The sequence below is a fragment of the Nicoliella sp. ESL1106 genome, from assembly GCF_058509965.1.
Window position 1 is genome coordinate 57,672 of record NZ_CP196340.1, and the last position, 57,671, is coordinate 115,342.

A 57,671-nucleotide genomic window follows, 5' to 3' on the forward strand; every position below is an offset into this window, starting at 1 on the left:
GTGCGGGTCGGAACTTACCCGACAAGGAATTTCGCTACCTTAGGACCGTTATAGTTACGGCCGCCGTTTACTGGGGCTTCGTTTCTGGGCTTCGCCGAAGCTAACTCATCCACTTAACCTTCCAGCACCGGGCAGGCGTCAGCCCCTATACTTCATCTTACGATTTTGCAGAAACCTGTGTTTTTGATAAACAGTCGCCTGAGCTTTTTCACTGCGGCTGCACGTAGTGCAGCACCCCTTCTCCCGAAGTTACGGGGTCATTTTGCCGAGTTCCTTAACGAGAGTTCACTCGCTCACCTTAGGATTCTCTCCTCGACTACCTGTGTCGGTTTGCGGTACGGGTAGTTAACTACTAACTAGAAACTTTTCTCGGTAGTGTGACATCAACGACTTCCCTACTAAATTTCGGTCCTCATCACACCTTGTCAACACGGTATTAAGCATTTGACTCAACACCTGACTTAGTGCTTGAACATCCATATCCAACAGGATGCTACGTTTAGCCTCCTACGTCCTTCCATCGGTCAAACATAGTTAACTAGTACAGGAATCTCAACCTGTTATCCATCGCCTACGCCTCTCGGCCTCGGCTTAGGTCCCGACTAACCCTGGGAGGACGAGCCTTCCCCAGGAAACCTTAGTCATTCGGTGGATCAGATTCTCACTGATCTTTCGCTACTCATACCGGCATTCTCACTTCTAAGCGCTCCACCAGTCCTTACGGTCTGGCTTCATTGCCCTTAGAACGCTCTCCTATCACGCAACATAGTTGCGTCCACAATCTCGGTAATATGCTTAGCCCCGGTAAATTTTCGGCGCAGAATCACTCGACTAGTGAGCTATTACGCACTCTTTAAATGGTGGCTGCTTCTGAGCCAACATCCTAGTTGTCTATGCAACTCCACATCCTTTTCCACTCAGCATATATTTAGGGACCTTAATTGGTGGTCTGGGCTGTTCCCCTTTCGACGGTGGATCTTATCACTCATCGTCTGACTCCTGGATATAAATCAATGGCATTCGGAGTTTATCTGAATTTAGTAACCCAAGACGGGCCCCTCACCCAAACAGTGCTCTACCTCCATGATTCTCGACTCCAAGGCTAACCCTAAAGCTATTTCGGAGAGAACCAGCTATCTCCAAGTTCGTTTGGAATTTCACCGCTACCCACACCTCATCCCAGCACTTTTCAACGTACACGGGTTCGGCCCTCCGGTGTGTTTTACCACACTTTCAGCCTGGACATGGGTAGATCACCTGGTTTCGGGTCTATCACAACATACTATGGCGCCCTATTCAGACTCGCTTTCGCTACGGCTCCGACTTTTCATCTTAACCTTGCATGTTATCATAACTCGCCGGTTCATTCTGCAAGAGGCACGCTATCACCCATTAACGGGCTCTAACTGCTTGTAGGCACATGGTTTCAGGAACTATTTCACTCCCCTTCCGGGGTGCTTTTCACCTTTCCCTCACGGTACTGGTTCACTATCGGTCACTAGGGAGTATTTAGCCTTGGGAGATGGTCCTCCCGGATTCCGGCAATGTTTCACGTGTATTGCCGTACTCAGGATCCTGAACTGAGGGAATTAGATTTCGTCTACAGGGCTATCACCTTGTGTCGCAGAACTTCCCAGATCTTTCGACTATCTAATTCTTTGGTAACTCAAATGTTCAGTCCTACAACCCCATCGAGTAAACTCGATGGTTTGGGCTGTTCCCCGTTCGCTCGCCGCTACTGAGGGAATCGAATTTTCTTTCTCTTCCTGTGGGTACTTAGATGTTTCAGTTCCCCACGTCTGCCTTTCAATGAGTATGAATTCGTCATTGAATAATAAACGATTAAATTTATTGGGTTTCCCCATTCGGAAATCTCCGGATCAAAGCTTACGTACAGCTCCCCGAAGCATATCGGCGTTAGTCCCGTCCTTCATCGGCTCCTAGTACCAAGGCATCCACCATGCGCCCTTAATAACTTAACCTATTACCACTTAGTGGTATTTGGTTAATTGAGTAAATACGAATAAAACTAATTTAAAAAACTCAAAATAACGCGGTGTTCTCGGTTGAAATTGTATTTAATACAATTCAATAATTTGGAAAAATTAAAATATTATCTAGTTTTCAAAGAACCAAGTTTGAGAGTAGACCTCTCAAAACTAAACAAAACTATGACTGTGCAAGGTTCCGAATTATTCCTTAGAAAGGAGGTGATCCAGCCGCAGGTTCTCCTACGGCTACCTTGTTACGACTTCACCCTAATCATCAGTCCTACCTTAGGCGGCTAGCTCCTCAAAAGAGGTTACTGCACCGACTTTGGGTATTACTAACTCTCATGGTGTGACGGGCGGTGTGTACAAGACCCGGGAACGTATTCACCGTGGCATGCTGATCCACGATTACTAGTGATTCCAACTTCATGCAGGCGAGTTGCAGCCTGCAATCCGAACTGAGAACGGCTTTAAGAGATTAGCTTGACCTCGCGGTTTTGCGACTCGTTGTACCGTCCATTGTAGCACGTGTGTAGCCCAGGCCATAAGGGGCATGATGATTTGACGTCGTCCCCACCTTCCTCCGGTTTGTCACCGGCAGTCTCACTAGAGTGCCCAACTGAATGCTGGCAACTAATAATAGGGGTTGCGCTCGTTGCGGGACTTAACCCAACATCTCACGACACGAGCTGACGACAACCATGCACCACCTGTCATCCTGTCCCCGAAGGGAACGGCTAATCTCTTAGCTTTGCAGGAGATGTCAAGGCCTGGTAAGGTTCTTCGCGTAGCATCGAATTAAACCACATGCTCCACCACTTGTGCGGGTCCCCGTCAATTCCTTTGAGTTTCAACCTTGCGGTCGTACTCCCCAGGCGGAATGCTTAATGCGTTAGCTGCGGCACTAAAGGGCGGAAACCCTCTAACACCTAGCATTCATCGTTTACGGCATGGACTACCAGGGTATCTAATCCTGTTTGCTACCCATGCTTTCGAGCCTCAGCGTCAGTTACAGACCAGACAGCCGCCTTCGCCACTGGTGTTCTTCCATATATCTACGCATTTCACCGCTACACATGGAGTTCCACTGTCCTCTTCTGCACTCAAGTTTCTCAGTTTCCGATGCACTTCTCCGGTTAAGCCGAAGGCTTTCACATCAGACTTAAAAAACCGCCTGCGCTCGCTTTACGCCCAATAAATCCGGACAACGTTTGCCACCTACGTATTACCGCGGCTGCTGGCACGTAGTTAGCCGTGACTTTCTGGTTAAATACCGTCAAAGCTTGATCATTTCCTATCAAACTTGTTCTTCTTTAACAACAGAGTTTTACGAGCCGAAACCCTTCTTCACTCACGCGGCGTTGCTCCATCAGACTTGCGTCCATTGTGGAAGATTCCCTACTGCTGCCTCCCGTAGGAGTATGGGCCGTGTCTCAGTCCCATTGTGGCCGATTACCCTCTCAGGTCGGCTACGTATCATTGCCTTGGTAGGCCATTACCCCACCAACAAGCTAATACGCCGCAGGTCCATCCTAAAGTGATGCAAACGCATCTTTCAAACAAAAACCATGCGGTTTTTGTTGTTATGCGGTATTAGCACTTGTTTCCAAATGTTATCCCCCGCTTTAGGGCAAGTTACCTACGTGTTACTCACCAGTTCGCCACTCACTTCGATGTTAAGTCAAGTTAATGCAAGCATCAACTATCATTAACGGAAGTTCGTTCGACTTGCATGTATTAGGCACGCCGCCAACGTTCGTCCTGAGCCAGGATCAAACTCTCATCTTATGATGAAAAGCTTAACGTTAGCTCTTCTTAATATTTGTTACTTTTAAAGCGAATTGACTTCGCATAAGTTTTTTGTACTTCATTTAAAATGAAGTTCCTTACACATTTTTTGTCATAATTTTGTTCAGTTTTCAAAGATCTACTTTTGTGCGTCGCTCTTAACGACAACTATTTAATAATATCAAATTGCTAACTGGATGTCAACGATTTTTTAAAATTAATTTTGAACAATTTTTGAAAGTTGTTAGTCGAAATGAATAACGCAAGTAATAATATACCGCGTTCAAACTTTAATGTCAACATAAAAAATAAAATTAATTTGAAATGACTTTGCTAAATAAAAAATGGGCCATGGCTAAATTATTAACCATGGCCCATCAATCAAACTTCTACTTAGTAACTCGTGCTAAGTAGTAACGCTTTTTACCTTTTCTAACAACTACGAATTTACCATCAAAATTATCGTTCGGGTTAATTACTGCTTCAACATCATCAACCTTTTCACCATTAATTCTGATCGCACCATTTTTGACATCTTCCCTAGCTTGTCTTCTTGATGGTTCAATTTTAGTATCATCAACTAACCATTGAATAATATCATTTGGTTCAGAACTAACGTCGACACTTGGCATGTTCTTAAAACCTTGTTCAACTTCACTTACGGTTAAATTCTTGATTCCATTTGTAAATAAAGCTTTGGTGATATTTTCAGCTTCTTCAACTGCCTTTTCACCATGGACGAACTTAGTAACTTCTTCAGCCAATCTTCTTTGGGCTTCGCGTTTCTTAGGTTCTGTTTTCACCTTTTCAGCCAACTCTTCAATCTCTTCATGACTAAGGAACGTAAAGTACTTCAAGTACTTCACAACATCCCGATCATCTTGATTGATCCAGAATTGGTAAAATTCGTATGGAGTTGTCTTTTCAGGATCTAACCAAACTGCTCCACCTGCAGTCTTACCAAACTTAGTTCCATCAGACTTAAGCATCAATGGAATCGTAAGCCCGTATACCTTCGCATCGGCACCTTCCATCTTGTGAATTAGGTCAGTTCCAGAGGTAATGTTACCCCATTGATCAGACCCACCAATTTCAAGTTGTACGTCGTTGTTCTTAAAGAGGTGTAAGAAGTCCATCGATTGTAAAATTTGGTAGGTGAATTCAGTAAATGAAATCCCAGCATCCAAACGACTAGCAACGACTTCCTTATTCAACATCGTATTCACGTTGAATACCTTTCCGTAATCACGAAGAAAGTCTAGTAGCGTGAACTTGGAAAGCCAATCATAGTTATTAACGATCGTAAAACTACCGTCTTGGCCAAATAACTTGGTCATTTGCTTAGTTAAGGCTTCTTCATTATGTTTAACTTGGTCCATCGTTTGTAACTTTCTTTCAGCCTTTTTACCACTAGGATCACCAATTGAGCCGGTTGCCCCACCCACTAAGATCACTGGATGGTGTCCCGCTAATTGAAAACGCTTTAAGATCATGAATGGAATTAAATGCCCAATATGCATACTGTCACCAGTTGGGTCAATTCCAGCGTATAGTCCGATTTTCTTTTCATTAACTAGTTCGTTCAAACCTTCTGCATCCGTTTGTTGATTAATGGCGCCACGCCACTTTAAATCATCGATAATATCCATTTCATTTCCTCCTTAAGATAACAAAAAATCCCCTACAGCTTAATAAGCCATAGGGGACGAAAATAGTTCCGCGGTACCACCCAAGTTATCATTTATAATGATCACTCTAACCATTAATAACGAAATGACCCGGCAAATATGCACGCTCCATAGGTGTAATTTCTCAAATGAATTGCTTAGCTCACAGCCCCGCTAAGTTTCTGAATTCTCAAATTCATTTGATACTAGAACTACTTCTCAGCATTTGTTTAATTACCAATATCATAATAACCAACTGCTGTTTTGTCAATAAACTAATTACTTAATTTTGTCCAATTGAGCTTGGACTGATGGTAATAACTTTTTAAGTGCAGCTGCTTTTGCTTCAGCTTCGACCTTCTTCTTACCAGCAGCAGTAGCTTGTTTAACGACTGCTTCTTTTTCACCAGCATTCATTGAAGGATCTTCCTTTTCAGCTAAAGTGAGTTCTTTTTGAACGTATGCTTGCACTTGTTGCTGTAATGCAGCTTGTTGTTGAGCTTGAGAAGCACCAGATTGCTTTTGTAGTTTAGCTTGTTCTTGCTTCATAATGGTTGGTAATGCCTTGACCTGTTTAGCATTTAGCACTAACCAATCCTTTGGTACGTAGAGTGTGTTGGTCTTATGATAAACAGATGACTTTTGGGCTAATCCATACATAAATCTTTCAAAGCTATTCTTGTATTCCCAACGAACTGTCTTGGTCACTAACTTAGCGTGCTTTAAGTTACTACTTTTCACTACTACGTTAGTAACGTCAGTATCCGGTTTAACCGTCTTCTTAGCACTACCGCTCTTGTATACAATCGCCTTATCCTTACTATTACTTTGGCCAACTGGTTGGTCAACAACTAAATTAAGACTAGGTGATAAGGAAGCAACCTTAGTAGTAGTATCGGTAGAAACCACCTTATGCATCCCATAGTGGTACTTAAAGTTGGCAACTGATAAGAACATTACACCAATCAACAATGCAGTAAAGATAATATTTAAAATCAAATGAAGTGGTTGCTTGCCTACTAATAAATTCCAAGAGATGAAGAATAGGATCGCAACGATCACTAATAGAATAATAATCATTATTGACGACCTCCTTCAACCTTAGCTTCTGGAATACTTTTACCCTTTTTCAGCATGAACGTGAATGCTAACCCGATCAAACCAAAGATAAATGCAACTAAGAAAGCGGAATGATAACCACTCAACACAGCATTTAGCATTTTATCTTTGTATTGTAATGGGTCAACAGTTAGTAAATGATGGGCTGGTTTGGCATTATTAGTAACGTTGGTCAAAACGGAAGTCATTACCGCAGTGGCAATTGAACTAGCGATTTGCCGTAACGTATTATTTGCAGCAGTCCCATGATTCATCATACTAACATCTAACGCATTCATACTATAGGTAGTAATCGTCATCATTGACATTGCGATCCCACAAGAACGGATGGCGTAAATCACTACCACGTACATGATTGGCATATCAGTAGTTAAGAAGAAGAATGGAATCGTTCCAATTGTTAATAGTAAGAAACCACTAATTCCTAAGTAACGAGCCCCATACTTATCAAAAATTCGACCGGTAAATGGACTCAATACCCCAATCATCATTGCTCCGGCTAATAGCGTTAATCCGGAATGAAACGCGTTGTAACCACGAACGATTTGTAAATACAATGGGAGAATCATTTCAAACCCAATCAAAGACATCATTGCAAGGGCTCCAATTATTGAGCCAATTGTAAATTGTTTGGATTTAAATACGTTTAAATTCACCAATGGATTACTAGTCTTGAATTCACGCATAATGAATGCAATCACAAAGATGACTCCAATAACTAACGTGGAGATAACAACGGCGCTACCCCATCCCTTATCACCAACGGATGAAAATGCGTATAGCGCACTCCCAAAACCAATCGTTGATAATAGTAATGAAGGGAAATCGAGCTTCGTCTTGCTAGTTGGTAAGATTGGCTTCATGGCAAATAAACTACCGATAATCACAAATGCCATAATTGGAATGATCATCCCAAAGAGATCACGCCATTGCGCATTCACAATAATCCAACCAGAAACAGTCGGACCAATTGCAGGTGCTAATCCAATTACAACTCCGGATAGCCCCATTGCAGTCCCCCGCTTTTCAGGTGGGAAAATTGATAACATGATTGTTTGTAGCATTGGCATTGAAATTCCAACCCCAACGGCTTGAATTAAACGCCCTGACAATAATGTCGCAAAGTTTGGCGCAGCGAAACACATTACCGTTCCAACTTCAAAGATCACCATTGCTGAAATGTAAAGCCACTTGGTATTAAAACGACTGGATAACCAAGCGGTAACGGGAATCAAAATCCCATTGACCATCAAAAAACCACTGGTCAACCATTGAACTGTGGAAGTATCAATGTTAAACACATCCATTAGCTTTGGATATGCAGTCGCCAATAGCGTTTGGTTCAACACGGTACAAAAAGTACCAATTAAAAGGAACAACACAAGTAGAGTTCTACTATATGGGTTTCCCTTTTGATCTAACGGCTTATCCATTAGAACATTCCTTCTTTCTAATTAATAAATAAAATAGATATCAAATATTACTTTCTTCACTATCTAATTTAGCACTAGCATTTTATTTTGTCAACTAAATTGACAATAGGCTTATATGTTATATAATCATTATATATTATTAAAGTTGATTTTAATTAAGTTAGAAAGGGGAGCTCATTAATCATGGATAGAGAAGACGATACATTTAAAGAAGTCAAAAGCAGAATCTTTAACCTATTCAAACGCGAAGACTTTCTGTTTGGCATCGGTGAAATCGCAAGCTACACTGATATCCCCCAGAGTAAATTACGCTACTGGGAAAAATGTGGGTACATTCGATCCAAAAAGTGTTCTAAAAATCAGAATCGCAAATATTCTTACCACACCCTCATGAAAATCGAACTAATCAAATCATATTTAGAATCAGGTTTCACTCTCAATGCCGCTGCTGATAAAGCCAGTAATTTTACTAATTACAACATCGTCATCGCCCGCATGCTAAAGAACCGCATCAAAGAAATCGGAACTGTTGATGATAAACCCGCGATCAATATGGGATGTTTAAACGACGATCCTTCCAAATCAATTTACTTTGTTGATGATGGAGATGAAATTAAGGCTTATATTAAAAATAATAATTAATTTAAAACTTCCAATTTATTGTTTTCATAATTGGAAGTTTTTTCATTCATAAAATTATGTGATTCCAAGCGATAAGCAATCTAAAATATGGTATGATAAAAAGGATTATGCAATAATAAACTTGTTGCGATAAGCTCGAATTTATATTTGCTTAAATCCCAATGCAAATCTTTCGTCGGGAAGATTACCTTCCCAGTTTTCAAGGAGGAAAACAATTTATGTGGTTCAGTAAAATGATTAGCGATTTTATATTCGGATACCCCGTAATGGTGTCAGTCGTATGGATCGTTGGTTGTATCTTCAAGGAGTGGACACTTCATCATACTCAAGATAACGATTCCGATCGTAAACCGTTGGTTTCAATATTAGTACCTGCTCATAACGAGCATGATACCCTGGAAGAAGCGGTTAAGTCACTTGCTAACTTAACCTATAAAAATTATGAAATTGTATTGATCGATGATAAAAGTTCAGATGATACTTTAGAAATAATGCATCGATTACAGGATCAATACAAATCACAATTTAATATCCAAATCGTTGCCATCCCCGTTAACCAGGGAAAAGCAAATGCTATGAACCAAGGGCTGAAAGCTGCTCGTGGAGAATACCTATTGGGAATTGACTCTGATTCTGTTTTAGATCCAGACTCACTTTCGTACGTTGTTAAAACTTTAAATAATAACCCTAAGGCTGGTGCCGTTGCTGGAAAACCAGTTGTTAGAAATCGAACTACTATTTTGGGCCGCCTTCAATTACTGGAATACATCGGTGTTATCGATATCATTAAGCGTGCAGAATCATTCTTAACTGGTAAGATCACTACCGTTTCAGGAGTTATTGTTGGTTTTAGAAAAACAGCCGTTGAATCGGTTAATGGTTGGAACACGAAGGTCATGACCGAAGATATTGATATTACATGGCGATTATATCGTAACCACTGGGAAGTATTATATAACCCCAATATTATTTGTTGGATTTTAGTTCCAGAAAGCGTTCGAAACCTAATCAAACAAAGACAGCGATGGGCGCGTGGTGGTTTAGAAGTACTCGCTGGTAACCGTGATATGTTGATTCATGGTAGTTTTAGCGAAAAGTTTTTACTATCTGAAACAATCGTAAGTAACACGTGGGCAGTGGTTACAATGCTAAGTACAATTACCTACATCCTTACATTTATTTTGGATCGCAATTTGACCCTTGATGGTAATATTTTACTATTCATGCTAATGGTCAGTTTCACCCAGTTCTTAATCAGTTTTTCTTTCTCAAAGAAAGCAACATTTATGAGTTGGGGGGACTTCTTACTAATCCCTGCTTACATTATGTATTATTGGATCATTAATTTGATTAGTTGTATCTATGCTATGATTTCATTCTTCTTAGACCCAGAACATGTTGGAACATGGCGTAGTCCGGATCGGGGGCGCTAAAATTGGAAAATAAACCACAATATAATTTCGTAATTCGTAAAAAGATCAGTATTAAAAGAAGAATTTGGAATTTTTGTTTATTTGCGGCTCTATGGTCAGCAGTGCTATTTATTTTCTACGTTAACTACGGATTTATCTTTGATTTATACACAGATAATCTAGTTACTTACTACTTACTTCTTAACTTAGACTACGGATTTTACTTTGGGCTACTATATACAATTTTATTTTTTGGAATTGGAACTATTATTTTTAGCTTTTATAGATTAAAAAAAATGCGGAGGAATCTAAAAAATGACACGAAGAACTCGTAAAATTATTGTTTGGATTATTGCAATCCTAATCGTTCTTGGAATGTCATTAACGATTCACAGAACGGTTCAATACGATAAGGGTGAAAACACTAACTATGCATTAAAAGCACAAGCTGCTTCACAAAAAAATGGGATTTTAGTTTTTTGTTATCACCGAATTATTAATGATGATTTAGGGGTTAATGTTGTTAAATCACTATCTGATAACTCACAACTCCATGACTTTGCAGTTACTACAACTGAGTTCAAGAAACAAATGAAGTTTCTTAAAGATCATGGAATTAAGGTCATTAGCGGTCAACAAATGTATGAAATGGTTAGTAATCAAGAACCAATTAAGGGTAAATATGCCGTCCTAACCTTCGACGATATTGACCGTTCAACCATTGAAAATGCAATGCCAGTAATGGAAAAATATAACTTCCCGTTTACCACTTTCATTGTTACCGGAAATACAGGTCGTTATCGTGAAGGATCTAAGTTCGCTACTTGGAAAAATATTTTAAAAGCCAAGAAAAAAGCCGGTAACTTACAAAGTCTAGAATTGCATACTAACAATATGCACTACCTAACCCGTGGATTAATCCCAATTATTCAAAGACCGGACGAATATAATCACTTCAAACGTGACTTTATCACTAGTCAACGAATTATGCATGAAAAAACGGGACAATTCGGAACTTCATTTGCCTATCCTTATGGTGGTGGAACCGATAAAACAACTAATTTCTTAAACTCTCAAAATCTCCAATGGATCGCTACATTGAATACTGGAATTGTAAACGACAAGACTAATTTAATGTACACCCCAAGAATGATCATTAATAATGATTCTTGGCCAAGTATTCAAAAATGGTTCTCAACCAAATAAAATAAAAGGTGCGCTAGATTAAATTCTAGCACACCTTTTTATTTGCTCTTAAGAGCGTTTAATCAACCTTTTAATACCATAACCAATTAAACCGATCCAGCCAATGATTGAAACCCAAATAAGGCCTCTAAACCAACCAGCACTTTGGTATTGAATCGTTAAATGATTAACTCCTGGTTTTCCATTTACAGTAATCGCACCGATTGAATCGGTCTTAACGGTTTTTAATTGTTTCCCATTTAATTTTATGATTGAGTGGGCATATTTAACAACCGCTAACTTATGGGGTTGAGTATGATTACTCTTATTTGTCCATTTAACAGTCATTATACCGTTTTTAACCTGATAATCATGATTTATATTCGGCTTGATAATTGATTTACGATACTTGATATATGGACTAAATTTTTGATATTCAAATACTGAAATTTTTTGCTTCACTGGCATATAATCTGGGGTTGCCTTAATTACCAACTGCAAAATTCTTTGCGGATCATCAGAACGCAATGCTGAACGTAATCTATTCGGATCGGACGTTCTAATAATCGTTTTACGAGTACTAATGATTACTTTGTGTGAATTAAAGTAACGACTCTTACTTAAAACATGACTAAAGTCCTTATACATCACAAGTAGCATTAGTAAAATCGTTATGCCCCCAATTACATAACGAGACCAATTGATGCTTTTATCAGAAAGCAGGATTCCAATCGCCAAATATAATAAAACGTACGGGATCACTAAAAACCGAATCGGATTTTGAATCACGGAGTCCACCGCTGGGATTAGCTTAGATAGCAATGTCCACGGGAAAAGGAAGGTCGGAATCCATAGAAAAAATGTTCCATTCAGAATAATAACCCGAGTAGTTAAATCAATGTGCTTCCATCTAATAATTAGGTATAAGATTGCAATTACAAATAAGAACAGCGTACTGTACTGAAGCCTAGTGGTGCCGTTGGGGGCAAACAAAGAATCAGATGCTAAATGTAAATCTGGCAGCACGGGCAACAAATGATTGGAAGAAAATAGTTCTAACATCCCACCCCAAACGTTGAATGACAACAATAACGTTAGGCCAATTGATTTAAAAAGTGATTGCCACATTTGTTTACGATCATCTGTGATAACCAACCCTGTCACAAAAAATGGAATTAACGCTAATGCACAAATCGCACTAGTAATGTTATGAATTTCGAGCAATAAAGTCATCGAAAGGGCCAATTTAATCCAAGCAATCCGTCTGGTGCGAATCATTTCAGTTCCACATAGCATTATTAATGGAACAAAAGCCGCTCCCCATGCGGTAAATTGTTGCCCATTGATCCAATACAAGATGGGGGTCGAAAACATATAACATCCAGCAATTACTAGCGCCCATAACTGCTGAACGTTGTTTTTAATTGATAAATGGTACATTAAACAGCCACTGATAATGAATAATAACGCTGAACTTATTAGCTGATAATTAACCCAGTTTTTGCTAATAAGTAGCAAAAAACCGTTAAAATATGCAAATAATGGTCCATAGACGGCGTTAACCACCCTACCAGACTGGCCAAATCCGAAAAATGATTGAAAATAGCTATAGCTACCAGTTTTAATTTGCATCATTGCATCATAGAATCGATTCATATGAAAAAGTGAGTCGATTCCTACATAAGCGGCATTAGTGTACCATTGTGGAAACATTGCTAATAATGAAATAACCAAAATGACTCCGTATGGCCACGTAGTTCGCCAATTAATTTTGTTATTAAGTGATTTCATGATCAACTTCCCTATCAAAATTTGTATAAAAAATAAGGCAATTGATTTAGACATAGTAAATCAATTACCTTAATTATAATAAATTAGTCGTCTAATTTAGTCTTGTTAGTAACTTTAAGTTTGTCGTCAAAGTCATAAACAACTGGTTCACCAGTCTTCATTTCTAAGTCCATGATGTCATCATCGCTGATTCTTTCAATGTACTTGCTTAATGCACGAAGTGAGTTACCGTGAGCAGCAATAATTACATTCTTACCGTCTAATAACTTAGGTGCAATTTGATCTTCCCATAAAGGCATAACTCTTTCAAGCGTAACCTTGAGGTTTTCACCTGCAGGAATCAAGTTTGGATCTAAGTCAGCGTAACGACGGTCCTTCTTTGCAGAGTATGGAGAGTCATCTGGAAGAAGTGGAGGAAGAGTGTCATATGAACGACGCCAAATGTGAACTTGTTCGTCTCCATATTGTTCAGCAGTTTCCTTCTTGTTTAATCCTTGTAACTTACCATAGTGACGTTCGTTCAAACGCCAAGTCTTAGTTTCAGGAATCCATAGTTGGTCTGATTCTTCTAAAGCAAAGTGTAAAGTCTTAATCGCACGGGTCAAAACTGAAGTAAATGCATAGTCAAATTCTAGACCGTGTTCCTTCAATAATTTACCAGCGTTCTTAGCTTCTTCAACACCCTTGTCACTTAAATCAACGTCAACCCAACCAGTAAATTGGTTAGAAAGGTTCCATTGACTTTGTCCATGACGAATTAATACTAATTTTGCCATAAGTTCCAAACCTCTTTCTATTTTATAATTAAAGAATTCATAACAATGATACACCATCTATCATTATTTTTCAGTAGATTTAGATTTTTTTATGATTTTTACTTCATCATTGGGATGATTGTCGACCCGTTGCACATTTAATATATGGAGAATAAAAGTAAAAATTGGAACAGACACAATCAATCCCCAGCCACCAAAAATTTTTTCACCAACAATCAAAACAACAAAGGTATAAAAAATTGGTAGCTTAGTTCTCGATGACATAAACTTTGGGTTTAATACGTATGCTTCAATTCCATGAACCACTATAATTGTAATGATCATATAAATCACATCGTAAATGCCGCCAGTAGAGTAACAAACTAATGATAATGGAATAAATGAAATAATTACCCCAGCCACTGGAATTAAACTAAGGAAAAACACTAATAATGCTAGTATCAATAGTTGTGGTAACCCCATTACTGCCATCACAATGGTCGTTAAAATGGTATTGCAAATCGCAATAAATAACTGTGCTTCTAAAACAACACCAAACGTCTTAACGAAAATTTGAGCATAGTAATAAATATCTTGGAATAACCAACCGATATTACTCGTCAAAAATTTCTTGGAAAAGGTAGCCATTCGATCACTTTCCAGTGTAAAAAAGAAACTCAATATTAAAGAAATAAAAACTGAAACACTGACTGATCCGATACTGGTAATATATTCAAAGACAGTATTCGCACTCCCCTTTAGAAACGAAACAACGTTAAACTTAGACAAAAAATCAGCAATGTAAGCCTGAATCTCACTATCTTGTCCAGTTATGTCATTAGGGCTCTGGTAGAAATTAATCAATGATTTAATCCCCATGATTGCTTGTTCGATAATTTGGGGAACATAAACTGCTAAGGCCCATGATACTAATACTACGATCGTAGCATAAATAATACATACTAATAACGACTTAGGAATTTTAACGTATTTCCAAATCCAATTAACAATGGTGGTTACTAAGAACGTAAATATAAAAGTTAGTAAAATAATCGTCATCATTCCACGGACCAAGTAGAGGACGGAAATGATTGCTAATAACACCACCAATCTCCGTAATCTCACGTTTTCAATAAATTGATCCCATAAATGCATTCAAATTCTCCTATTCTGATTAGTTATTTAGAACTTGTCCACTCTCTAATTGATTGATGGTTTGTGGACGGATTGCTAAGCGATTCGTAACGGCTGCCCGATCCATTTTTTTAGCTGAATTAGCAGTTCTTAACGCTTTAATTCGATCGGTAATATTCTTAAAATAGCTATTATTTAAATTGCCATTGGTAAATGCTTGTTGTAATAATTTCGCTGATTGAGCATATTTTTTAGAATGGTTAAGCCGTAATGATTGGTTATAAATGCCCGTTAGTTCAATTGCACCGTTCAATAAATTTTCACTATTTTTTAATTGTTCGTTTGCCCGTTGTACCAGTAATGATGACTGCTTCAAACTAGCTACTTTTTGATACTGGGCAATTGCGGTTACAAAGTGTTGAGCATTATAAAAAGTATCAGCAGCTTGAATGGTCTGTACCTGCTGAAGCGATTTAAGTGCAACTTGATTATCAGGCTGAGCATCTAATGCCTGCTTAAAATTTACAACTGCTTGGTGATATTGCCGATTTTGAATTGCCTGATTACCCTTACTGATGGATGAATTAGCTTCATGATTACTGGAACTATGGCCATTAATCATAAGGCCGCCAAACAATCCAACTACAATAATGGCAACAATCGCTACCAATATTTTTTTCATATCTAATCCCTCTTATACTTTATTTTATTCAATTATACCATTTTTCCAGTAGTAAAATAGAATACATTCCTTCCAAAAAATTAATAAATAAGCGTATAATATTATTCATAGTTAAATTTCTAGAGAGGATTTGTTTATTTATGTTAGAAAAACCTTTTTATCGGCAGTTTTTGAAAAGAAGCTTTAATATGCCTGTTAAAGTAACTTATTGGGACGGTAAAAGTGAAGTCTATGGTGAGGGTGAACCCCAGGCTCACATCACATTTAAGGAAGCAATTCCCATTCGACAAATTACCAAAAATGCTTCAATTGCACTTGGTGAAGCTTATATGGATGGCAAAATTGAGATTGACGGTAATATTGAAGATTTAGTTACCTCAGCTTACGAAAGTGCGGGCAGTTTCATGCGTAACAGCAAGTTCATCAAGTTCTTGCCTAAACAATCACACAGTGAAAAAGAAAGTATGAAGGATGTCCAAAGTCATTACGATATTGGAAACGACTTTTATAAGATTTGGCTCGATCCAACAATGACATACTCATGTGCCTACTGGGAAAACCCAGATGACACATTGGAACAAGCACAGATGAATAAAGTTAGACACATCATCAAAAAACTCAATCCTAATCCAGGAAGAACCCTTCTTGATATTGGTTGTGGTTGGGGAACCTTAATGCTAACTGCTGCTAAGGAATTCGGCTTGACCGTTGCTGGAATTACCCTCAGTAAAGAACAATATGATTACGTTCAAAAGCGGATTCAAGATGAAGGCTTAGAAGATGTTGCAACCGTTTACCTCCGTGACTACCGTGATTATCATGATGAACAATTTGACTACGTTACTTCAGTTGGAATGTTCGAACACGTTGGGAAGGAAAACCTTGGTGAATACTTCAAATACGTTAATAAATACTTGAAGCCAAACGGGGTGGCGTTGATTCACGGAATCACCAGACAACAAGGTGGTGCCTACAACGGTTGGATCAATAAGTACATTTTCCCAGGGGGATATGTTCCTGGATTAACGGAAAATATTGACCATATTGTTGAAAATGGAATGCAAATTTTTGACTTAGAAACCTTGCGGAGACATTATCAAGTGACTCTCGAACATTGGGATCATAATTTCAATGAGCACTTGGATGAAGTTAAAAAAATATTCGACGAACGCTTTATTCGGATGTGGGACTTATACCTACAAGCCTGTGCCGCATCATTTAAAGCTGGAAATATCGATGTTATCCAATACTTAATCTCAAAGGGACCATCTGGACATGCTTTACCAATGACTCGCGAATACATGTACGATGATAAAAACAAGCCAGCAAGTAAATAATTAAAAAAGTGGTGATAACGATTAATGTTATCATCACTTTTTTTAGAATAGATTAGTCAAGCCGCGCCAGAATCGAACAAAGATGTTAGCTTCATCAACAGAATTGCTAGCTACCATTGGCACTGATAATTGTTTATTATTTAATGTCTTAAAATCGGTAAACGTTAAATTCCCAATTTTTTGATTAGCCTTCACTGGAGCTTTAATCCCCTTACCGTCCTTGACGTTATCGTCCAAATTTAATTTTACATTAGAACCAGCTTCATTTTTATCAATCCAGTAATTAAATTGTGCTTTGGTTTTAACTTTAACGCTAGTGGATTTACCATCGGGAACCGCAACTTTTTGATAAGCGGTGGTTGAGCCGTTGGCAAGGCTTACATAGCGGTAGTTATCATAAACATAGTTCATAATTTTTTTAGTTTGGATAAAGCGACCAGGATCGGTAGGCATCGTATTGGAAGCATGCATCACAACGGTAATAATGCGGTGTCCATCCCGATTAGTCGTTCCAATAAAACTTCCCCCACAAGTAGAAGAAGTCCCGGTCTTCAGCCCTTGAACTGGCAGGGTTTTATCGTACTCACTTCCCCCTGGTAACATGTAGTCACCATTCCTTAGGGTCTTGCCCCCTAATGTATACTCACTAACGGAAGTATTATTTAAAACATCTGGAAATTGTTTAATAAATTGCTTTGCAATGGTCGCCATATCACGCGCAGACATCTTATTTTCATCGTTATCATTAGCATCTGGCATGCCAAGGGCTTTACCAACTTCCCCGTTGGTTAAACCACAAGCAGTATATAACTTAGCATCGGTAATCCCCAACTGCTTAGCCGTTTTGCGCATCATGAGCGTAAAGTTCTGCGTTGAGCCACCAACTAGGTTTGCTAATGACATCATTGCAGCATTAGCTGATTCAAATGACGCTTGGTAAATTTGTCTAACTGTATAGTGCTCTCCCTCAGCTAACGGTGCATTAGCGTATGTGGTATCAACACTTAATTTATGTAAAGCAGAGGATACTGGAACCTTTTGATCCCAGCTAATTTTGCCCTCTGCAATTGCTTTTCTAACGATATACAAAGACAGTAATTTACTCATCGAGGCTAATGCCATTGGTTTATTGATGTTCTTAGAATATAGCATTTGACCTGTATTCGCATCAATTGCAATTCCAGTTGTGGCATCAATATCTGGCTGCGCAGTTGTCTTAACAGCACTGGCACTTGCTGAAATCGGCAAGGCCAAAGTCATCAAAACGATTCCGATCATCAAAATCATTTTAGAAAATCGGTGAGTAATATTCATAACTATTTATCCTTCTTATCTGTAAACTTTAATTTTTCAAATCCTGTTTTTTTCAACGGTTGATCAGCATGAATTGGCAAATGAATCGCAAAACTCGTTAATTTGCGGTTAGATTCAACTTTAATAAATCCATTATGACTATCAACGATGTTTTGGACAATCGCTAAACCAAGTCCGGTCCCTCCGGTTTCCTTATTTCGTGATGTTTCAACCCTGTAAAACCGTTCAAAAATTTGGTTAATTGATTTTTTAGGGATTGGTTCCCCATCGTTTGCAACCGAAATAACCGCTTCATTGGCATTCATTTGGGAAGCACTTAGGTAAATGTGTCTAGCGTCTTTTCCATATTTCAACGCATTTGAAATTAAATTATTAAAGACCCGCCCTAATTTTTCGGCATCAGCTTCGATGTACAGATTATCATCCTTACATTCAGTAATAATTTTAATGTTCTTCTTTTCCGCTTCTAGTTCAGAACTTATTGCTAGCTGCTCAACTAGTTGTTTAACATTGACCCTATTCATTTGGAGATTCGTCGGCAATGTCCGTGCTTTTGAATATTCGAATAAATCATCTGCTAATGACTTCATCTGCTTAGACTTAAAAAAAGCAATGTGGGTATATTTAAGCAGGTCTTCCTTACTCTTATAGCCACCAGATTCAATTAACCCTAGGTAGCCAATAATCGATGTTAGGGGCGTTCTAATATCATGGGATACGTTAGTAATTAATTCATCCTTAGAACGCTCAATTGCCCGTTCCTCATTCATAGATTCAATTACACTATCGACCAAAGAATTAACACTATCAACAACCTTTTGATTCTCACTGTTAATTTTAAATGGAATGCGGTGATCAAAATGACCATCAGCAATGTAATGAATTTCATCAATTACATGCCGTAATTGAATTAAATGGTAGCGACGTAATAGCCGCCAGTAAATTACTACTAGGTCCACGATTCCCATCAATGCTGTCAAAATATTCTGCCACGTTAATAGTTTCATCCACCACGGAGCGGGATGCCCCATCGGATTTTGAAATGGAGCGCCCGGATTAGTAAAAATAGAATGCTTAATTGTAATAAACCCAAATTTTAATCCTGGATTATGAAAAAGCGCCTGGCTAAATAATACAATTATCGACAAATTAAGCAACAATAGTAGGATTAAGGTAATTACCCCTTCACCAAACAGCTCCGTTTTTTCTCGTGTTGTTAATTTCAATGTAAAGTATCCCCGTTAATTATTTCATTTCAATCTTGTATCCAACACCCCAAACGGTTTGGATTACCTTTTCGCCATTAGTGGCTTCTTCAATTTTATCACGCAAATGACTCACGTGAACCATCACGGTTTTAGCTGAAACCACACTTTCTTGTCTCCAAACGCGTTCAAAAATTTCATCAGCTGAGAACACTCGATTAGGATGACTAGCTAGGAGGTATAAAATCCCAAATTCAAGTGCCGTTAACTGAATTTCCTTATCATCAGATGTTTTTACTTCATGTGAATCCTTATTAATGGTTAATGAACCAATATCTAATACATCGGGTTCATCATTGGTCATCTTATCTTGACTTCTTCTTAGAAGGGAGCGCACTCTGGCCATGATTTCCAATGGATTAAATGGCTTAGTAACGTAATCATCGGCTCCACTGATCAACCCTTGAATTTTATCCATATCGGTGGTTTTAGCAGATAGGATAATCACTGGTAACTTAGAATCGCGACGCAATTCCTTGAGCACTTCAATTCCAGTCATATTTGGCATCATAATATCCAAAATCATCAAACCAATGTCATTTTCAGTCCGTAACACCGAAAGAGCGTCCTTACCGTTGTAAGCAGAAATTGGTTCGTATCCTTCGTTTCGGATGTAAATTTCTAATAATTGTGCGATTTCTTTATCGTCATCTACGACTAAAATTTTCATAATATCATCATCCTTAATTTCATAATTTTATTAATTATAGTGTAACAAATTAAAGCCAAATTTATTTTCTTAAGGTTTATTCTTTAATACTATTTTACTTGATTTACAAAACTTTAACATTTCTATTTTATCATACTAATTATAATCTAAAAAAAGCTAAGGAATTGAGAAAGCCCATTCCTTAGCTTTTTGTTATTTATTTTATTTGTAATTAGGAGCTGCCTTTGTAATTTGGACATCATGTGGATGAGATTCAATTAGTCCAGCATTTGAAATTCTGACAAATTGAGCGCGATCGATCATGGTTTGAATATCCTTAGCTCCGGTATAGCCCATTCCAGAATGTAAACCTCCAACCATCTGGAAGATAACATCCTTAGCGCTACCCTTGTATTCAACCCGAGCTTCAATTCCTTCTGGAACGAGCTTTTGGGCTTCATTCACTTCACCTTGGAAGTAACGGTCCTTTGAACCATGTTCCATGGCAGCGATACTTCCCATTCCACGGTATGCCTTGTACTTCTTCCCGTTTTCTTCGAAGACCTTACCAGGAGCTTCGTCAGTTCCTGATAACATACTTCCTAGCATAACGGCATTTCCACCAGCAGCGATTGCTTTAACAACATCACCACTGTACTTGATTCCACCATCGGCAATGATTGGCTTGCCCCATTCACGAGCAACTGAAGCAGCATCATAAATGGCAGTTAGTTGAGGAACCCCAACTCCGGCAATGATTCTAGTGGTACAAATTGAACCAGGACCAATTCCGACCTTAACTACATCCACCCCAGCTCTGAACAAAGCATTTGTTCCTTCACCGGTTGCAACGTTCCCAGCAATTAAAGTGGCCTTTGGATAGGTATCACGAATTTCCTTGATCTTCCGTAAAACCCCTGCGGAATGACCGTGCGCAGTATCAATAACGATTGCGTCAGCCCCAGCATTTAACAATGCTTCTGCACGTTTGAAAGTATCACTAGTCACCCCAACGGCAGCGGCAACTAGTAGATGGTTATTTGAGTCAACAGCAGCATTTGGAAAACGCTTGGCGTCTTTTTCAACCGCCTTAACCTTTTCTACTTCTTTAGCTTGGTCATCGATTACCATGTTCTTGTGAATTACACCTAATCCACCTAAATTAGCTAAAGTAATGGCCATTTCATGTTCAGTAACGGTATCCATACTGGCACTTAAAAATGGCACATTTAGCTTTAAATTGGGTGCTAATTGGACACTGGTATCAACTTCGTTCGGTAAGACGTGGCTTTCTGCAGGTATCAATAAAACATCATCAAATGTGATTCCTTCTTTGGCAAATTTTGTATCCCAATTAGACATAATTTAAAGCGCTCCTTTTATAAATATTCAACTGTGTAAAATTATATTGTTTCTAATTTACCAAAAAAAAATATACTTGTAAACAAAACTTTATCAAACAAGTAAAAACTAATCTTTTTCACATCATTATCTTATTTTTGGAATAAAAAACGCTGAATTCACGAACAATTCAGCGTCAAATTTTTGATTATTTACGAACTGGCCTTCTAGAAACGAACAATCCAGTTGTAATGTTGTAATTTTTACGAACCCACAATGATACCCCAGCAGATACCAATGCGATAATGATATAAACCACCCCTGGCAAGACTGGATTAATGGCTGTTGGAATTATCAATACCAGGCCAAAGAACACAGAAATCCAGACGATTGCAAGCAACAGCATCCCTAATAATCGCATATACCACTTGCTGGTGTGTTTAACAGCTGGATCAAAGAGACGGGTGAAAATCGGCATTAGTGCCCCAGTAATAGCTGAAGTAACTAAGATAACAGCAACCCCAGAAGACTTAGCTTGTTCTGCGGTAACATTCTTGGACATTAAGAGGGTGATTCCATATAACACTGAGAACAAAGCCAGAAAAATTAAAAAGTTATAAACGGCGTTAGACCAGTAGTTAGTGAATAACTCCTCTTTTTCACGCGGTGGATTCTTAATGAACTCAATTCGTTGTTCGATCGTTCCATAAAGATTCCGAGCAGTGGCCCCACTTTTTTGTTCCTTGACCAATTCAGCGACCATTGATTCAACCGTCGTTTGTTTCTTTTCAGCAGGTAAATTGACCCGATCTAATTGCTGTTTAAAACGAAACATGTACTCGGCATTCCGCTTCGTTAAGCCCATGTTATCGAAGGCATTGCGTTCTTCTACTTTAGCAGCAGCCTTCTTTTGTTGTGCAGCAGCGGCTGCATTTCGTTTTCGATTATCGTTACTCATTCAATTCCTCCGTTATTAAACGTTAAATCTAAAGTTAACAATGTCACCATCTTGCATGACGTATTCTTTTCCTTCGACCCGTAGCTTTCCAGCTTCCTTAACGGCACTTTCACTACCGAGTTGGTCTAAGTCATCAAATGACATTACTTCAGCTCGAATAAAGCCACGTTCAAAGTCAGAGTGAATAATCCCAGCAGCTTGTGGTGCCTTCGTTCCCTTTAGATAAGTCCATGCCTTAGTTTCTTTTCCACCAGCGGTAAAGAATGTCTCAAGCCCTAATAACTTATAAGAAGCCCGAATCAACTTGTTTAGGCCAGGTTCTTCAACCCCTTCAGCTTCAAGGAAGGTTTGCTTATCATCATCATCTAATTCAGCAATTTCTTCTTCTGTTTCAGCAGCAATTCCAATTGCTTGAGCACCATCCTTGGTTGCGTAATCTTGCACTTGTTTGAAGTATTCTGAACTTTCAGGATCAGCCATATCATCTTCACTAACGTTGGCAACGTAAAGGACTGGCTTTGAGGTAAGTAAGAACTCACCCTTTACGATTTTGGCTTCGTCTTCGTTAAAGTCGATTGAACGCACTGAGCCACCATTTTCGAGAACGGGCTTAATCTTCTCTAAGACTGCCTTTTCCGCTAGGGCATCTTCATCCTTACCCTTAGCGGCCCGTTCAACTTTTCCTAACCGCTTGTTAACAGCATCCAGATCAGCAATCCCTAATTCCAAGTTAATCGTTTGAATATCAGCAATTGGATCGACCTTACCAGTAACGTGGGTGATATTATCATCATCGAATGCACGCACAACATGAACGATGGCATCGACTTGACGAATGTTTTCCAAGAACTTATTTCCTAGTCCTTCACCCTTACTAGCACCCTTAACGATTCCAGCAATATCTGTAAATTCAAACGTAGTTGGCACGATTTTCTTAGCTGGAATCAATTCTTGAATCCGCGCTAATCGTTTATCTGGTACTTCCACCATTCCAACATTGGGATCGATCGTAGCAAATGGGTAGTTCGCCATTTCTGCTCCGGCATTTGTAATTGCGTTAAAGAGGGTTGACTTACCAACGTTAGGCAGCCCAATAATTCCTGCTGTTAATGACATAAAAAAATTCGCTCACTTTCTGTTTATTCTGTTTCGTGTTTTTCAAGTACTTTTTTGATTTTGTGATCAAATTGACGTCTGGGAAGCATTACAATATGACCGCAATTAGTACACTTGATTTTAATATCGGCACCCATCCGAATAATTTCCCAACGGTTCGCACCGCATGGATGGGGCTTCTTCATTTCAACAATATCATGTAGTTCATACATTGCAAAAACTCCAATCTAGTCAATGTTAATATCTAATATTTTTAGAATTCGGTTCAAATCGTCATTAGACATGTAATCGATCTCTATTTTCCCATGACCACGTTTAGAACGATTGCCATTGATTGAAACAGCGGTTCCAAAGCGATCCTGGAGCTGATCTTCAGTTGCTCTGAGGAACGGAGATTTATGACCACCACGAGCGCCCTTCTTTGCCTTTTTAGAACGCTTGCCACTGCCCATTTCTTCGATCTCGCGATTGATTTGACGAACCGTCAAAGTCTGCTCATAGACCCGTTTCGCCAATTTTCTCAATTCCGCCTTATCACTAATTGATAACAAAGCTCTTGCTTGCCCCATTGATAACTGCTTTTTTTGCACCATCGCTTTAACTTCATTAGGTAAGCCAAGCAGTCTTAAGTAGTTAGCAACGTATGAGCGACTTTTTCCCAGGCGGTTAGCAACTTGAGCTTGCGTTAAGTTCAAGTTCACCATTAGCGTGTTATAGGCCTCAGCCTCCTCAATTGCTGTTAGGTCCTCTCTTTGTAAGTTTTCAAGAACCGCAATTTCCATCATCTTTTCATCGGTAACATTCCGAATGATGGCTGGAATTGTTTTTTTACCCGCAATCTCAGATGCTCTAAACCGTCTTTCACCAGCTAGAATTTCATATTGACCATTCTTAGCTGCTTTTCTTACGATAATTGGTTGGAATACGCCTGATTTTTTGATTGAATTTGCCAAATCATTAAGCGCATCCTTATCAAATCTGGTCCGTGGTTGGTATGGGTTCGGAACCAACTCCGCAAGTTTAATATCATTGACCGTTTCTTCGGATTGAACTTCATTATCTGAAAATAACGCTTCAATCCCACGGCCTAAACCTTTTTTATTTGCCATGAGCAGCCAACACTTCCTTTGTAAGTTTCATGTATACAACTGCACCCTTAGATTTAGGATCATAATCATTAATTGGTTTTCCATAACTAGGTGCTTCTGATAGTCGGACATTCCGTGGAATTACAGTATCATAAACCTTATCCTTAAAATAATCGCGAACTTGCTCATTGACCTGACGGCCCAAGTTAGTGCGTGAATCAAACATCGTAAGCAAGATGCCTTCAATTTTAAGGGTTGGGTTAAAATGCTTTTTAACTAAATTAAAAGTATTTAGCAATTGGCTAAGACCCTCCAACGCATAATACTCACTTTGAACTGGGATTAAAATGGAATCACTAGCGGTAAACGCATTTACGGTAATCAAACCAAGCGATGGGGGACAATCGATTAAGATATAATCATAATCATCCTCCACTTCAGCAATCGCTGTTCTTAAAATGGTCTCGCGCGCCATTTTAGAAACTAACTTAATATCAGCACCAGATAAATCAATTGTCGCAGGGACTGCATCTAAGTGGTCATAATCGGTATGAATAACGGCATCTTTAATTGGTGCATCTTCAACTAAAATATCATACATTGTGGGGAGCTGATTTTCTTTAATCGACTTTTTTTGAATATTAATCCCACTAGTTGCATTTCCCTGTGCATCAGCATCAATTAATAAAACCCGCTTTCCTAAAGACGCTAAATCTGCACTCAAATTAACAGCAGTCGTTGTTTTGCCGACGCCACCCTTTTGGTTAGCTAATGCGATTACATATGCCATCTTAAGCCCTCCTTTTATTCCCCAATTGGTTTTTTATTTGGCGTTCCCGCCTTACGTGGATACTGACTTGGGGTTGGTTTTACCTTCTCGATCACCACAATATTTCTTTCATCATTTGAAACAGGCAACTCAAATTCATGGTCTTGAGTCAACTTACCACCCAGTAACTGAATTGCTTTTTGGCCAACGCTTAATTCGCTAGCAGCTTTAGCAGCCTTAAGTGCAATTAAATTGCCGCCAACTTTTACGAGTGGCAAGCATAGCTCTGCTAAAACACTCATTCGGGCAACTGCACGGGCAGTAACAATATCAAATGACTCCCGACTAGCAGACTTTTTACCGCCAAACTCTTCGGCACGTGCATGAACGGTCTTAACATCAGTAAGACCTAGCTTTGCAACTAAATCATTCAAGAAATTAATCCGTTTGTTCAAAGAATCTACGATTGTTACTTTTAACTGGGGAAAAACGATTTTCATTGGTAAGGATGGAAATCCAGCCCCTGCACCAACATCACAGATAGTAAGTGGCTCTGTTTGCAGTTTATTAAAATAAAATGCGGGAGTAATAGAATCGTAAAAATGCTTTAAATAAACGTCATTTCGATCAACAATCGTTGTTAAATTAACGTTTTTATTTGTTGCTACCAACAGCTGGTAGTATGTATCAAACTGCTTCATTTGATTATCGGTTAACTCAATTCCATTATGAGCCAATTGTGCTTTAAATTCTTCTGGATTCATTTAATTACTCCATTAATAATTCTATTTCTTTACCCATTAATACTTATAGATAGTCAACTTTTATTTTATCATAAAATAACGGTGCTGGATAAATTGAAAGATATCTTTAAGCAAAAAAAATAAGCTCCTACCTTTAGCGGCTAAAAGCTTTGTGACTGGTAAATATGTACATGCAGTTTAAGCAAGCCACCGCACAAAGCAAATTCATGACATCGTCCACCTAATCCATCAAAAGGTGACCCTGAATCACGACACGAATAGTATTGTAACATAAAATCCAAAGAAAGAAATAACTTTTTTAAATTTTAATAAAAAAAGATACTGAAGTTATCAGTATCTTCGAAAAATGGCTGAAATCAACCTATTTTTTTATTATTTTTAAATATCCCTTGTTGTTAGCGGAGTATTTAATTCCCTTGTAAATTACAATATTATTCTTAACTAATGAGCCGTCACTAATACTATAGTACTTCTTTACCCCGTGTTTACCAAAAACAACAGCACCACGAGTTTGAACACCATCTTCATTAAAGTGATATTCAACTCCGTTTATCACTTTCGTCCCAGAGGTTGTTTGGCCATCCTTATTGAGGTAATACCATTTATTATTAATGTTTTCGAATTGGTTCCGAACTTCATTACCAGTATTAGCATCATAGTAATACTTTCCACCCCAGCCACCAGCAACCTGGTCTCCGTTTTCACGATCAAAATATTGATATTGACCGTTCACTAGGGTTCTACCCTTAGCCATAACACCATTTGCAAAGAAGTATCTAGGGTTTCCTAGTTCTGGATCAGTAAAGAATCCTGAATGATACATCCCACCATTTGCACCAAAGTAATATTGTTTGCCATTGCTATCACGATAAACTGAATTAGTTAATTCAGAACCATCAGGTAAGAAGAAGAATTTAGAGCCGTTAATTTTTTGCAAACCAAATACCATATTTCCATTATCATCAAAATAATAGGTCTTTTTATCGTAACTAATAAATGTATCCTTAGCCTTGTAGCCACTATAAGTGTAATAATTAATGTTCTTACCGTTTTGAACAAATCCAGTTTTGAAGGATTGGCCCATCATTTGTAAAGGCATTGTACTTAAATTATTAATACTCAAATATTGACCAGTAATCCCATTATTTAAAATGTAATCAATCCCAACTCCTTGGACGTTAGTTCCATTAATGTACTTAGCACTCCAGGTTGTAATTTTTTCGCTCGGATCGATTGGTTTATTCGTCGAAATTTGCTTAGTAGTAAATAAATCTGGATACATTTTTTGAAGTTCTTCCAAGAACTTGCCACCATATTGGGCTTGATAGTCGTTACCACTACCAATTGTATTGGAATAGTATAATTGGTTCGTAATCTTGGTTCCAATTAATTCTTGGCCATAGTTATTAACCCGCTTAACCGTTACTAACTGCTTATTTGGCATGTCATATACTTGATCCGGTACAAAGTCAGCCATCGCTTGAATTCCATTTGCATGTAACGCTTGAATCGCTTGAATCAACTCATCGGCAGTTCCATATTTGTTCGGACCACTGAGTCCTAAATCATATCGGTCACTAAACGCATATCCATTTTGGAATGTTTCATCTAGGAATGAATTACCCTCAGTCGAATTATACTGTGGTGGAAATTCAAAGCTAGTAATTCCCCATTGTTTAAATAAGTTGGCATTGTTTGCAATCACTACGTTTTCTCTTTGTGAATCAGTTGTTGGGAATGATTGGAAGTTAGAGAAGCCCTCAAAAATCACGTTAGAATCCAAAGCAGCATTTGATACGTAGTTACTACTCTGTTTAACATTCTTGCTTTGGGTCTTATTTGTAGCGGAAGCAGCTGTTCTAGAATCTTGATCATCAGCAGCCCCCATTGGCACCCAGGCAGAAAGATATCCTGATACCTGCGGGTTGGAATATCCCTTAATATCTGCACGAGTTAGAATTAATTGCCCTTTGGCATTTGTATATTTAATCTGGGACTGACTAACATCTGAGTCATTATTAAAGACTGACAAACCAGTCTTAGTCGTATTCAACAATGGTCTAAAGGCCTGATTTTTATGACTAGCCCCCATGTTGATAACGACTTTATCATTACTAGAAAGCTTTAATTCAGGGTTATTAGATTCAACAATTGCGATTCCGCTCTTATTATTTGGATTAACATTTTTAGGACCCCAAATATCCTTTCCATAACGAACTGATGTTAAAACGCCGGTATATTTATCCTTAGCCTTAGTCATTGAAGGGGCTCCAACCATTGTTTGAACGTTAGATGTTTGCCCACCAGCAACATATTTAACCCGCGCCCTCAATAATGCATCGATCGAATCATAGTATGGCGATTTGGATTCCATGAACTGCTTATTTTCCATATACATATCACCATAGTAAACCCGTGGGACTAAGGACTTATCAGTCAATAATAGCGCGTAGGCAGCTGGGGTATTGTAAAGTGAATATTTTTTATCCGTTTTCCATTCGTCATCAGCATAAATCTTAAGGGCCTTTTGGAAAATTTGCATCGTAGATGATGGATTATCTGGGTTGACAGAACTATCAAATTTATCTTGAATAATTTGACCGACAATTCCTTGAACAGAGTTATCGTGTGCTCTAAAGAAGCTATAACTAGGAATCGTATCATCGACCTCATTCCAATCAGCATGACGATCAGCCAACCCATCATTAATTAGAAAATCAAGATTGGTCCTTTGGGTAGGATCAGCTGTTGAAAGGGATTCTTGGAGTGCATTTTTCAGTTGCGGATTCATTGTAATTTGTGGATTCCCATTCTTGCGCATGTAGAATGGATCAATCCAATTATCCCAATCTTCCAAAATGCTTAAATGATTATTAGCATTTTGATCGGATTGACTAGTTTTATAAGCATCATTAAAGTACTTTCCAATAATTTGAATTAAATCAGAGTCAACATCATCAATCGCATCCACTCTGACCCCATCAAAATTACCGTTAGGATTATTCTTTAAAATCGTCCCCAAATTCATGACATAGTGCAACCAGTTCAGATCTTCAGCCTGAACGGTCGGATTAGAGTTATCGATATCATTCCCTAATAGAAATTCAAAGTCCCCTCCGGAGGCAATCGTTTGCTTCAAGGTCTTTCCATTTTGATCTGAAAGGCCCCGATCCAAAAGACGATAATTAGAATTAGCATCGCTAGTTAATGGATCGTTAACGTATAAGAACTGACCACCTTGTAACCCATCTGAACCACGTTCTTCACTATCGAAATTCCACTCGGATTGTGTTTTAATGAATTGATCCAGTAGATTATGAAGCCATGTTGTATCACCATTGTTAGCATTAATCTTCTTTTCAATCGATACTTGCACTTGTCTAGCAGATTGATTTAAGCTATTGGCCCCATCCCCAGCAGAATGCCAAGAAGGTGTCACTCCTAACCCATTTTTATTCATAAAGTTAAGATAATTTGCTTCCACTTTTTTATTTGGCCACCAAGTCATCAATAGTGGGCGCATATCATTTTGATTCGATGCCGTCCAATCATCACCATTTGATAAAATTTTCTTTGGACGATACCAGGTATCAGGGGTCAAATAACCATTAACGTTTGTAATACTAGCATTGTCAACGTTATAAAATGCATTATTCGTTGTAAAATCATCTGATTTCACAGTCTCACTTTTGGTAATAGGGAGGTCTTTCGTAGCAGTTAATGCTCCTGTTTTCTTGTTAAAATACATAACTTGATTACCTAGTTGAACAGTAACGCCCAAATGGGGATCACCGTATGTATCAACATAGTAATATTTACCGTTCTTTTTCTTAATATTAGTAACCTTGTATTTTTTCAATAAACGTTTAATGGTTCCATCATCGGCATTAGTAAGGCTTTTAATTTTGCTAGTACTATTAGCATTTTTACTCGTTGTACTATCAGCAGATGATGAACTACTCTTAAGAACTGCATTTGATTTCACAACAGCAGCTGAACTACTACTAGAACTTGAGCTAGTATTGCTGCTAGAAGCATTAACATCACTAGTGCTACTAGACGAATTAGAACTACTACTAGAATCAATACTAGCGCTGCTTTGTGCCACTGATGACTGGCTAGCGGCACTACTAATGCTAGCATTAGAGCTCGCCGCTGAAACATTTGCACTACTAGAACTGCTAGTTGCACTGACGCTGCTTTGCGTATCAGCTTTAACTGAATTTACATTAACTTGATCAGCGTAAAAAATCCCCATCGTTGCTGTGAACAGCATTGCTGTAACCCAATGCTTACCCGATTTATACATTTTATAATGTTTTTTGGTTTGTCCGTTAAACATTATTCAATCCCCCTATTTAATTCCTACTGGTAAATAAAATTGATTGTTTTTCACCATATAATACTTTTTGGTAGCTGAATTTCTTAATATATAATTAATCCCACGTCCTTGGATATTGCTACCATTCAAATACTTGGCAGACCAAATGCGTAGTGGATTACTATATACTAATTTTTTACCATTCGAAATTTGTTTAACATTAAACAAGCTCGGATGTTGACGATGTAACGTTTTTAAAAACATCCCACCATATTGATACTGATAACTACTCTTAGAACTACGGGCATTCGCTAAATAAAGTCGATTAGATAGTTTAGTCCCCTTGATTTTTTTACCGTTAATATCGACCCGCGTTGCAGAAACAACCTGCTTTCCAGGCAGATCATAAAGTTGGTTCGGCACAAAATCAGCAAGCGATTTAATCCCAACACTGTGGAATGCTTCAATCGTATTGGCTAGTTCACTTGCGGTTCCATACTTAGTGGGACTGCCAAACCCGAGGTCATAACGATCATTAAACGCATAGCCATTCTTCACGGTCGCATCAACGAATGAGTTCCCGCTAACGGAGCGATATTGAGGAGGTAATTGCATATAAGTAATACCCCATTTTTTAAAATCATTCACTCTTTTAGGTAACACCACGTTTTCATATTCACTCGTTTTAGTTGGAATCGGCTGAAAATTAGAGAACGCCTCAAAAATGACCTGTGAATCCAATGCATTATTAGATCGGAAGGTTTGCTTGCCACCATGATGTTTAGAACTAGCCTTAGTTCTAACGTCTTGATTATCCTTTGCCCCTACTGGCACCCATACGGATAGATAGCCAGATAACTGGGGATTACTGTACCCCTTAATCTGGTTATTATTCAAAATTAACTGGCCCTTAGCATTAGTTTTAACTGGATTAGCATCCGTTTTAGCATCCGCATCTGATAAATAAGCCTTAACCCCATCGATTGTTGGTGTGATTACCGACCGATAATATTGATTCTTGTGGGCAGCCCCCATATTAAGAACGATTTTATCCTGCGAAGATAACTTAAGTTGCGGTTGGTTACCAATCACGACTCCAATTCCAGAGGTTCTAGTTAACGAATTGCCCTTACTAGTAATGCTATTAGCACCATCCCCAAACCGCACCGACGTCAACAAACCATTTTGCACTTTCATTTGTTGACCACCAGCAACGTATTTGACGCGTGCCTCAAGCATTGCCTCAATTGCATCATAATAAGGTGATTCTTCTGCCATGAACTGGCCATCATCCTTATACATATCGCCATAATAAATTCTCGGCACCGTATCCTTATTCGTTAACATAAATGCATAACTGGATGGGATATTATAATACGTATATTTTTTATTCGTTAACTGTTCATCAGCATCATAAACCTTTAGGGCCTTGCTCAAATCTTTCGGATCGACCTTTCCACCAACAAAATTATGATTGTACTTATCTTGAATAATTTGAAATAAAATTTCTTGAACTCCGCTATCATGAGCACGCATAAATGAATAATTAGGGATCGCTTGATTTTGTTCGGTATCGTTATCACGATTAGCTACGATCGTATAGTCGTTTAGATGTTGCATATTCATTCGTTGCTTTACTGGTAACGCGAGTGAATTGATCATCGCAAAGTGTTGATCACCATCCATCGTTAGTTGATTATTGCCGTGATCTTCAACGTAGTTAGGATCTTTACCAGCCCAATCTTCTAGAATGGAAAGGTGATCAATGGCATTTTGGTCACTTTGGTTCACATGGTATTCCTGCTTAAAGTAATCTGACATAATATTTAATAGGTCCGCATCCACATTATCAACAGCATCAAAACGAATGCCATCAAAGTTAGCATTGGCATTATGCTGCGTGATGGAACCAAAATGAGTCAAGTAATAAACCCAGTTCAAATCCTCAGATTGAACAACCGGATTTGAGTTATCAACATCGTTAGCTAATAAGAATTCATTCCCATCTGATTCGCCATCATCATTATATTTATACTTACCAGTTTGCTGATTGGGATAACGATTAATAATGCGATACTTAGAGTTAGCATCGGGCGTGTCCTTATTATTACCATAAAGTAACGCGCCTCCTTGAAAACCATCCTGAAGATTATAGCCCTCACTTTTAATATTCCATTGTGATTGCGAATTAATAAATTGAGTCATTAATTTTTTTAACCAACCGATGCGTCCAGTTGCGCTGATCTTTTTTTCAATATCCACTTGAACTGCACGGCTAGCGACCGCTAATTGGTGGTTTGATTCATCAGTCGTATGCCATGAAGGTGTAATCCCAAATCCACGGCCATTCATAAAGTTTAAATAATTAACTTTCGTGGATTTATCTGGCCACCAAGCCATCAACAACGGGCGCTTATCAAACGAAGTTGATTTAACCCAAGTTGTCCCCGCACGTAATATTTTCCTAGGTCGGTACCAAGAATCAGGCGTTAAAAATCCCTCTGCCGTATCAAAGAATGAAGCAGTGGAATGATTATAAGCCCGATTATTACTATTAATATCAGTTAATTTCACTGTACTTGCGATGGCTTTGGGTGCGAACTGAATCGCAAACCAAGTACCAGTAACTAAAAGCAGTGTAATTAACACTAAAAAAGTTCTTATGATTTTCTTAAACATTATTAATTTATCCTTATTTTCAATTGAATCTTAAACATTTATTAATAATATCTCAATATGTTAATACGTGCAAACTTTGCACAAAAAAAGCCGTCTATCACAAGCGAACTTGGATGACGACCCTTTAAATTAAATTATTTACTTTCAATTCCTAAATTAAATAACTTAGTGGTGTAGGTGTATGGTTGACTATAGCCAGGTAAGTTATTAACAGTAACTGTATAACTGTGATTTACTTTAATGGCATTGGCATCTGGAGTGAACCAAACGTTGCCGCCAAAGTAACCAGCGGTTCCAGAACCCGAATTGATCGAAGCTGCGTTTACATCTGAAACGTTTACATCAACATTACTGGTATTGTCGTGAATGGTAACGCTTGGCGTTGAATTAAATGAACTAGAAGGAACTGAAATTGACCAAGGCGTGTTTTGTACTAATTCGAATGGGAATAATCCATTCCCTGGGAAGTTAACAGGGGTGTTGACTCCAGCTACTTCGCCATCATTTGAATTATCAAAAACCTTATAATCATAATAATTTCCATTATTATCAGTTGAAACATAACCAATCCCAACACTACTAATATTGCCAATTAACCATTCACGATGCCCTGGTCCCAGTTGTGGAATTCCATTATTCCCATCATTTAAAAAACCAGAAACAATGTCATAAGGGGTGGGATTCGATGTCGGATAACTAAATTGAAATCCAATATTACTATTCATGGTTACGTCAGAAGCATGTTGCCAATCTTGTGAATTAACGAAACTAGGTTCGATGCTAGCGGGTAAGCCGTGTTGAATCGTCCCAATCGTATTGTTACTAACGTTCAGTGCCGCTAATCCTGCAGCACCGTATTGTGCATCTTGACTCCATGAACTATTTTCAGACAATGAAGATAATCCTAACATATTTCGGAAGAAGTTAATCCATTGAATACTGTTATCAATATAGCTTTGGTTTAATTTTCCAGTGCTAAATTGCCCATTAACATTTGGTTTCGCACTATAAACGTCGGCATCTGCGTTTCCGTTGCCGATCTGAGCTGCCTCACTCTTGTAAGTATTAATTTGATTAATTTCACTGCTCGTAAAGTATTTAGCTAATTCATTGGCACTAGCTGAATTGGCTGATTGCCCTGCATTGTTACTATTTGAACTAGATGTAGCATTAGATGATGAACTAGCTGATGAACTAGCTGACGTTGCTGAACTCGCACTTGAGCTTGATGCAGATGATGCGCTTGAAACATTGCTAGTAGCACTATTAGATGCTGAAGATGCTGTTGAACTAGCAGTTTTGGCACTGGTTGACGAATTAGAGGCAACGGAACTCGTAGTACCATTACTTTGGTTACTTGATGGAGTAACGGGATTAGTAGTTGGAAGTGAACCGTTATTATTGTTATTGTTGTTAGTCCCATTATTGTCACTACTTACTGCTGGGGTATTATTACTTAAGCTATTAACATTAGTAGTGGTTTGAGAATGGGCATTATGGTGCTTCTTGGCCTTCTTGACTTTAACCAGTTTTAGCTTGTTACTTAACACAACGCCCTTAAGTTTCTTATGCTTGATCAAACTATAAGTATGTTTTTTACCTTTTTGATCCTTAATCACATACTTTTGTTTCGTTTTAAAGGCAACGTTCTTATGTTTCTTAAGGTTACTTACTACCTTATTCAATTTATAGTTAGAATAAATAACCCCATTTTTTCCCTTTACAGTTTCTGCATGTGCTAATTTAATTTTTTTAACTAACTTAGCTGATTGGTTAGTCTTAGCAAAAGCACTAGCATTTGAGACCCCAAAAGTGCCGACTGCTACTACTGCTACTGCAATCAATTTATAAATATTCTTTTTCTTCATATGTAAGCTCCCTAATAAAAAATATTAAAATCATTATTTTAATTATAAAATAATTAAGTTTTTTTAGCAATTATCATGTTAAATCGTTGTGATATCAGCATTTTATGTATAAAAAAATAGCTACATTAGATCATTTTCTAATGTAGCTATTTATATTTAACCGTTTGATTTAATCCCTAAATCAAATAACTTGGTGGTGTAGGTATATGGTGAAGAATAACCAGGGAGATTGTTGACCGTAATCGTATAGCTGTGGTTAACCTTAATGTCATCACTATTTGGTTTGAACCATAAATTAGTACCAAAGAAGCCGAAACCATAGGATGTAGAACTTCCACCATCATAAGTATTTACAACGGTTCCATTCATATTAACACTAGTGACTGCAACGTCTTTATTACTGGTATTATCGTGAACTGTCACAGTTGGTATAGTAGGATTATTATTAAAATTAATTGGGAGTGAAATTGTCCAATCTGCATCCTTTATTAAATTAATTGGGAACAATCCACTTGCAGGAAAATTAACTGGAGTGGTAGTTTGATTACCTTTAAAGTTATTATTAGCGTCAAATATCTTATAGTCACTGTAATCCCCAGATTGTCCTACTCCAACTTTATCAATGTTACCAATTAGCCATTCTCGATGCCCAGGTCCATCTGATGGGTCATCATTATTGGCATCGGATAGGAAGTCATTAACTACAGAGTAAGGAATTGAACCAATTTTAGTTGCTCCATCAAAGTATGAACTATAATTAACGTTACTAGAGTAGGTTGCATCAGATGCTCTTTTGAAATCTTGATCACTAATAAATGAAGTTTTAAATTTATTATCGAAACCATGGGCTAGGAATGAACCGTAATTATTCGCAACGGCAATCATGTTTAATCCGGCAGCCCCATATTGAGCATCTGCACTCCATGAATCATCTTCATTTAAAGGTTTAACCCCCACCATGTTTCTAAAGAAGTTAATCCATTTAACGGTAGTATTAATGAACGTCGGGTTCAACTGACCAGGATTAAAAGTATTCTTAACTTGTGAAGGTTCAGTGTAAATATTTTCATCAGCACCACTATTATTAATATTAGCTGCTTCACTTTTATATTCATTGATTTGATTTATCTCGTCGCTGGTAAAGTAATCAGATAAATTAACTTGATTGTGCTTTTTATTATCATCTGATTTGCTATTATTACTATTTGAAGTCGGTGTTCTTTTTGCTTGAATCGACTTAATTGACTTACTTAAAACGACCCCCTTAATTTTATTACTCTTAATTAGGTTATATGTACTTCTCTTACCATTCTTATCTTTAATCACAAATTGACGATTAGTCTTAAAGGTAATGTTTTTATAATTTTTTAAGTTACCAATAACCTTATTAAGCTTATAGTTTGAATATATTTTACCACTAGTCCCTCGAACCTTTTTTGAACTAGAGAATTCAGTATCACTTATGACTTTAGCTTGATGGATACTTTTAGCGGAAGCATTAATAATGAAAACATTAGTTAATCCCAATGATATTGCTAAAGCAATAGCTACTCTTTTGTAAATATATTTATTTAGCATATAATAACTCCTAAAATTTAAATTTTTAAATGTTAATTTAATTATAAATTAACGAAAAATCTTTAGCAATTATTAAATAATAAAAAAGCACCCCATAATCGCTATATTTATTTAACAATTATCGGGTGCTTCAATTATCATTAATCAAACGGCCACCAAGCTACCCGCTTAGAAGTTGCAGGTTCATCCTTCATTCTGGCCACGTATATCGGGCCAACTTGTTCTCGCATTGAAATTGGAATCTGAGCTTTTGAAATCAAGCGAATGGACGAAACGTATGAACCCTTATGCTTCACAACTGCCCATCTTTGCTCTTTACCATACTCACCCGTATAAAATTTCAGCCAACTGCCAGCGCCAAATTGATCATCAGATACATACGCACTTACTTTTTTCATTGGTTCTGGACTCTTTAATGGCAGGGTTGCATAACCAACCTGAGTTTTTAAAAACGGGTTGACTGCATCGATATATTCATTTTGGGTCGCCCGACCATAACCTAAAATCCCTAGCCCCAGCAATAAAATACTAACAATTCCCAATCCGCTTGCTAAAATTACCGTGTACCATTTATACTTTTGCTTTGATCTTACATCATTACTAATTTGATTAACCATCCGATTGTTTTCCCCCTTCAATAGCTCATCTAACGTCACGTTTAAAATTGCCCCTAGATTGACCAACGTATCCAAGTTCGGATAACTCAAATTATTTTCCCATCGTGATAAAGTCTGTCTCGTCACGTGGAGTTGATCGGCTAATTGTTGCTGAGTTAACCCAGCCGATTTGCGTTTGCTTTTTAATACCGTTGCAAATTCCAATTTAAGCACTCCTTTCAAAGATCACGATAGCAAATTAGCTTCTGAATGTAACGCAATTATCGTGTTACATCATTGATATAACAACATTTTATGTATAAAAAAAGGAAGTCAGTAGTGACTTCCTTTCGATGTTTAGTGTAATCTTACCAAACGAATAAACCAACAATTCCTGCTGACATTAGTGAAACTAAGATTCCGGATAGGAGCAAGTAAACAACGTTCTTACTGATTAAGTCGTTGTGTTCCTTATCAACGATCCCCTTAAATGCACCGATGATCATCCCAACAGTACTCAAGTTCGCAAATGAAGTAATGAATACAACCAATTGAGCTTGGTAGTGAGGTGGAAAGACGCTGTGGTTATTAATCGTCTTAGTAATTTGTTGCATAATTACGAATTCGTTCGTAACCAACTTCTTACCCATAAATTGAGCGAATTCGAAGGCATGGTGAACATCGAGCCCCATTAACCATGCAAATGGGAACATGATGATTCCTAAAACGTGTTCAAGTGAAAGCCATGGGTTAACGAAGCCTAATAGCTTATCGATCAATGCAGCTAAGGCAACGAATGCAATCACGTTAGCGGTAATGATTAAGATTAACTTCCCAGCACCAAGGATGGAATCACCCAAGAATGAGAAGAATGGTTCGCGACCCTTTGCAGAATCACCATCAGCAGCTTCAGCGGTCGCATCTGCAACGTCTGAGCTGGAACCTAGTTTTGCAATTGTATCTTCTTCTGGTGTAACTTCGACTGGATTTAAAATACTAGTGATAATTACCGCATTCAAAATGTTCAATGGAACGGCAGTCAAAACAAATTGACCAGGTACTAATTGAACATATGCTCCCAAGATTGAAGCGGTAACACATGACATTGACATCATCGCAATCGTTAAATCACGATTAGCCTTCATTTGCTTCAACTGAATTTGAGAAACAGCTAAAGCTTCAGTGTTACCAAGGAACATCATTTCAACTGAGAAAAATGATTCGAATTTTGGTTGACCAGTAACGAATGAAAGCCCCCGGCCAATCCACTTGATCAAGAATGGTAGTACTCCGATATAGGTTAAAATATCGAAAACCGGAACGATCAAGAGGATTGGAAGTAATGCACTAGTGACAAAGTCAGGTGTCTTCAAAGCAAGCCAACTAGGTAACGCAAATCCAATCCCGGCATTAGCGACTTCAACTAAGCCACTAAAGCCATCAGCCGCAGCCTTAACGGCTTCACGACCCCACGTAAATTCAGTGAGCAGGAAGGCAATCACTAAATTGAGGATTAAAACAGTAATAACTGAACGCCAGTTAATGTTTTTACGGTTCTTAGAGAAAAGCACCGCAATCGCAAGGAATACAACGATTCCTAGGATGTTAATTAAGAGATACATTAAAACTGATCCTTTCTGTAAATAAATAAAGAACTAAATCTAAACAAGAAACAGAGCAACAAATCACCAATTTGTCACACATCACTCCTCTCAAATTAGTGGGCTACTTAGTTAGTTCATGTAATAAACTATGTTTAAATTTATCTTTACTCATGGAATCAGTAAAGTTTTCCATTATTGTTGTTGCCAAATCACCCAAAGTCCTTCTAATCCCTAAGGAATGCCCCTCGGTAAATTGCTTTGCGTATAAGATGATTGGTAAATACTCCCTAGTGGTGGGGAGATCAATTGTAATATCCTTTGCAAAACTAGAAGTAATGACCAATAGGTCAGTATCTAACATTGTATCCATTAGCAATTGAATTTGTTTATCAATAATCATTAAGCGGCTGGCGTAGTCCTTAGCATCACCACTCCGCGCTGAAATTGATAATTCTGGAACCTGATTATATATGATTCCCTCTTCGGTCTTCTTTAAGTTATAAAGAACTTCCACAAATGAAATATCATCGCTAGCACATTGTACTTGTTTACAAACATCTTGATTTTCTAGATAGTTTACAAACCTTGAAATTAACACATTTGAGAATCCTTGGCGTGCTAAAGTATTAAAAATGCTGACTACCCGTAGTGGTTCAGAATAATCAAACATTTCTCGCAACGTTGAGGAAGCATGACTAGCCTCCACAGCCGCATGCATCTTACCATAGAAGCCCTTGGGATGCTCAACCATTGGAACCGTCTTTAATTGATGATCCCATCTAATGTTGCCCAATCCCAACGATTCAAGGGTTGGCAACTTTAAGGTATCTGTAAACTGTTCATCTAAGTGTCCAATGGTATCAGCACCAACTGAATCGTACCGATTGGCATCACTTGCTTCACCCATCCCTAGTGAAGCCATATCAATGATGATAATTCGCCGAAAATTCATTTAAATAGCTCCTTAAACTTTAAGAATCTTTAAAATCTTTATAACGATTATAGCAGTGTATTAATTGTTAGTAAATAGAATTTAAGCGCCACCATCAAAAAAAGCACCAATCATCCAACTCATTTTGGAATAATCGATGCCATAATTAGTGCCGACCAAATGGCCTGCCCCTGCCAAGGAACTACATTATATCACTAAATTTAATGTCATTTTCAGATTCATAATATATAATAGAGACAATATTATCTCTAAGGGGGATTCATTTTGAAAATACTTGCACTTGGTGATTCCATCACCAATGGATACGATGGTGACCGCGACCTTACTTCCGGCACTTATCCGCAAGAACTCAGTAAATTATTAAATTGTGAAGTCGATAACTATGGTGTGAACAATGCGATGATCACCCGCCATCAATATGGTGATCTTACCCCACGGGTTTCTAGCGTTGACTTTACTAAATACGACTTAGTAATTATATTTTACGGTACTAATGACTATGCGCACATGTCATCATCACTTGAGGAGATTGAAAACGAATTAGGTGCCGATGTTGAGGCAATCAAAAATAAAAATCCCCAAACCAAATTACTTGGCATCGTGCCGATGAACCGCTGGGATTTCAATCAAAACGCTGATTCAATCGTTCGAGCTGGCGGTTATTCTTTTCACCAGCTTCAAGACGGCATCGCTACAACATACGTTAAACATCAAGTTGCTTGTCTTGATTGGCGTAAAATCGCTCCTAACCTATTGACTGATGAAAACTACCAAGAACGCCTCCATGATTCTCATCTTCACCCTAACGCTAATACTTACGGTATCATGGCAGACTATATCGCTAAATTCATCACCAATAACCACCTGATTTAGGAGGATTTCAAATATGATTTCATTTGCATACCGTGCATTTAGCGCCGTAGTCCAGGAAAAAAGCTTTTACAAAGCAGCCAAACTATTAGATGTTACCCCATCCGCAATTAGCCATGCGATCAATCAACTTGAAAAATTTCTTGGCTTTTCGGTGTTCATCAGAAACCGTTCTGGGGTTAAATTGACTGCTGATGGCAATGCTGTCATGCCGATTATTCAAGATATAATCAATACACAACAACGCCTAGAGCAAGAAGCTGCTAACATCACTGGACTTAATGCTGGTTCTGTTAGATTAGGTGCCTTTAGTAGCGTTTGTATCAACTGGCTGCCCCAAATAATTAGTTCGTTTCGGGAACAATATCCAGACATCTTAATTACAGTTGATCAAGATGCCTACGATGAAATTGGTAATAATGCTAAATTAGGCACGATTGACATTGGTTTTACGTGTGACCCCATCATTGAAAAGTTAATTAAGGTCCCATTAGTTAAAGATCAAATTTACTGCATTACCCCCAGTGACTTTATCCCGTTAAATGGGAAAAACATTACCAGTGAAGACGTTGAAAATCAAAGTTTTATTTTACAACGTAGCGACTACTATGGTGATACAAAAAAGGTATTAGATCGCTATCACGTTACCAACGCCGCCTTACAATTTAGTATTGATGATCAATCAATGCTGGCGATGGTTCGTAGCAAATTAGGAATGGGGATTTTACCTAAGCTAGCGTTGACCAATATTCCAACTGGAGTCAAAGTATATCCATTTGACCAAAAATACTACCGAACCATTTACTTAGTTATCAATTCAGTTCAAATTAAAACTCCTGCAACTAGAAGAATGCTAGACCACATTAAGGATTTCATTAAACAAAATTATCCATCAGGAATTCTAGACTAAAAAAACTGCTCATCATGAGCAGTTTTTTTAGTTTGCATTTAATTATTCAGCACTTAAACTTTCAATTGGATCAAGCTTAGCAGCCCGCCCAGCAGGAAGAAGGGCAGCAAGTAAGTTAATAATCACTGCGACTACGATTCCAAAGATTGCGTTTCCAGGCGTAATTTGAATGATGGAGTAATGAATTGCACCACTAGCGGCGGAATTGATCCCCCATTCGATCAAGTAGGCTACGATGGTAGCTGAAATGGATGAGAATAAACCAAGCAGTAATGATTCGCTAAAGAATAATCCCCGAACGTTACCCTTAGTAACCCCGAGAGCACGGAGAATTCCGATTTCCTTCGTCCGTTCAGCAACACTAATGTATAGCACAACGATAATCATGATGGCAGAAACTAGTAGTGAGATTCCGGCAATTGCAGCCAATACGTTCACTGCTAAGCTAATGTATGTGTTCAACGTGGAAACGATTGAACCGGCACCAGTAATTTGGAAGTCCTTCTTACCATTAGCATCCTTTAGAGCCTTGATCTTATCTTGAGTTGGGTTCACTTCTGCTACCCCACCCTTGATATTAGCAGTCACAAAGTTGGTCTTAAGGGTTTGCTTATTATCCTTGTAGATGCCCTTTAAGGTATCGTAACTTACGGAAATGATTGGTGAAGCACTGTCAGAAATCCCACTTACAGTAACCTTCTTGCTCATTTGAACTGGTTGACCATTCTTACCACTAGCAGCAAATGAAAGGGTAACTTCCTTGCCGACTAATGACTTGTAGTCACTCTTAATCTTTTGAGCGATACTCTTTGGTAGTAATACGGTATTGCTTGCAGTCGGTTTGCTACCATTCTTGATACTCTTATCGAGCATCGTCGAATTGTAAGTCTGAAGCACTTGGCCTTGCGTCGTCTTACCATTGTAGCTCAATTGGGGACTAACGGCCATGGCACCCTTTTCAACCGACTTAACGTTCTTAACATCCTTAATCTTATCGATGTCCTTATCGGTAACATTAGATTTTAGGATTGCAGATGCGTCAGTTCCACTGTCAGCCTTCCCCTTCGTTACTTGAACTGAGTTTGGGTTAATCTGATCGTAGATTTGGTGGTTAATATAACCTTTAATCCCGTTTCCAAGCCCCAGCATGAAAATCACACTGAAGATTCCGATCGCACCCCCGAAGATAATCAAGAGGTTTCGCTTTAGATTATATGACATTTGTTGGAAAGCCATCTTGAACGTATCGATCAAATGAAGTGGATGTAACTTCATCCCACTTGATGGTTCGGTCTTGTAAGCATCCCGTAACTTTTTATCACTATCGATTTGTCCACTGGCCATGTGAACCACACGGGTCCCGTAGGCAGCCACCTTATCGGAGTGGGTAACGGTCAACACTAATTTTCCTTCTGAAGCAATTTCATCCAACAACTTCAAAATTTCATCAGTATTTTGCGCATCCAAAGCTCCAGTTGGTTCATCGGCAATGATGATGTCTGGATCAGAAGCTAACGCCCGCGCAATTGCAACCCGTTGCTTTTGACCACCTGATAATTGGTTGGGGTGCTTATGAATGTGTTCACCCAAACCAACACGCTTTAATAGGTCTTCTGAACGCTTGTTTTGTTCAGAACGGGATAAATCACTCATTTCAAGAGCGACCCGCACGTTGTCTAAGATCGTCATGTGTCCGATCAAATTAAAGTTTTGGAAGATGAACCCAATTGTTTTCCGTCGGTATTCATCTAATTGTTTATCTGTATCGTGTTTGAGCGAATTACCATTTAGTAAAACGTCCCCCTGGTAGTTACTGTCTAACCCACCAATGATATTCATTAAAGTGGATTTCCCACCACCAGATTCACCAAGTAGTGAAACAAATTCACCATGGTTAAATTCTAGGCTAATCCCCTTCAGGACTTTGAATTCTTGCTTACCAAGGTAATAGGACTTTTGAATATCCTTTAATTCAAGTAAAGCCATCTGCGTTCTCCTCTCAAAATTGGATCTTTTTTAATGTGTTTGTTAACTTTGTTTCCAATAGTATATCAAAATATAACAATCGTTAAAAGTAATTTAACTCAAAAAAAGAATTAAAATTATCTAAAGACCTAAAATTAGAATTTATATTTGTAAAAATGTGCATATCAGTGTACGATATAAAAATCGTGAATTTTCACATTCGTTGTATTTTACAACCTTTAGAATTAAAATTAAATATAAATAGATAATTAATAAGGAGCGATTAACATGGAAATCAAGTGGCACTTAGAATCATTCGAACATTTAATGAACGATGAAATTTGGCAAATTTACGCACGTCGGGTTCAAGTATTTGTAGTTGAACAAAACCGTGCTTTTCAAGAAATTGATCAATTAGATAAACATGCCTTTCATCTCTGGGCAACTGATGAAAACGATAAAGTCGTTGCCTATGCAAGAATCTATCGTGAAGAAGACTACATTTCATTTGGTCGAGTCCTTACAACTCCAGATACCCGTGGGACTGGAATGGGCAAGGCCTTAATGGACCATGTCATGAAGGCCATCGCTGAAAACTATCCTGGCGAACCAGTTAAAATCCATGCTCAAGCAGATAAGGAACACTTCTACGAAAAATTCGGCTTTGTTGCCCATGGTGAGCAATATACTCACATCCATACTCCCCACATCTTCATGGTGAAGGAAAAATAATTAACCCCGAATGGTCAATCCACCAATGGATTGGCCATTTTTAATTTGGCATTTTAATCGCTACTAATAATTACGTTAAGATAATCAACTATTGTTGATTAAGAAGAGTATAATTACTTTTAAATTAAAATACAAACGACATTTATTAAACAAAAGTTGATTAAAGTAGAGAAAGGGTTGATTGAATGGGGAAACAGGATTTAAGAATTAAAAAATCGAAGCATGCAATCAAAGCTGCTTTTTGGAATTTGATCATCCAAAAGGGGCTCAAAAATGTTACTACCAAGGAAATTATTAATGAGGCTGGCGTTAATCGCACTACTTTTTATAATCACTATGCCAATCAATCAGCATTATTATCTGAAATTGAAAATGATCTAATCGATCGAATTAACAAAGAAGCTAACCACTTTCCAATAGATGAAACTCTAAACAGTATCCCATGGCAGGCCTACCATAAAAAAATCATTAACGTAATTTATGAAAACGGTACCTACATCAAAACGTTGATCGATAATGATGAATCACAATTTTTACAAAAGGCCGTCCATCAAAATCGCATCTCATTAAAAGAAAATAACATTCTAGATAAAATTACCATCCCTGAGCGATACGTAGTCGAAGGATTATTTGGCCTAGCCACCACCATCATCTATGAATGGATTCGTTCTGGGTACAAAGAAACCCCTGATGAATTTTTCAAAATTTTTCAAAAAATGATTCAACCAGTTCTAATTAGTAATAATATTTTAAGATAAATATTATTTGTCGCAATAATGATCAACCCCTACAGTTAAAAACAGTCTAAAATAAAAAAATTCCGCAATTGCGGAATTTTTTTATTAATGCTATTTAATTGGGGTAGTTGTTTTAAGAATTTCTGGTTTCCAAAGCATTAATAGGTAACCATATCCTTGTGAATCAAAAGTTAAATCTTCAAATTCACGACCCGTATTAAAGGAAATGTAATTAACATCTGATGGTTGAACGGTCCCTGCACCTAATTTATCAGCTGGAACTGAAGTAATAATATCATCTGAAACAATGTATAAACGATTATTAACTGGGTTATATGAAAGTCCTTGGTTATGCGTCCCACCCCAGTTGATCGTCTGTTGAACTGGAGCAAAGCTAACCTGACCAGTTGTTTCATTTAATTGTCCCTTGAAAATTTGATACTTCTTACCAGACTTACGTCCAAAGTATGCGTTCCCATCGTTATCAAAAGTTAAAGTATGCAATGCATAATTTGAATTATTGTGTAGCATTTGGAAATTAAACTGTTTAATTGGTTGTAGGGTATTTGAATCCAATTCAGTAATTACGTTACTACCATTCATAGCTAGATCACCAGAGGTTTCATCTTGCGCCAAGTAAAGGTTCTTCGTAGCTGGATTGTAAGAAAGTGTCTGACCATGCCCGATATTAATTAAAGGACTAATTTGAGCAGCATGGGCAATTTCGGAATACTTAGCAAAATCAACTTGGTTTTGGGATAGTTGATCAATTGCCTTTTGAGCATCAACCACAGCTTGGTTGGCATCATCAACAGCTTGTTGATCTTGACTCACTAAGTCATTAGCATCCTTGACGTTTTGGGTATTAGTAATCCAATTCTTAGCAAAACCATTCTTAAATTGATCAATATATGAATTGTTAGTAGCTTTTTTATTTTTAATAGCAGTCTTTTGAGCAGTCAACTTAGCTAACTTTTTAGTAAGTGGAGCGAGCTTCTTTACATATTCATCCTTAGAAATCTTCTTAAGCTTAGTCTTGGTATCAGTACTACTAGAATCACTAGAACTGGTGCTACTATCACTAGCTACATTCGATGAATTACTACTATCAGCACTGCTATTGTCATCACTGGAACTAGCTGCACTGGATGCACTGGATGCACTGGATGCATTTGCTGCAGTATCATCTGCACTACTATCAGCAGTTAAATCACTATCATCAGCGGATGATGAGCTATTGGAATTAACATCCGTTTCTGTTTTTAAAGTAATCTTTTTAGGGGTTTTGCCCTTGTAAGCAGCCTTTAAATCGCTCATTGATTGTAGAACTTGTTGTTCCTTTGCAATCAACTTGTTTAACCGTTCATCATAAGCACTATTGGCAGTTTGTAAAGTCGTCACAAAATTATCCAAAGTCAATTTGACTGGCTTAGGAGTGCTTTTGTCGGTTTTCTTATCAATTTTATAAGCATTGTTTATTTGGGTTTGAATCTTTTTGATTTGCTTATTAGCTAATTTAGCATCATTATTAACTTGTTTTTGGTAATCATCAACTTCTTGTTGGTCACTAGCCATTTGATCCTTAGCATTTTGCACCTGGTTTTGCGTACTCTTTAAGTTGCTATTAGCATCATCTAAGTAAGATTGATAGTTAGCATACAACGAAGAATGATTATTTCCCGACTTAGTATAAGGTGAAATGTACTTCAACGCCTTCCAAACTAAGTCAATTCCATTCCCGTTATCAGATAAAACCCCCATTTGCTTCAAATCATTAATATTATAACGAACAATGGCCCCCTGATTCGTACCAGTTCCCATTGATTCAACAACATAGATGTTATCGCCGACCTGAACTGAACTTTGGTAGTTACCATGTTCGGTATCCTTAACGTGAAAGCCTTCTGGAAGGTAATAATAAGTATTAAAAGTGGTACTCCCATCTTGAGAAGTATAACTATCCGCTTTATTTTGAACATTCATATCCAACTTCGTATGAACATACTTAGCAGGCACAGTCACCTTAGGTGCGGTAGTCGCAACGTTTTGTATCGAGCTATCGCTATAACTAGCCATTGCATTGGAAGTATTCGTTTCTTGTTGAATATTAGTATTAGTATTAGGAACGCTATAAAATTGTTCAGCAGCAGATACCTTCGTATGTTGTTGTGAATAGCCAAACGCAAATATACCTAATGAAATTGCAGAGATTGCTCCTATTCTGACCCATTTATTCATTGTAAATAATTCTCCTATCCTATATGTAATCATTAATCTATATTTTACAACATCCTTTCATAAATATCCTATTTTCATTCTAAATGTTATAATATGGTAATAATTAGTAATGAAAGGAAACATTAATGAAAAACTATCAAAATACTAATGATCAGTTTCAAATTGGTCAACAATTTACTTTAAATACCAAACCGGAGTTTGACAGAATGGGTGTCAACGGTGAAGCTGTTGGTTACGTTGAACGGACATTAGTCTTTATCCAAGGAGCCCTACCTAAGGAACGGGTCACGATCGAAATTACCGATACCTACCACCACTATCTAAGAGCTAAGGTCGTAAACATTATTACCCCTAGTCCCTATCGAGTTACCCCACGCGATGATTACGCAGAATCAGTGGGTGGATTTGAACTAGAGGCAATGGCATACCCTGCCCAATTAAGATATAAAAAAGAAATCGTTAGACAATCACTTTATAAATACCAACCAATTGGGTTTGAAAGTTATAAAATTCACAATACCATGGGGATGAAAGATCCTTATGGTTATCGCAATAAGGCCCAATTTCAAATTCGCAAACGCGATAGCAAGGTCATTGCTGGATTATATAAAACGCGTAGTCACGACCTAGTCGATCTAAAAACGTGTTCAGTCCAATATCCAGTCACAATGAAAGTAATGCGAGCAGTCGTCAACATGATCCAAGAACTCGAGATTCCAGTATACGATGAATCTAATCATTCTGGAATTATCAAAACCGTCGTTGTTCGTGCATCATTACACACTGATGACGTGCAGGTCGTTTTCATTACTAATACACAAAAATTTGTTAAACAGCATCGGATGTTAATGAAGATTGCCCTCCAGCTGCCAGAAGTAACCTCAGTTATGCAAAACGTAAACCCAGGCGATACTCCATTAGTATGGGGCGATGAAACGATCCTCCTTGCTGGCGATCCATTTATTGTCGAAAAGATTGGTGGATTAGAATTTGAATTATCAGCACGTGCTTTTTTACAGCTTAATCCGTTTATGACCCCCCAACTATATGAAGTAGCAATCAATGCGCTTGATTTAGACGGGAACGAACGATTAGTTGATGCCTATTCTGGAGTCGGGACAATTGGGTTGCCGCTTGCTAAGCACGTTAAGGAAGTGCGTGGAATGGATACGATTGCAGAAGCCATAGAAGATGCCAATCAAAATGCAGGTATTAATGGCATCAAAAACGCTCATTACTACGTTGGTAAGGCCGAAGATCTAATCCCTGAGTGGATCAATGATGGCTGGACACCAGATGCAATAATTGTTGATCCACCTAGAACTGGTTTAGCTGAACCATTATTAGATGCGATTTTGGATGTTGCTCCTCAAAAATTCGTCTATGTTTCTTGTAACCCTGCCACGATGGCCCGTGACCTAGTAGCATTAAGTCGTATCTACCGCGTTGATTTCATTCAACCAATCGATATGATGCCCCAAACCGCTCGCGTAGAAGCGGTCGTTAAATTTACCCGTAAGTAAACACTTTGTTTTAAAAAAGTGCTAATTAGTGTTACGCTATTTTATAAAATAAAAGGAAAGTAGGGATTTGCATTGCAGGATCCATTTGGAAATGGAATGATTCCGATTCCACCGAATTATGCAACTTTCAAAAATCCGCACACTGGTGAACTGAAGATTAGTAAAGTTGGATTTTCTTATACTTCATTAATTTTCGAATTTATTCCAGCCATTTTTAGGGGCGATTGGTACAATTTTTGTTGTATCGTTTTCATTAACGTCACGTTGGGAATGACTCTGGCACTCATAATTGGTAAACCCCTTGATTTTGCTTATCAATACACGGAAATTATTATGCACTTCATCTGGGGCTTTTTATATAATCGGATGTATTGTCGGCATCTATCAAATATTGGTTTTGTTCCAACCGATGAACGCTCTGCGGCATTATTATTTAAACATAAATATATTAAAACAAAATAAAAAGCTGACCATTGAATTGGCCAGCTTTTTATTTTAATTAACGCTTAATTTCTACTCGAATATCGACACCTTCATTAGGATTCAATTGTTCATCATAAGTGAAATTAGCTTCTTGGAAATACTTCTTAATTTCTGAATTAATTTCTTCCAATGGACGTTTGTCATTATCTTGACGATGTAGAACTAGTGTATATTCCTTATTATCATCATCAGTATGTTCAAAATCATATAAAACGTCAACTGTATTTAAAATTTCTTGAATTAATTTCCGTTCTGAATTTTCCATAATCAATTCCCTCTCAACTAAATAGTATACAATTTTCATTTTATTCCGTTAGTATCAATTTATAAAGTAAAAAGCTCTCAATTAAATCAACGAACGATCCGTCTTGCTTATGAAACTACCCTTCCCATCAACAATTTGATAGTTACGATCAACGTATTTAATTAACCGTGCATCATGGGTGATCAATAGCACCGTTTTATGTTGCTCATGTGCAATTTGCTTAAAAATCGTCATGATTTGAACTGCCCTTTTTCCATCCAATGCGGCGGTTGGTTCGTCAGCTAAAATAATGTTAGGGTTGGGATACATTGCCCGTGCGATTGCGACTCGTTGTTTCTGACCGCCTGATAATTGATCTGGATATTGGTTCATTAAATCAGTAATTGATAAATCATCACAGAGCTGCTTGAATTCAGCTGAACCCATATTGCCGCTGGGTTTAACGCGATCAACTAGTTCAAATTGTTCACTTACGGTCAAGTATGGCACTAGATTATATGATTGAAGGATAAAACCGAGCTGCGCTAGTCTAAACTGGCCTTGTTGACGCTTATTCATCTTTCCATAATCATTTCCATCAATATCCAATTGACCACTAGTTGGCGATAAAATTCCACCAATGATTTTCAAAAAAGTACTCTTTCCAGATCCAGATGGTCCCGTAATCGATATCAATTCACCCGAATCAGCCGTAAAATTAATTCCTTGAAGCGCCTTGGTCGCACTTGAACCGTTTCCATAAATTTTTTCAATTTGATGCAGCTTAATCGTTTCCATATTCACTAACCTCCAATAACCGTTGCAGGATCAATTTTAGCAACCGTTCGCATTGGAATAATGGCCCCCAATGCAGTGATCACAATAATTGCGAATGCCACCAGTCCTAGCCACCCTAAATTAAATTGAATTGGGACGCTACTTGGAATTACTAACGCCGTTAAAAATGTCAATCCACCACTAACTATAATTCCTGCAATTGCTAATATCAACGCTTGGCAAACAATGCTTTTTAATAGGTAAAAGTTGCTAATTCCTTGAACCTTCATCACTGCTAAAAATGGAATTTTCTGAATTGTTAAAACATACAAGAAAATCGCAATAATAAATAGGGTGATCACCAATAAGAAACCGATCATAAAGTTAAAAGTATTATTTTGAGCAGTATAACCCGGTAGCTTATTAATAAATTCACCAATCGAAAGCGTTTGGGTCCCACTGACCTTATCAATGTTAGCAGAGTGTTTCAAAACAATTGCACTCACCATTGCAGCGTTTTGGTTCCCAAATTTAGCTTCTTGAACAGCCTTAGTATTAGCATAAATAACTGGCGCAATGCTCAACTTAGCATTATTAGTCGTCCCCACAATTTGGTAACGTGTTGAACGATTAGCAATCTTGATCCACTCACCAATATGATAGCCATCGGTTTTAACCAAACTGTCATCAACTACAACTTCATGCTCATTTTTAAACTTTCTTCCTGCTTCGATTTTTAAATCCTTATAAATCGATTGCCCAGAATTAATTCCGATGATTTGCGTATTTAACTTTTCACCATTGCCATTGCTAGTAACGTTTGCATTCAATTGAACGATGGCAGAGCTCCCAACAACATGGTCATATTTAGCAGCTTGCCCCTTCGTCAAATTGGATTGAGTCAAAGAACCATTTGCTTCATTATTTAATACAATTTGTTGAGCATCCCAAGAATCGATGGCCAACCGATTCGAAGATGATAATCCATTCGCTAACCCCGTCAGAACAAAAATTAAATATGCGATCAAGACTAATACTAACCCGATTAATCCATATCTAAATTTATATTTTTTAATTTCCCTTAATCCTAAAAACATACTAGTGCGTCCCTTCTAATAATCCTTGGTTTATAATCATCAACATCGTCTTTAAATCAGCTAGTTCAACCTGTTCGTCAGCACCGATTAAAATCGAGCGAATTGCATTATGACTAGCAGCAGTCGCCGCTTTATAAACCACTGCAACCACATTTGCATCATTGATCAAATTACCGTTCACGATCATTACCAAACGATCCATGCTCATACTATGATAATCAAATGGTAGTGATTTTAAATTGTATTGATTATACGCAACGTGCATTCGATAAAAATCACGGTATCGAGATTGATTGATCTGTGCAATGAAATCAACAGTCGATTGATAAAAACTATCCAGAGTATTTTGATGCTCATTTTTAATCATCTTAAAAACATCAAAATGAACGGCATCTAATACCCTTCTTAAAACGTAATTGTAACTATCCGTAATATCATCAAAATACTTATAAAATGACCCCCGTGCAATATCACAATTCTTAATGATCCTTGCTACTTGGGCATCTAATAATTTATGTTCTGAAAATTCACTTAATAGTGCATTAAAAACTAATTCTTGTTTAGTTTCATTTAAATTCATAAATGTTTTCGTTGGCATGATTAATTCTCCTTAGTGACACGGTGTCATTTTTAGTGATTTTAATTCTATCATTGCTATGACACCGTGTCAATATATAAACATTTTTAATTCTCAAATGATATTAGTATCTTATTTGATTCATTTCTTTTAGAATGGAAGTAGAATATTTTTAGATAATTACGAAAGAGTGAATAATAATGACAGATAATGAAAGATTGTTGGATATCAAAAATGGTTATAATTTTCGCGATATTGGTGGTTATCCTACCAAGGATGGTCGAACTACTAAATGGCATAAAGTGATTCGATCTGGTAATTTAGCGGAGCTAGATCAAGCTGACCAAAACTATCTTCAAAAATATGGCATTACTAACGATATTGATTTGAGATCAAAGATGGAAAGAGACTCAGAACCAGATTTAGTCCCAGAGGGCGTTAAATATTCTAAAAACCCCATTTTTGAACAAAAAGAAAGACGAACTGCAGATGTAATGAAAGAGCTTTACTCTGAAGACCCTACGGTTGGTAAACTACACATGAAACATGTCTATGAAAACCTAATCGAAAGTCCAATTGCACGTAATTCTTACCGTAAGTTATTTCAAATTCTTTTAAAAGACTCAAATGGTGGATCAATAATTCACTGTTCACAAGGTAAAGATCGCACTGGAATGGGCATCGTAATGCTATTATTCGTGCTAGGCGTTGATGAAAAAGATATCAAGGAAAATTATTTAGAATCAGCTAAACAAATGGTTCCATACGTGCAAAAGAAGATTAAAGAGTATGAACGTTATGATATTAATAATATCTGTAAGGAAAACATAACTGCCCTTTACACGGTATCAATTGATTATTACAATGCTGCCATGGGTAAAATTAAGGAACTATATGGAAACATGGATAACTTTATCCACGAATACCTTGAATTGAGCGATGAAGATATCGCAACATTAAGGAATGAATACCTAACTAAATAAATCACTATTTATGGAGGGATAATGATGTCAAAGCATAGTAAATTACCATTCATTTTGGGAATTCCAATTGCTGCTGCAGCTGGGACTTTCGCATTGAGTGAATACTTTTTTAAAATTGGAATGGCACGGCGAACCAAAAAGCCACGCCCATCCAGAACACTATTGCCATATGCTAAAGAATATTACCGTTGCTTAAATTGGTATCGTAAAATTCCAAAACAAACTTGGTACAACTCAGATGCAGATACAAACGAAACCATGGTTGCGGATTTCATTCCTAATGAAACTCCCACTAAAAAAACGGTTATCATTGCCCACGGTTATAATGGGACTCGTGAGACCATGTCTGGATACGCTAAAATGTACTACGACATGGGCTTTAACGTATTGCTACCAGATGATCGCGGTCATGGTGAAAGTGCCGGTAAATACGTCAGCTTTGGTTGGTTAGATCAAAAGGACTACCTCGCTTGGATCGATAAGTTAATTAATCAAATTGGTGAAGATAGTAAAATCTTGTTGTTCGGAGTCAGTATGGGAGCTGGAATCGTTTCAATGCTGAGTGGTGCAGAGCTACCGCATCAAGTTGAGGCAATCATTGCCGATTGTGGATACTCAAGCGTTCGTGCGGAACTGAAGTACCTACTAAAATATAGATATAATCTTCCAGAATATCCTTTTGAGGCCCTTGTCAGTTCGATCAATAAACGCCGTTTGGGATACTATTTAAATGATGCTTCCACTACCAAACAATTGAAGAAAAATCACCTACCAATTTTAATTATTCATGGAAGCGAGGACACTTACGTTCCGACTTTTATGGCATATGAAAATTACAGCGCTTCTGATTCACCAAAACAACTATGGATTGTAAACGGTGCTAAGCATGCTGAAAGTTTTTGGAAAAAACCAGTTGAGTATCAAAAACGCGTTAGCGATTTTTTAAAAACCTATTTCAACTAAAAAAAATAACCATTCACAAATGTGAATGGTTATTTTTTTAATTGAACCGATATGCTTTAATATCCGCTTTATGTTGCGTAATAAATTGAAGTTGATTATCAGTTGAAAGCTTTAAAATGGTATAAATCTTACCTAATTCAGGAATTGAAACCTCAATCGAACTTTTATCAATGTAAAAAATAAACTTTCGTGCAGGATGGTCCAATAAATTAGATAAGTCGCTTGCCCCACTCAATTGGCTAAATGGTTGCGAAATCGTAACGTTATTCTGTTGATTATTTTTACCATTGGAAAAGACATTTACATTAGTCGTAGTATCACTTTGAATCATTGAAAAAACATTTTGTTGGACTGGCTTTTTAAATGTCACCACAATTTTGCTACTCGTATTAGTTCCAGTTAGCGTTAAACCCTTACTTTTTTTCTTATGGTAGAAAAGACTGTTATTAGGTTCAACTACCTTTTCATTTAATACCCCATTTTGCAAAGTTAAAATGCGAGGTAGGGTAAACGAACCAATATGATAATTATTGTTGGCTTTCATAAAGTTGTCATAACCACGGTTCCAGTTACCAATCCAACCAATCATAATGATCTGCTTTCCTTCTGGGTCCATTGGTTCGTAGTTAGCAGCATAATCATCCGACCCATTATCGATTCGCCGAACGGTTTTACTATCTGCAATAAATAAACCGTCATCATTAATATGACCAACTTGGTAGTATAGCCCCTTACCATTATTACCACCATCCCCACTAAATAGTAGGACTGATTTTTCTTGATGGGTAGCATAATCATAAACATTTCGAATTACGTTAGGACATTCTAACATGCTAGGGGCTGTATCATTCATTGCTGGATTAAATGACGCGCTATTACCAATATCCTTCCAAGTGTTCGCCGATCCATCTGGACTAGTAAAAGTCCGAATCTGATCGCCCCCACCGTTGGAATCACCCTGAGCAATATACATTACGATTTGATTTTTATTTGCATCCCATAGCACCTTCGGATCACGAAACGCACCGCCTTGACTAAACTGTGTCATTACAGGCGCATTTTGTGCTGGTTGAAAATTAACACCACCATCGACCGAGTATGCTTCGTAAACATTCTGGCGTCCCTGCGTAAAACCGGTAAAGAACGCCAACATTGCATTGGATGGCAAATTTTTATTAACAATATGACCATTTTGATCATTCATCATTACGGAACCAGTCGCTACGGATTCCCATCCACCAGTATTCCGTGGAATTGCAATCCCACGATTAACAAACGACTTAAAATCTTTCGTTTGGACTAATGCCCATTCTGTATTACTATCAACGTTTTTTTGATCATTAGATAGATAGTAGATATTCCAAACATTTCCGACCTTTATAATTGATTGAATATCATTCATAAATCCAGTTGGAATGTTGTAATGATAACGTTGTGTAAAAGTATTTTTATTTAACAGGTTGTTTGATGCTGTTTCAATCGTGCTAACTGAATCTTGATTGACGTAATAAAGGTTATTATTATACATCGCAGGAACCTTATCTTTAACTAGATAATCAGCAGTTTGCACCTGCGTATTATCACTTACTAACGAATCAGTAACGTTATCATTAACTGGATTATTATAAAGCTTAGTATCAGAATCAATATAAGAATCATTGAACTGCTTTTTCAAAACAACTCCATTAACAATGTTAGTGGCGGATTGAATAATTGAATTGGCAGCATTTTGACCTAACGGTACGGCATTCATTGGATCAGTCGCAATTGTATTATTGGCAGCGTTAGCAGAAACACTAAATTGACTTTGTTGCTTTTTATCAACTTGACCAACTATCTGAGAGCTAGCAAATGCAGCGCTATTGACTTGTGATTGGGCAAGTTGAACAGCACTCTGGCCAAAATTAAACGTGGGAATAATATCAGCAGCGGCAGGGCTAGTTAAGGTAGTATCTGTTTCAATGAACGAAAATAATGCGAATGTAGAAGCAGAAAAAATTAACCATTTTAAATTACTTTTAATCTTATATCGATATTTTAATTTCATTTTAATTCCCACCCTTACTGTTAATTACTTAGTGCTCTGTGAAAACGGACTCGTCATGTTAGTCGCCGTATTGGTCGTTGTCCCACTAGTACCCGTGGTATCGGCAAATGTACTTGCCGTAAGGGCCCCCTGTGGCAAGATCGAGTTTGCAACGACACTCGTGGTATCACCATTAATGTTGATCATAAAACTAGGGGCAAATGTAGCATGACCCCCACGTAACTTTGCATCCCCCGCCTTAGTCATATAACTAGTTACGACCAAGTTATTGCTATCAGGGTTATTAATCACAAAGTAAGAGTAGGTAAACCTTCTATTATCAGGGTTTAATTCAGTTGATGAAAGAACCACTCCACTACCACCATTCAATGGCTTGTATGGACCTGTCAACTTATCAGCAACGAACCCTAGCATGAAGATTCCCTTTCTACTGATGGTCCCCTTCAATAGATGGGTCCCACGGGTATCGGTGAATAAATACCACTTACCATTCTTCTTAAATAAGTTTGGTCGTTCTGTTTCATCATCAACCCCGTTGAAAGTCACCAATGGCTTCATGACCTTCTTAACGGTGTAGTTATTGTTTAACTCAAGGATTCCCAACGCACCATTTGTATATTGATTTCTAAGGCCGTTCCAAGTATTGCGATTCTTAACCAACTTCTTTTGGACCTTTTTTTGATACTTCTTGCTGCCACCAATATTAGCATAATTATAGTTATTATTGTCACTATAAGCAGCTCCGCTGAACTTAGTCCCAGTATTCCCCTCAAAGACCAAGTATTTATGCCCGTTATCTTCAATGTAATGGGGATCACGAAGCGTAAAATCATCAGCGGTATATTGAAGGGCTTCTCCAACCGTTTGATCTGCATTTTGATAGTATTTACCATCACCGAAGAAAATCGTCTTATGATCAGTAGTTGCACTGTGATCAATACTCAATCCATTACCAGTAGCATCTATTTTTAGCTTAGCAGTTGCCAAAACTTGTTGGTTATGGCCATTTCCACCATGCTTTTTGGCACCAGAAAATGCAGTGTAGAATAACCGCACGTGGTTAGCATCTTGCAGAACGGAAGAACCAGACCATTCATCGGTTTGGAGTTTCAGATACTTGCTCTTTCCATCACTTCCATCTGTCCGAGAGGTAAATACTTTCCCGCCGTTGTACCATGATGAGATATCGCTGGTGTCAGTCCCGATCTTTTGATAGAACATGTAAATCGCAGCACCAAATTCAGCTCCGTTATCCTTATTAGTGGTAGGATCGTCAGCCATTGCGAAGACGACGTGATAACCATTGTAATTTACTAAGTTACCCTTCCCATCTTGAAGTGGCCAACTATCCCAGACGTCCAATTGATCAGTTCGATCTTTATGGAGTCGATTCGTGATTCTCGCATTCGTTATATCAGAAATCGCAACGTTTTTGAAGCTAGGAACTTGATTCTTAGTTTCCTTAGCCGCAGCTGGAATTTTCTTCATATTATACCGAGTGTAGTGATTAGTTCCGTAGGTATCACTAAAAGTAATTGGTTTAGTAGTCAACTTGCTAGCATCAACATAAACTTTCTTGCCATCATAATTAGTAACGACCTTCCCAGAAGTGGCGTCAGTCTGTACTAACACATTATGATCCATAAGTTTACCAGCAGCCTTATCTGAGTCTGCACTCTTATAATATTGGGCTCCCTTTTGAGCGTACTTAAAACCAACCTTAGATA

44 protein-coding genes, 2 rRNA genes and 1 other annotated feature (2 of these 47 cut by a window edge) are annotated in these 57,671 nt (G+C 37.8%); of the genes, 12 read left to right on the top strand and 34 right to left on the bottom strand.

Annotated features, from left to right (window positions below; translation table 11 throughout):
• From ACSVI6_RS00265 to ACSVI6_RS00285, 5 genes are all read right to left on the bottom strand, one after another.
• Positions 1 to 1,982: ribosomal RNA gene (locus ACSVI6_RS00265) — 23S ribosomal RNA — on the bottom strand (it extends 933 nt beyond the left edge of the window).
• Positions 1,983 to 2,203: 221 nt separating this feature from the next.
• A 16S ribosomal RNA gene (locus tag ACSVI6_RS00270) occupies positions 2,204 to 3,779 on the bottom strand.
• Together the 16S and 23S rRNA genes form the textbook arrangement of a ribosomal RNA operon.
• 389 nt (positions 3,780 to 4,168) lie before the next feature.
• Positions 4,169 to 5,428, bottom strand: coding sequence for a tyrosine--tRNA ligase (gene tyrS, locus ACSVI6_RS00275; protein WP_491720699.1), 1,260 nt, complete (start codon positions 5,426 to 5,428; stop codon positions 4,169 to 4,171).
• 49 nt (positions 5,429 to 5,477) lie between these two features.
• Positions 5,478 to 5,676: a binding site (T-box leader), on the bottom strand.
• A gap of 49 nt (positions 5,677 to 5,725) precedes the next feature.
• Complete coding sequence (locus ACSVI6_RS00280; protein ID WP_491720700.1) at positions 5,726 to 6,526, bottom strand: DUF4811 domain-containing protein; 801 nt, start codon at positions 6,524 to 6,526, stop codon at positions 5,726 to 5,728.
• Positions 6,526 to 7,998 carry an MDR family MFS transporter gene (locus ACSVI6_RS00285; RefSeq protein ID WP_491716736.1) on the bottom strand — a complete coding sequence of 491 codons (1,473 nt, stop codon included), beginning with the start codon at positions 7,996 to 7,998 and terminating at the stop codon, positions 6,526 to 6,528. Before ACSVI6_RS00285 ends, ACSVI6_RS00280 begins: the two co-directional genes overlap by 1 nt.
• Before the next feature lie 183 nt (positions 7,999 to 8,181).
• On the opposite strand from ACSVI6_RS00285, the gene ACSVI6_RS00290 reads away from it, so the two are divergent.
• The 3 genes from ACSVI6_RS00290 to ACSVI6_RS00300 all read left to right on the top strand — a co-directional run bounded on the left by ACSVI6_RS00290 (position 8,182) and on the right by ACSVI6_RS00300 (position 11,258).
• A complete protein-coding gene (locus tag ACSVI6_RS00290; RefSeq protein ID WP_491716737.1) occupies positions 8,182 to 8,640 on the top strand; it encodes a MerR family transcriptional regulator in 459 nt (152 codons plus the stop codon).
• Positions 8,641 to 8,858: 218 nt separating this feature from the next.
• Positions 8,859 to 10,073, top strand: a complete 1,215-nt coding sequence (locus ACSVI6_RS00295; protein ID WP_491716738.1) for a glycosyltransferase — start codon at positions 8,859 to 8,861, stop codon at positions 10,071 to 10,073.
• 294 nt (positions 10,074 to 10,367) lie between these two features.
• Complete coding sequence (locus ACSVI6_RS00300) at positions 10,368 to 11,258, top strand: polysaccharide deacetylase family protein (RefSeq protein ID WP_491716739.1); 891 nt, start codon at positions 10,368 to 10,370, stop codon at positions 11,256 to 11,258.
• Between the two features lie 48 nt (positions 11,259 to 11,306).
• On the opposite strand, the gene ACSVI6_RS00305 is transcribed toward ACSVI6_RS00300, so the two are convergent.
• The 4 genes from ACSVI6_RS00305 to ACSVI6_RS00320 form a co-directional block, all read right to left on the bottom strand.
• Positions 11,307 to 13,028, bottom strand: a complete 1,722-nt coding sequence (locus tag ACSVI6_RS00305) for a hypothetical protein (RefSeq protein WP_491720701.1) — start codon at positions 13,026 to 13,028, stop codon at positions 11,307 to 11,309.
• A gap of 83 nt (positions 13,029 to 13,111) precedes the next feature.
• Positions 13,112 to 13,804 (bottom strand): 2,3-diphosphoglycerate-dependent phosphoglycerate mutase, encoded by a 693-nt coding sequence (locus ACSVI6_RS00310; protein WP_491716741.1) that lies wholly within the window; start codon positions 13,802 to 13,804, stop codon positions 13,112 to 13,114.
• 63 nt (positions 13,805 to 13,867) lie between these two features.
• Positions 13,868 to 14,938 carry an AI-2E family transporter gene (locus tag ACSVI6_RS00315; RefSeq protein ID WP_491716742.1) on the bottom strand — a complete coding sequence of 357 codons (1,071 nt, stop codon included), beginning with the start codon at positions 14,936 to 14,938 and terminating at the stop codon, positions 13,868 to 13,870.
• A 19-nt stretch (positions 14,939 to 14,957) separates the two neighbouring features.
• Positions 14,958 to 15,599 carry a hypothetical protein gene (locus tag ACSVI6_RS00320; protein WP_491719770.1) on the bottom strand — a complete coding sequence of 214 codons (642 nt, stop codon included), beginning with the start codon at positions 15,597 to 15,599 and terminating at the stop codon, positions 14,958 to 14,960.
• 140 nt (positions 15,600 to 15,739) lie between these two features.
• Here ACSVI6_RS00320 and ACSVI6_RS00325 point away from each other — a divergent pair, with 140 nt between their 5' ends.
• The gene (locus ACSVI6_RS00325; RefSeq protein ID WP_491716744.1) at positions 15,740 to 16,936 is read left to right on the top strand and encodes a class I SAM-dependent methyltransferase; all 1,197 of its coding nucleotides are present in this window, start codon (positions 15,740 to 15,742) and stop codon (positions 16,934 to 16,936) included.
• 42 nt (positions 16,937 to 16,978) lie between these two features.
• Here ACSVI6_RS00325 and ACSVI6_RS00330 read toward each other — a convergent pair whose 3' ends face one another.
• The 17 genes from ACSVI6_RS00330 to ACSVI6_RS00410 all read right to left on the bottom strand — a co-directional run bounded on the left by ACSVI6_RS00330 (position 16,979) and on the right by ACSVI6_RS00410 (position 39,798).
• Positions 16,979 to 18,250, bottom strand: a complete 1,272-nt coding sequence (locus ACSVI6_RS00330; protein WP_491720702.1) for a D-alanyl-D-alanine carboxypeptidase family protein — start codon at positions 18,248 to 18,250, stop codon at positions 16,979 to 16,981.
• A gap of 2 nt (positions 18,251 to 18,252) precedes the next feature.
• Positions 18,253 to 19,476, bottom strand: coding sequence for a sensor histidine kinase (locus ACSVI6_RS00335; RefSeq protein WP_491716746.1), 1,224 nt, complete (start codon positions 19,474 to 19,476; stop codon positions 18,253 to 18,255).
• 19 nt (positions 19,477 to 19,495) lie between these two features.
• Positions 19,496 to 20,185, bottom strand: coding sequence for a response regulator transcription factor CroR (croR, locus tag ACSVI6_RS00340; RefSeq protein WP_491716747.1), 690 nt, complete (start codon positions 20,183 to 20,185; stop codon positions 19,496 to 19,498).
• Positions 20,186 to 20,386: 201 nt separating this feature from the next.
• Positions 20,387 to 21,526 carry an IMP dehydrogenase gene (gene guaB / locus ACSVI6_RS00345; RefSeq protein WP_491716748.1) on the bottom strand — a complete coding sequence of 380 codons (1,140 nt, stop codon included), beginning with the start codon at positions 21,524 to 21,526 and terminating at the stop codon, positions 20,387 to 20,389.
• Positions 21,527 to 21,713: 187 nt separating this feature from the next.
• Positions 21,714 to 22,463, bottom strand: a complete 750-nt coding sequence (locus ACSVI6_RS00350) for a DUF1129 family protein (protein ID WP_491719772.1) — start codon at positions 22,461 to 22,463, stop codon at positions 21,714 to 21,716.
• A 15-nt stretch (positions 22,464 to 22,478) separates the two neighbouring features.
• Positions 22,479 to 23,579, bottom strand: coding sequence for a redox-regulated ATPase YchF (gene ychF, locus ACSVI6_RS00355; protein WP_491716750.1), 1,101 nt, complete (start codon positions 23,577 to 23,579; stop codon positions 22,479 to 22,481).
• 23 nt (positions 23,580 to 23,602) lie between these two features.
• Complete coding sequence (locus tag ACSVI6_RS00360; RefSeq protein WP_491716751.1) at positions 23,603 to 23,791, bottom strand: DUF951 domain-containing protein; 189 nt, start codon at positions 23,789 to 23,791, stop codon at positions 23,603 to 23,605.
• Positions 23,792 to 23,806: 15 nt separating this feature from the next.
• Positions 23,807 to 24,688, bottom strand: a complete 882-nt coding sequence (locus tag ACSVI6_RS00365) for a ParB/RepB/Spo0J family partition protein (RefSeq protein WP_491716752.1) — start codon at positions 24,686 to 24,688, stop codon at positions 23,807 to 23,809.
• A complete protein-coding gene (locus ACSVI6_RS00370) occupies positions 24,678 to 25,457 on the bottom strand; it encodes a ParA family protein (RefSeq protein ID WP_491716753.1) in 780 nt (259 codons plus the stop codon). Before ACSVI6_RS00370 ends, ACSVI6_RS00365 begins: the two co-directional genes overlap by 11 nt.
• 14 nt (positions 25,458 to 25,471) lie before the next feature.
• Positions 25,472 to 26,200 carry a 16S rRNA (guanine(527)-N(7))-methyltransferase RsmG gene (gene rsmG / locus ACSVI6_RS00375; protein WP_491716754.1) on the bottom strand — a complete coding sequence of 243 codons (729 nt, stop codon included), beginning with the start codon at positions 26,198 to 26,200 and terminating at the stop codon, positions 25,472 to 25,474.
• A gap of 361 nt (positions 26,201 to 26,561) precedes the next feature.
• A complete protein-coding gene (locus ACSVI6_RS00380; RefSeq protein ID WP_491720703.1) occupies positions 26,562 to 30,542 on the bottom strand; it encodes a glycoside hydrolase family 70 protein in 3,981 nt (1,326 codons plus the stop codon).
• Positions 30,543 to 30,554: 12 nt separating this feature from the next.
• Positions 30,555 to 33,200: a glycoside hydrolase family 70 protein gene (locus ACSVI6_RS00385; RefSeq protein WP_491720704.1), complete on the bottom strand. Its 2,646-nt coding sequence runs from the start codon at positions 33,198 to 33,200 to the stop codon at positions 30,555 to 30,557.
• A 134-nt stretch (positions 33,201 to 33,334) separates the two neighbouring features.
• Positions 33,335 to 35,068, bottom strand: coding sequence for a hypothetical protein (locus ACSVI6_RS00390; RefSeq protein WP_491720705.1), 1,734 nt, complete (start codon positions 35,066 to 35,068; stop codon positions 33,335 to 33,337).
• 156 nt (positions 35,069 to 35,224) lie between these two features.
• The gene (locus ACSVI6_RS00395; protein WP_491720706.1) at positions 35,225 to 36,595 is read right to left on the bottom strand and encodes a CAP domain-containing protein; all 1,371 of its coding nucleotides are present in this window, start codon (positions 36,593 to 36,595) and stop codon (positions 35,225 to 35,227) included.
• A 191-nt stretch (positions 36,596 to 36,786) separates the two neighbouring features.
• Complete coding sequence (locus tag ACSVI6_RS00400) at positions 36,787 to 37,467, bottom strand: helix-turn-helix domain-containing protein (protein WP_491720707.1); 681 nt, start codon at positions 37,465 to 37,467, stop codon at positions 36,787 to 36,789.
• Positions 37,468 to 37,610: 143 nt separating this feature from the next.
• On the bottom strand, positions 37,611 to 38,864 hold the full coding sequence (locus ACSVI6_RS00405) for a NupC/NupG family nucleoside CNT transporter (RefSeq protein ID WP_491720708.1): 1,254 nt from the start codon (positions 38,862 to 38,864) through the stop codon (positions 37,611 to 37,613).
• 103 nt (positions 38,865 to 38,967) lie between these two features.
• Entirely contained in the window at positions 38,968 to 39,798 is an 831-nt protein-coding gene (locus tag ACSVI6_RS00410; protein WP_491720709.1) for an alkaline phosphatase family protein, read from the bottom strand.
• Between the two features lie 264 nt (positions 39,799 to 40,062).
• Between ACSVI6_RS00410 and ACSVI6_RS00415 the strand changes: the two genes are divergently transcribed.
• Together ACSVI6_RS00415 and ACSVI6_RS00420 are read left to right on the top strand one after the other, a co-directional pair.
• Positions 40,063 to 40,671, top strand: a complete 609-nt coding sequence (locus tag ACSVI6_RS00415; protein WP_491720710.1) for an SGNH/GDSL hydrolase family protein — start codon at positions 40,063 to 40,065, stop codon at positions 40,669 to 40,671.
• A gap of 13 nt (positions 40,672 to 40,684) precedes the next feature.
• Positions 40,685 to 41,578 carry a LysR family transcriptional regulator gene (locus ACSVI6_RS00420; protein ID WP_491720711.1) on the top strand — a complete coding sequence of 298 codons (894 nt, stop codon included), beginning with the start codon at positions 40,685 to 40,687 and terminating at the stop codon, positions 41,576 to 41,578.
• A gap of 42 nt (positions 41,579 to 41,620) precedes the next feature.
• Here the strand turns inward: ACSVI6_RS00420 and ACSVI6_RS00425 are convergent, their stop codons facing one another.
• Complete coding sequence (locus ACSVI6_RS00425; RefSeq protein WP_491720712.1) at positions 41,621 to 43,564, bottom strand: ABC transporter ATP-binding protein/permease; 1,944 nt, start codon at positions 43,562 to 43,564, stop codon at positions 41,621 to 41,623.
• A gap of 267 nt (positions 43,565 to 43,831) precedes the next feature.
• On the opposite strand from ACSVI6_RS00425, the gene ACSVI6_RS00430 reads away from it, so the two are divergent.
• Both ACSVI6_RS00430 and ACSVI6_RS00435 read left to right on the top strand, forming a co-directional pair.
• Positions 43,832 to 44,275 (top strand): GNAT family N-acetyltransferase, encoded by a 444-nt coding sequence (locus tag ACSVI6_RS00430; protein ID WP_491716765.1) that lies wholly within the window; start codon positions 43,832 to 43,834, stop codon positions 44,273 to 44,275.
• A 185-nt stretch (positions 44,276 to 44,460) separates the two neighbouring features.
• Positions 44,461 to 45,033: a TetR/AcrR family transcriptional regulator gene (locus ACSVI6_RS00435; protein ID WP_491720713.1), complete on the top strand. Its 573-nt coding sequence runs from the start codon at positions 44,461 to 44,463 to the stop codon at positions 45,031 to 45,033.
• A gap of 90 nt (positions 45,034 to 45,123) precedes the next feature.
• Here ACSVI6_RS00435 and ACSVI6_RS00440 read toward each other — a convergent pair whose 3' ends face one another.
• A complete protein-coding gene (locus ACSVI6_RS00440; RefSeq protein ID WP_491720714.1) occupies positions 45,124 to 47,250 on the bottom strand; it encodes a hypothetical protein in 2,127 nt (708 codons plus the stop codon).
• A gap of 125 nt (positions 47,251 to 47,375) precedes the next feature.
• On the opposite strand from ACSVI6_RS00440, the gene rlmD reads away from it, so the two are divergent.
• Complete coding sequence (rlmD, locus tag ACSVI6_RS00445; RefSeq protein WP_491720715.1) at positions 47,376 to 48,773, top strand: 23S rRNA (uracil(1939)-C(5))-methyltransferase RlmD; 1,398 nt, start codon at positions 47,376 to 47,378, stop codon at positions 48,771 to 48,773.
• Between the two features lie 72 nt (positions 48,774 to 48,845).
• Positions 48,846 to 49,235: a hypothetical protein gene (locus ACSVI6_RS00450; protein ID WP_491716769.1), complete on the top strand. Its 390-nt coding sequence runs from the start codon at positions 48,846 to 48,848 to the stop codon at positions 49,233 to 49,235.
• A 37-nt stretch (positions 49,236 to 49,272) separates the two neighbouring features.
• On the opposite strand, the gene ACSVI6_RS00455 is transcribed toward ACSVI6_RS00450, so the two are convergent.
• The 4 genes from ACSVI6_RS00455 to ACSVI6_RS00470 all read right to left on the bottom strand — a co-directional run bounded on the left by ACSVI6_RS00455 (position 49,273) and on the right by ACSVI6_RS00470 (position 51,972).
• On the bottom strand, positions 49,273 to 49,521 hold the full coding sequence (locus ACSVI6_RS00455) for a hypothetical protein (protein ID WP_491716770.1): 249 nt from the start codon (positions 49,519 to 49,521) through the stop codon (positions 49,273 to 49,275).
• An 81-nt stretch (positions 49,522 to 49,602) separates the two neighbouring features.
• A complete protein-coding gene (locus ACSVI6_RS00460; protein ID WP_491716771.1) occupies positions 49,603 to 50,298 on the bottom strand; it encodes an ABC transporter ATP-binding protein in 696 nt (231 codons plus the stop codon).
• Positions 50,299 to 50,303: 5 nt separating this feature from the next.
• Positions 50,304 to 51,374 carry an ABC transporter permease gene (locus ACSVI6_RS00465; RefSeq protein ID WP_491720716.1) on the bottom strand — a complete coding sequence of 357 codons (1,071 nt, stop codon included), beginning with the start codon at positions 51,372 to 51,374 and terminating at the stop codon, positions 50,304 to 50,306.
• Position 51,375: 1 nt separating this feature from the next.
• The gene (locus ACSVI6_RS00470; RefSeq protein ID WP_491720717.1) at positions 51,376 to 51,972 is read right to left on the bottom strand and encodes a TetR/AcrR family transcriptional regulator; all 597 of its coding nucleotides are present in this window, start codon (positions 51,970 to 51,972) and stop codon (positions 51,376 to 51,378) included.
• 179 nt (positions 51,973 to 52,151) lie between these two features.
• Here ACSVI6_RS00470 and ACSVI6_RS00475 point away from each other — a divergent pair, with 179 nt between their 5' ends.
• Positions 52,152 to 52,934 carry a tyrosine-protein phosphatase gene (locus tag ACSVI6_RS00475; protein ID WP_491716774.1) on the top strand — a complete coding sequence of 261 codons (783 nt, stop codon included), beginning with the start codon at positions 52,152 to 52,154 and terminating at the stop codon, positions 52,932 to 52,934.
• A gap of 21 nt (positions 52,935 to 52,955) precedes the next feature.
• Positions 52,956 to 53,897, top strand: a complete 942-nt coding sequence (locus ACSVI6_RS00480; RefSeq protein ID WP_491716775.1) for an alpha/beta hydrolase — start codon at positions 52,956 to 52,958, stop codon at positions 53,895 to 53,897.
• Between the two features lie 37 nt (positions 53,898 to 53,934).
• Here ACSVI6_RS00480 and ACSVI6_RS00485 read toward each other — a convergent pair whose 3' ends face one another.
• Positions 53,935 to 55,944, bottom strand: coding sequence for a glycoside hydrolase family protein (locus ACSVI6_RS00485; RefSeq protein ID WP_491720718.1), 2,010 nt, complete (start codon positions 55,942 to 55,944; stop codon positions 53,935 to 53,937).
• Between the two features lie 24 nt (positions 55,945 to 55,968).
• Positions 55,969 to 57,671: the 3' portion of a glycoside hydrolase family 68 protein gene (locus tag ACSVI6_RS00490; RefSeq protein ID WP_491720719.1), read on the bottom strand. Its footprint extends 313 nt past the window's final position; only the last 1,703 of its 2,016 coding nucleotides appear in the window; the start codon falls outside the window, past its right edge — the gene reads right to left on this strand; it ends in the stop codon at positions 55,969 to 55,971.

What these genes read in the sequence shown, in the direction of transcription:
- tyrS (WP_491720699.1), bottom strand. Translation starts at nt 5,428, where the DNA reads ATGGATATTATCGATGATTTAAAGTGGCGTGGCGCCATTAATCAACAA.
- ACSVI6_RS00280 (WP_491720700.1), bottom strand. Translation starts at nt 6,526, where the DNA reads ATGATTATTATTCTATTAGTGATCGTTGCGATCCTATTCTTCATCTCT.
- ACSVI6_RS00285 (WP_491716736.1), bottom strand. Translation starts at nt 7,998, where the DNA reads ATGGATAAGCCGTTAGATCAAAAGGGAAACCCATATAGTAGAACTCTA.
- ACSVI6_RS00290 (WP_491716737.1), top strand. Translation starts at nt 8,182, where the DNA reads ATGGATAGAGAAGACGATACATTTAAAGAAGTCAAAAGCAGAATCTTT.
- ACSVI6_RS00295 (WP_491716738.1), top strand. Translation starts at nt 8,859, where the DNA reads ATGTGGTTCAGTAAAATGATTAGCGATTTTATATTCGGATACCCCGTA.
- ACSVI6_RS00300 (WP_491716739.1), top strand. Translation starts at nt 10,368, where the DNA reads ATGACACGAAGAACTCGTAAAATTATTGTTTGGATTATTGCAATCCTA.
- ACSVI6_RS00305 (WP_491720701.1), bottom strand. Translation starts at nt 13,028, where the DNA reads ATGAAATCACTTAATAACAAAATTAATTGGCGAACTACGTGGCCATAC.
- ACSVI6_RS00310 (WP_491716741.1), bottom strand. Translation starts at nt 13,804, where the DNA reads ATGGCAAAATTAGTATTAATTCGTCATGGACAAAGTCAATGGAACCTT.
- ACSVI6_RS00315 (WP_491716742.1), bottom strand. Translation starts at nt 14,938, where the DNA reads ATGCATTTATGGGATCAATTTATTGAAAACGTGAGATTACGGAGATTG.
- ACSVI6_RS00320 (WP_491719770.1), bottom strand. Translation starts at nt 15,599, where the DNA reads ATGAAAAAAATATTGGTAGCGATTGTTGCCATTATTGTAGTTGGATTG.
- ACSVI6_RS00325 (WP_491716744.1), top strand. Translation starts at nt 15,740, where the DNA reads ATGTTAGAAAAACCTTTTTATCGGCAGTTTTTGAAAAGAAGCTTTAAT.
- ACSVI6_RS00330 (WP_491720702.1), bottom strand. Translation starts at nt 18,250, where the DNA reads ATGAATATTACTCACCGATTTTCTAAAATGATTTTGATGATCGGAATC.
- croR (WP_491716747.1), bottom strand. Translation starts at nt 20,185, where the DNA reads ATGAAAATTTTAGTCGTAGATGACGATAAAGAAATCGCACAATTATTA.
- guaB (WP_491716748.1), bottom strand. Translation starts at nt 21,526, where the DNA reads ATGTCTAATTGGGATACAAAATTTGCCAAAGAAGGAATCACATTTGAT.
- ACSVI6_RS00350 (WP_491719772.1), bottom strand. Translation starts at nt 22,463, where the DNA reads ATGAGTAACGATAATCGAAAACGAAATGCAGCCGCTGCTGCACAACAA.
- ychF (WP_491716750.1), bottom strand. Translation starts at nt 23,579, where the DNA reads ATGTCATTAACAGCAGGAATTATTGGGCTGCCTAACGTTGGTAAGTCA.
- ACSVI6_RS00360 (WP_491716751.1), bottom strand. Translation starts at nt 23,791, where the DNA reads ATGTATGAACTACATGATATTGTTGAAATGAAGAAGCCCCATCCATGC.
- ACSVI6_RS00365 (WP_491716752.1), bottom strand. Translation starts at nt 24,688, where the DNA reads ATGGCAAATAAAAAAGGTTTAGGCCGTGGGATTGAAGCGTTATTTTCA.
- ACSVI6_RS00370 (WP_491716753.1), bottom strand. Translation starts at nt 25,457, where the DNA reads ATGGCATATGTAATCGCATTAGCTAACCAAAAGGGTGGCGTCGGCAAA.
- rsmG (WP_491716754.1), bottom strand. Translation starts at nt 26,200, where the DNA reads ATGAATCCAGAAGAATTTAAAGCACAATTGGCTCATAATGGAATTGAG.
- ACSVI6_RS00380 (WP_491720703.1), bottom strand. Translation starts at nt 30,542, where the DNA reads ATGTTTAACGGACAAACCAAAAAACATTATAAAATGTATAAATCGGGT.
- ACSVI6_RS00385 (WP_491720704.1), bottom strand. Translation starts at nt 33,200, where the DNA reads ATGTTTAAGAAAATCATAAGAACTTTTTTAGTGTTAATTACACTGCTT.
- ACSVI6_RS00390 (WP_491720705.1), bottom strand. Translation starts at nt 35,068, where the DNA reads ATGAAGAAAAAGAATATTTATAAATTGATTGCAGTAGCAGTAGTAGCA.
- ACSVI6_RS00405 (WP_491720708.1), bottom strand. Translation starts at nt 38,864, where the DNA reads ATGTATCTCTTAATTAACATCCTAGGAATCGTTGTATTCCTTGCGATT.
- ACSVI6_RS00410 (WP_491720709.1), bottom strand. Translation starts at nt 39,798, where the DNA reads ATGAATTTTCGGCGAATTATCATCATTGATATGGCTTCACTAGGGATG.
- ACSVI6_RS00420 (WP_491720711.1), top strand. Translation starts at nt 40,685, where the DNA reads ATGATTTCATTTGCATACCGTGCATTTAGCGCCGTAGTCCAGGAAAAA.
- ACSVI6_RS00425 (WP_491720712.1), bottom strand. Translation starts at nt 43,564, where the DNA reads ATGGCTTTACTTGAATTAAAGGATATTCAAAAGTCCTATTACCTTGGT.
- ACSVI6_RS00430 (WP_491716765.1), top strand. Translation starts at nt 43,832, where the DNA reads ATGGAAATCAAGTGGCACTTAGAATCATTCGAACATTTAATGAACGAT.
- ACSVI6_RS00435 (WP_491720713.1), top strand. Translation starts at nt 44,461, where the DNA reads ATGGGGAAACAGGATTTAAGAATTAAAAAATCGAAGCATGCAATCAAA.
- ACSVI6_RS00440 (WP_491720714.1), bottom strand. Translation starts at nt 47,250, where the DNA reads ATGAATAAATGGGTCAGAATAGGAGCAATCTCTGCAATTTCATTAGGT.
- rlmD (WP_491720715.1), top strand. Translation starts at nt 47,376, where the DNA reads ATGAAAAACTATCAAAATACTAATGATCAGTTTCAAATTGGTCAACAA.
- ACSVI6_RS00455 (WP_491716770.1), bottom strand. Translation starts at nt 49,521, where the DNA reads ATGGAAAATTCAGAACGGAAATTAATTCAAGAAATTTTAAATACAGTT.
- ACSVI6_RS00460 (WP_491716771.1), bottom strand. Translation starts at nt 50,298, where the DNA reads ATGGAAACGATTAAGCTGCATCAAATTGAAAAAATTTATGGAAACGGT.
- ACSVI6_RS00465 (WP_491720716.1), bottom strand. Translation starts at nt 51,374, where the DNA reads ATGTTTTTAGGATTAAGGGAAATTAAAAAATATAAATTTAGATATGGA.
- ACSVI6_RS00470 (WP_491720717.1), bottom strand. Translation starts at nt 51,972, where the DNA reads ATGCCAACGAAAACATTTATGAATTTAAATGAAACTAAACAAGAATTA.
- ACSVI6_RS00475 (WP_491716774.1), top strand. Translation starts at nt 52,152, where the DNA reads ATGACAGATAATGAAAGATTGTTGGATATCAAAAATGGTTATAATTTT.
- ACSVI6_RS00480 (WP_491716775.1), top strand. Translation starts at nt 52,956, where the DNA reads ATGATGTCAAAGCATAGTAAATTACCATTCATTTTGGGAATTCCAATT.
- ACSVI6_RS00485 (WP_491720718.1), bottom strand. Translation starts at nt 55,944, where the DNA reads ATGAAATTAAAATATCGATATAAGATTAAAAGTAATTTAAAATGGTTA.